Source organism: Aliivibrio kagoshimensis (genome assembly GCF_050337105.1).
Taxonomy (GTDB): domain Bacteria; phylum Pseudomonadota; class Gammaproteobacteria; order Enterobacterales; family Vibrionaceae; genus Aliivibrio_A; species Aliivibrio_A kagoshimensis.
The window spans coordinates 1-57,150 of sequence record NZ_JAKJSQ010000012.1 but is presented as its reverse complement, the minus strand read 5'-3'; the positions used below and the strand labels follow the sequence as shown (position 1 = coordinate 57,150).

Here is a 57,150-nt window from a genome sequence, read left to right as displayed (position 1 = left end):
TTGATGACCATGATGTGACCGACGATTGGAACTTAACCGCTCACTGGGAACAGGAGGCTTATCAACACCCTCTGTCAAAACAGATCATTGGCAATGCATTGATGAGTTACTGGCTGTGCCAAGGGTGGGGTAATGACCCAGTACAGTTTACCGGTGATTTTTGGCAGGAGGCAGACCGCTACCAGCAAGAGAGAGATCACCAGAGTCAACTGAGCTTCATCGAGCATCTTTTTGATTTTTCAAAGTGGCAGTACTGTGTCGAGAGTCACCCTAAGCTGGTGGTATTAGATAGTCGGACCCGGCGTTGGCGTTCAGAACGTAATCTTAAATCCCCTTCAGGGCTGATGGATTGGGAGGCGATGTGTGAGTTGCAGCAAGAACTGATTGGCCAACAAGCGATCATTTTGGTCTCACCAGCTCCGATTTTTGGAGTGAAGGTGATAGAGACTATGCAGCGAGCCATGACGACATTCGGCCACCCTTTAGCGGTGGATGCTGAAAACTGGATGGCGCACAAAGGGTCAGCCAGTACCATGCTTAATATCTTTAAACACCCTAAAACGCCGCAGAATTTTGTTATCTTATCGGGCGATGTGCACTACTCATTTGTGTATGATATTGAACTGAGGTTTCGTCACTTCTCACCAGAGATTTGGCAAATCACCTCAAGTGGCATCAAGAATCAATTCCCTCAACCTTGGATTGGTCTGCTAGATACGCTTAATCGGTGGTTATATGGATCTTACTCACCATTAAACCTCTTTACTCAGCGTCGCTCGATGAAGATAAAAGGGCGTCATGTTGCAGGTCAAGGCAATCAGCGTCTAATGGAACGGTGCGGCTTAGGTTATGTGGAGTTAGATTCGACGGGAAGACCGGTGCATATTTGCGATCTGCACAATGACGGCTCGAACAGTGAGTTTTTATCAAATGATGAAGAGTTACTGCCGTAAGGTATCACGGCAGTATTTGGGGTTATCGAAACTGGTTGTTCTGCTCGTTGTAGTGGTAATCACCAGTAGCAAGCTTTTCTATTAGTGCGGCTTTATCAATATCAAAAGCGCGCACTAAGTTATCAATATCTCCGTGCTCATCGCGCAGTTTCATATTTACAATGCTCATCAACATATGAACATCCATCGAGGCAAAATTAGATAAATCCATCGTGAAACCTCAATCTTGATGGTCAGAAATCAACAGATTGGCCGCAGCAAAAGCCGCTTGCTCTCGTACCTCTTTAGCCACATTCTCATTAGAGGCAATATCATTCAGTGTTTTGACGACACAGGTAATTGCTTGAGGGACATACCCTTGATCGCCACTGCCAATTTGAGAGTAAAGCTCACGGATCATGTCGCAACAGTCATAGACTTTCATTATAAAGGGTTCCTAATAAAAACAGTGTTCATCACTATACCTTGAAGAGTATAAAGTTGTTCTGTTTAGAATCAAAGGGGCTTCTACCTCTAACTTTCACTCATTGTGGGGATGAATTCACTTAACTCTGACACTCGTGTTGGCAATGTTGGCAACAATTAGCACGCACTAATGACAGAGGGATAAAATGATGCAATTTACTGAACAGGATAGAGAAGCACTTTACAATGTGTGGATGCCACAAAAGGCCAAGATGAGAATTACCCAAATGGAGATGGCGAAGAAGCTAGGTCTTACTCAAGTCTCTTTTTCAGAGTTACTGCGTGGTGGTGCGCCGTTAAATATGTCTTATATATCTGATTTTTGTAGGCTTCTTCATGTAAATCCCGAGTCTGTTCTTCCCTCATTAAAGCGCTCGTCATACGCCGACGGGAAATCGGTACGCTTGAGTAATCGTATGTCTGTAGATGGAAAAATACAAAAAGTCTACGTTGAAGGCAATCAAGTGGTGGTGGAGTACATCCATAACGTGATGTAGTGAGTGTCTGCTTTACGATTTTATCATTGCAGCAGCGGATCCAAACAAGGTCATAATAAACAGCGCCCACTTTAAGGTGTTGGGCTTGGCTTTAATGGCCATTTTCACGGCGATGTGCGCACCAAACATGGTGCCAAAGGCGAGGATTAGACCCGGTAGCCATAAAATCAGGTCTTCGATGACAAACAGAATCAGCGCGACAAAGGTAAACACTAAGGTACACAGCATTTTTAACGCATTGGCTCTGACCAGATCATAACGCAGTGATCCCGCTAATGCCGCAAGCAGAACAAATCCCACTCCCGCCTGTACGAAACCACCATACACGCCGGCGATGAACAACCACCACCATGAACTGGGTGTTTCAGAGACTTTGTTGATTGGCGTGCCCAGTGCTGGAGATATCATCGTAGGCTTTACTAGTATGATCAGTGCCATCAGCAACATGGTGCCAAGCAGAAGGGGTTTAATCCAATCACTCGGAGCATAAGCCGCTCCCGCTGCGCCAACTAATCCACCGATAATGCTGGGAATCAAGATGGGAACCTTGTCATCACTGTCGAGCTTTCCGTGCTTTTTAAAGCCTAAAACAGCAACAATAGACTGCATAAAAACGCCCACTCGATTGGTTGCATTGGCGACGTCTGCTGGCATTCCCATGACCATCAAGGCAGGAAGCGTTAAATTGGAGCCGCCACCCGCAATGGTATTGATGATCCCGGCTAGAAAACCGGTGATCAGTAGCAGGGCAGTTTGAGTCAGCGAAATATCCATTTCATCCTCTTCCTTGTAAAAAAAAGGCAGTGTCGAAACACTGCCTATCTAGATTTAACCTGACTAAGGTTAGCCGATTAACTTATTTGTGCTTTGATGTGCTCAACAATGTTGGCCATCTCAACGGCAACTTTATCACCGTTGCGACGATTCTTGTACTCGAAGTTGCCTTCATCCATGCTGCGATCACCGATAACAACCGTGTGAGGAATACCCACAAGTTCGATATCTTTAAACATCACACCTGGACGCTCTTTACGATCATCAAATAGAACCTCAATCCCAGCAGCAGTCAGGTCTGCATACAGCTTCTCCGCCGCTTCTTTAACTCGCTCAGATTTGTGCATGTTCATTGGTACGATAGCCACTTGGAAAGGGGCAATCGCTTCAGGCCAGATGATGCCAAACTTATCGTGGTTTTGCTCGATGGCCGATGCCACAACACGTGATACACCGATACCGTAACAACCCATCTCTAAGATAGCACTCTTACCGTTAGGACCAAGAACGTTACAGTTCATTTTCTCTGAGTAGTTAGTACCAAGCTGGAAGATATGACCCACTTCGATACCGCGTTTAAGAAGCAATGTTCCTTGGCCACATGGGCTTAGGTCACCTTCAATTACGTTACGTAGATCTTCCACTTGACCCAATTCAACATCACGACCCCAGTTGATACCGAAGTAGTGTTTGTCATCAACGTTAGCACCAGCACCAAAATCACTCATGACAGCGACAGTACGGTCAACGATGAATGGAAGGTCAAGACCTACAGGGCCAAGAGAACCAGGGCCTGCACCGACGAGTGCACGAATCTCTGCTTCATCTGCAAATTCTAATGGCGAAGCAACTTGTGCTAGGTTCTCAGCTTTAATTTCGTTTAATTCGTGATCACCACGGATGATCAGTGCGATAAGATCTGCATCGACTTCGTCAGAGGCTTTAACGAACAGTGTTTTCACTGTTTTATCAATAGCCAGGCCGTGCTGTTCTACAAGCTCAGCGATGGTTTTTGCGTTTGGCGTATCTACAAGCGTCATCTCTTGCGTTGGCGCGTCAGCTGAATCAGCAGGTGCTAACGCTTCTGCTTTTTCGATATTGGCAGCGTAATCAGACTCTGAAGAGAAAGCAATGAGGTCTTCGCCGCTCTCTGCCAATACGTGGAATTCGTGAGAACCGCTACCACCAATCGCTCCGGTGTCAGCAAGCACTGGACGGTAATCCAATCCCATGCGGTCGAATGCGCGGCAGTAAGCTTGGTGCATCGCTTCGTAAGACTTCTCTAGCCCCTCTTTGTCGATGTCAAAGCTGTAAGCATCCATCATTAGGAATTCACGAGCACGCATCACACCAAAGCGAGGGCGTCTTTCATCACGGAATTTCGTTTGGATCTGGTACAGATTCAGTGGCAGCTGTTTGTAAGAGCTCACTTCATTGCGAACTAGGCTAGTCACGACCTCTTCTGCTGTTGGACTAAGGACAAACGGACGAGCGTGGCGATCAGATAAACGAAGCAGTTCAGGGCCCATCTTTTCAGAGCGTCCTGTCTCTTCCCACAATTCAAAAGGCTGAACAACGGGCATCAACGTCTCTACGGCACCGCCATTATTGATCTCTTGACGAACGATACTTTCCACTTTACGTAGTACACGTAGACCAGTAGGTAGCCAAGTGTATAGACCTGACGCTAGCTTACGGATCATACCTGCACGTAGCATCAGCTGATGGCTGATAACTTCTGCATCGTTTGGAGTCTCTTTGAGAGTAGCAAGAAGATAGTTACTGGTACGCATTACTGATATCCGTTTGTTATGGTTAATTTTAGTAAGCCGGAGCTTGAGTTAGCCGACTATAATAGCAGTCAAATCCCGTTCTCAAAAGAGGTCAATAGCAGTTACTGTCATTGATTCGTCGTTAACGGTGAATTTCACGTTTAAATCAAATAGGTGGACCGCATACTCTTTGTTATCAACTTTTCCTTTTTTGTAGGCTGGGCGAGGGTCTTGGCCTAATACTTCTTTGATCACCGCCTCGATGTGAGCACCTTGCGGGTGCTGATGCAGTTGCTGTTGAGCTTGAATTGAGAACAGCACAGGTTTGGTGTCTGGGGCTTGCTCTGCAAATCCTCCGATCGCAGTTGGAATGCTATCGGAGTAGGGAATATAGGGCTTGATATCCACGATAGGCGTGCCATCAACCAAGTCAACGCTGCCCAGATCTAAAAATGTGCGTGCACCTTGTTGGGTAACGCCTTGCAGTTCAACGGCTGACATACCAATGCCATTAGGACGAAATGTGGCTCGAGAAGCAAATACGCCTACTCGCTCATTGCCCCCTAAGCGCGGTGGACGTACTGTCGGTCGCCAGCCCGCCTCAAGGTTTTTATCAAATAGAAACAGCAGCCATAGATGAGAAAACTGTTCAATACCTCGCACCGCTTCTGGGGTGTTTGCTTCTCCAATAAGCTCCACCCGGGCAGTTGCACTAGGCGCGAGTCTTGGTTGACGAGGCACGGCAAATTTCTCTTTGTAGGGAGAGTGGATGACTCCAACGGGATCAACTGGATAGTTCATGGCAGTAGGCTCAAATCTTAAGGTAGGCACATTCTAGCATGAGTTTACGGTTACTTTGTTGATATCTATTCTCATTTGGATTGCTCTATTGTTTGTTATGTTATAACATAACGAAAAATTCAAATAGGAGAGAGTAGTGAAAAAATCAATTCATCCGAAATATCAGACCGTGGTATTTCATGATACCAGCGTGGACGAGTACTTCATGGTGGGGTCAACGTTAACCACAGACAGAACCATCACTTGGAAAGATGGCAAAGAGTATCCATACATGACGCTAGATACCTCTTCAGCGTCACACCCTTTTTATACCGGTCAGCAAAGAGTGGCGTCTACTGAAGGGAGAGTCGCTGATTTCTCTCGCCGATTTGGTTCAATGATAGGAAAAAAATAATGAAAGTATTAAGTTCTTTAAAGAGTGCTAAAAATCGTCATAGAGATTGCCAAGTCATTAGACGAAAAGGGCGGGTATTTGTGATTTGTAAATCCAACCCAAGGTTTAAAGCGGTGCAAGGGAAAAAGAAAAAATAGGAAAAAAAGGTTGGCTATTAAGGCCAACCTTTTTGATGATAACTCAGTTTATGACTACCAGCCTTTTACAATACCGCCATTAAAGGTATCAAAAGCGGCTTTGTACACTTCTTCAGTTTGGTAAGCTTTTACGAAGTTTTGTACATTTTCAGCGTTAACGTTATCTTCACGAGCAACAATTAAGTTCACATATGGTGACTCTTTGCTCTCAACGAAGATGCCATCTTTCTCTGGCGTTAAGTTAATGCTGCTTGCATAAGTGGTGTTGATGATCGACAACGCAACATCATCCAAAGAGCGTGGAAGTTGAGCTGCATCCAGTTCGATGATCTCGATGTTTTTTGGGTTGGTTGCGATATCACGTACCGTTGCTGACAGTCCAGCGCCTTCTTTTAGCGTAATAAGACCCTGTTGCTCAAGAAGAATCAGTGAACGACCTAGGTTAGTTGGGTCGTTTGGCACAGCAATACGTGAACCTTCTTGAATCTCATCAACACTAGTGACTTGTTTAGAGTAACCGGCAATTGGATAAACAAAGGTGTTGCCCGCAATCTGTAGTTTGTAACCACGATCAATCACTTGCTGATCTAAATATGGCTTATGCTGAAAAGCGTTGATATCAACAGAGCCATCATCAAGAGCGGCATTTGGTGTGACGTAATCTGTAAATGTGACCAGTTCAACATCAAGGTCGAATTTCTCTTTAGCTACTTTTGCAGCCACTTCTGCAACTTGTGCTTCAGCACCCGCCATAACAGCCACTTTAATTTTATTCGAGTCGGTACTGTTTTCACCACAGCCAGTTAGTGCCAGTAAAGAAGCAAGGCCTGCAATTGTAGCTAATTTTTTAAACGTTAATTTCATTGTTATTCCCTTATAATAAATCGACTGTAACTTTTTTATCTATGATCCACTCGGCGTACAACAGCGTCGCCAACTGATTGAATAATTTGAACTAATACGATTAACATAACGACAGTCACTGCCATTATAGATAACTCATATCGGTGGAACCCGTAACGAATGGCAACGTCACCTAACCCACCACCGCCAACGGTTCCTGCCATTGCTGAGTAACTTACCAAAGTCACTAAAGTGATTGTCACTGAATTGACAATTGTTGGTAAAGCTTCTGGCAATAACACGCGATTGATGATTTGCAGTGGAGTCGCTCCCATCGCTTGCGCCGCTTCTACTAAACCTGAAGGAACTTCGATTAACGCGCCTTCGATTAATCGAGCAACAAAGGGGATAGCACCAATCGTTAATGGAACAATGGCTGCTGTGGTGCCGATAAAGCTTCCAACCAGCAGTTTGGTTAACGGAATAATGGCAACCATTAACACTAAAAATGGGACAGAGCGGCCAACATTGACAACCGCACCTAATACTTTATTCATTTTAACATTTTCAAGCAGTCCCCCTTTTTTAGAGGTGTGCAGTACTACGCCAAGAGGAATGCCGATGGCAAAACCGATCACACCTGAAACGAACACCATGTAGAGTGTCTGCCAAGTCGCTTCTAGCAATAATCCACTGTTTTGATTTAACCAATCTGAAATAAGATCAAAGGACATAACCGAGTACCTCTACTTTAACTTGATGCTCTTGCAAAAATGACAGTGCTTGTTGGGTGGATGATTCGTCGCCATAGAATTCAGCCATTAACAGACCAAATTTAACGCCGCCAGCGTAATCAATGTCAGAGCTTAAAATGGCAATATCGATATTGAAATTTCGTGATATTTGACTGATGACTGGTGCGTCAACGGTGGCACCAGTAAACTCAAGACGTACCAGTGGAAAGCTGCCGTCAACACGGGTTGCACTTAAACGCTCTTGGTAATCGCTAGGAATTGATAAATCTAACGTAGAGCGAATGAAGGCTTTTGCTAAGTCGGTTTTTGGATGGGCAAACATCTCACCAACACTGCCCTTTTCGACTAACTCACCATCACCGATAATCGCCACTTGATGACAGATCTTCTTGACCACATCCATCTCATGAGTAATTAACAAAATGGTGATATTAAGGGTTTGGTTGATCTTTTTAATCAGCTGCAAAATCGACTGTGTGGTGGCTGGGTCCAAGGCGCTGGTCGCTTCATCACAAAGCAGTACTTTTGGATCGGAAGAGAGGGCACGGGCGATTGCCACACGCTGTTTCTGACCACCACTCAAATTCGCTGGGTAGGTGTCTCGTTTATCTTCTAAACCAACTAACGCTAATAGACTAGAAACTTTCTTTTCAATATCAGCGGCGGACTTGCCTGCTAGCTCTAATGGTAGGGCCACGTTGGCAAAAACCGTTCGTGAAGAGAGTAGATTGAAGTGCTGAAAAATCATGCCGATGTTCCGACGAGCATGGCACAACTGATGATTAGAAAGTGTAGTGAGATCGACACCATCAACAATGATATTGCCTTCGGTTGGTCTTTCTAACATGTTCACACAACGGATCAGGGTGCTCTTTCCTGCACCTGATGAACCGATAACACCAAAAATAGTGCCTTGTGGGACGGTCAGGTTGATATCTTTAAGGGCATGGATTGCTGTTGTCCCTTGATAAAAAACCTTATTAACCTGATTAATTTCAATCATCGATAACCTTTGTTTCATTCTATTTCACAATTAACGTGATGCTAATCGTTCGCAATTACCATGTCAATGGATATTTTTACGTCTGGATGTTTAGATGTCTATTTTTAACTGGTGAACCTGAGTATACACAGTGGTATAATTTATTCAATCCCCTTTTATAGAGTGTTTAATTTTGTCTAAGCCTGCGGTTTTTATTGATAGAGACGGAGTGATCAACGTCGATCACGGTTATGTCCATAAAGTGGATGATTTTGAGTTTGTAGAGGGCGTTTTTGATGCGACTAAACAGCTTAAATCGATGGGGTATCAATTGGTGGTGGTGACCAATCAGTCTGGAATCGCTCGAGGGATGTTTTCAGAAGATACGTTCATTAGCCTAACGGAGTGGATGGATTGGAACTTTGAAGACAATGGCGTCGAATTGGACGGGATCTACTACTGTCCTCACCATGCTGAGAAGGGCATAGGAAAATATAAAGAGGCGTGCGATTGTCGTAAACCTAACCCTGGGATGTTTATTACGGCGCAGAGTTTTTTAGACATCGATATGGAAAAATCCATCATGATAGGGGATAAAGCGGAAGATATGATGGCAGCCGAAGCGGCGGGTGTTGGGACTAAAATTTTAGTACGCACTGGTAAAACGATCACTGAACAGGGTGAAACCTTGGCGGATACGGTACTCAATAGTATTGCTAACGTTCCTGCTTATATTGCAGAGTATAAGTGATACCTAACCTAATTATCTCGAGCCAATCAATCGTATTGGTTTGAGTTAATAACTCAAAAACCATCAGATAAGTTGAGTCTCAGCCTCTTTTACGCTATCAATTAACGATATGTTTAATAATATTATTTTGTCTTACTGCAGAATATGAGGGTTAGTGTTACCGAATGCTTGGTTATCTGTTTCGTCGTTTGCTCTTAGTTATTCCAACCTTCATTGGCATCACCCTAATGATATTTACCTTAACTCGATTCGTGCCAGGTGGGCCCGTTGAGAGGGTATTGCTCAGTATGCAGATGCAAGGATCGTCTGAATTATCGAGTGGCAGCACCAGCGTTACCGATGGTAATAACGCGCTATCAGCCGGACAAATTGCCGAGTTAAATGCCTTTTATGGCTTAGATAAACCCGTTTTTGAAGCCTATGTTGATTGGTTCAGTAAGCTGGTTACCTTAGATTTAGGGGAGTCGACTCGTTATTATGAACCAGTGATTGATATGATCAGCGAGCGACTGCCAGTCTCTCTCTTTTATGGCATTGCCACTTTTCTCATCAGTTATCTTATCTCTATCCCCCTTGGTTATGCCAAAGCGTTAAAACATGGCAGTCTGTTGGATGCGTCAAGTTCGATCATGATTTTTGTTGGCTATGCGTTGCCGGGTTATGTGATTGGAGTATTACTGATCACCCTGTTTGGTTATCAACTCGAATGGTTTCCGATGGGCGGATTTGTTGGCGATGAGTTTGATGACTTGGCTTTGTTCGAACAGATAAAAGACATTCTTTGGCATGCCATCCTTCCTCTTACCTGTTATTTAATTGGTGATTTCGCTCTGCTAACCATGACCATGAAAAATAACCTGATGGAAAATTTGGCATCGGATTATGTGAGAACCGCGATTGCCAAAGGGTTACCGTTTAGAAAAGCGGTACGAAAGCATGCCTTACGTAATAGTTTGATTCCGGTAGCCAGTCACTTTGGTAACTCCTTGATGTTTTTCATGACAGGTTCATTTTTGATTGAGGTTATCTTCAACATCGACGGAATCGGTCTGCTCGGTTATGAAGCGATTGTCGAGAGGGATTATCCGGTGGTGATGGGGCTATTTGCTATTAATGCCATGATGCTAATGGTGGGTAATATTCTTTCTGATGTGTGTGTGGCTCTGGTTGATCCTCGCGTCAAGTTTGGAGCTTAACTATGTTTATCAATAAAATGAGCCCACTGACTCAAAAGAAAATCCAACGATTTAAAGCGATAAAGAGAGGGTACTGGTCGTTCATTATTTTGATGGTACTGCTGCTGATGACCTGTTTTGCTGAGTTACTGGTGAACAGCCGTGCTATCGCAGTGCAGTATCAAGGTCAGTGGTACTTCCCCACTTATGGTGCGATGAATGCGGGTAATACCTTTGGTTTGGGGTATCAGCATGAGACTGATTACCGAGATCTTGCGCAGCGCTTTGCACAAGAGAATCAAGGGGATAGGGTCATTATGCCTCTGATCCCCTGGAATCCGTTTGAACAAGATTTTAGTGGTGATGATTTTCCACCCACCGCACCTTCGGTAGAGAGTGGGCACTATTTAGGGACAGACACCATTGGTCGAGATATTGTCGCCCGTCTCTTTTATGGCTTCAGGATTGCGATGGGCTTTGCCCTTATTGCATTAACCATCTCCTACGCTATTGGCGTCACCGTAGGGTGTGCGATGGGGTTCTGGGGAGGTAAGTTTGATCTGATTTTTCAACGTTTTATTGAAATTTGGTCCATGGTTCCATTTTTGTATGTCATTATGATTTTGGTATCAATAATTAAGCCGAGCTTTATGTTGTTTACTATGATTAATGTCATGTTTGGCTGGATGGGCATGACATGGTACATGCGCACCATGACTTACAAAGAGAAAGCTCGTGAATACGTAATGGCCGCGAAAGCGCTCGGAGCGTCCAATTGGCGAATTATATTCCATCACATACTGCCCAATACCATGGTGATCATCGTGACATTGGCCCCTTTTACCATCGTGGGCAATATTACGGCATTAACGGCGTTGGATTACCTTGGTCTTGGTTTAATGCCCCCAACACCAAGTTGGGGAGAGTTATTGCAACAAGGTAAATCAAACTTAGATTCCCCATGGATCGCTACATCAGTGGTGTTCGCCATTGTCAGTGTGTTGATTATGGTGACCTTTATTGGGGAAGGGATCCGAGAAGCCTTTGATCCAAAAAAATACACAAGATATAACTAGTTTATAAGCAGCTGCTATCTTCTGTTTAATGATTTGAAAAGGATGCAAACATGAACAAACTGACACTACTCTCCTTATCGGGTGCGCTCGCGTTGCTGGGCTCATGGTCAACGCTTGGACACAGCGCCACACTGCCAGAGAATTTAGATTGGCAGACCAATACCAGTGATCCTGTTTTCTCCTCATCAAAAGCGACCTATGGTGGCACGTATCGCACTTTTACCAACAGTTTCCCTCAAACGTTTAGAACCGTAGGGCCAGATTCGAATGGATCGTTTAGAGCCTGGTTGTTAGGTGATGCCTCTTCGCTTTTGGATAAACATCCGAACAGCAATAATTGGTATGCGTCTCTGGCCACCTCTTGGGCTTATGGTGATGATAATAAAACGGTTTATTTTAAATTAAACCCTAAAGCGAAGTGGAGTGATGGCGAGCCAGTAACTGCCAAAGATTTCACCTTTTTACTCACCCTTATGCGTTCTAAAGACATTGTTGCACCTTGGTATAACGAATTTTACCGCACCGAGGTGAGCGACATTATCGTGTTTGATCCTCTGACGATCGCGGTGGTTTCGGGCAAAGAACATAATCGTGATGAGTTGATGGATTACACCAATTTGTCCCCTCGCCCCGCGCACTTTTATGCCAACCCAAAAGTGGATAAAAATGGTGATGGTATTGATGACAACTTTGTTCGTCGTTATAACTTTCAACCAGAGCCAGTCACAGGGCCTTATTACATTGATAAGATTAAAAAAGGCAAAAATATTAGCTTAAAACACGTTGGGAAATTGTGGTGGGGTTATGAAAATCAATATTACCAAAACCGCTTTAACGTTAAGCGTATTGAAGTCAAAGTGATTCGTGATGCCGATATTGCGTTTAAGCATTTTGAAAAGGGAAACTTAGACTCCTTCAGTGTTGTTCGGCCCGATCTATGGCATGAAAAAGCCACGGGAAAAAAATACGATGCGGGATACATCCATAAAGCGTGGGTGTTTAATCAAGCGCCGGTGGGTGCGGGTGGCATGTGGTTAAATACCGCCAAACCACTATTGGATAATATTGATGTGCGTAAAGGCATCATGCACGCCACCGATTATGACACCATGTTGGAGAAGGTGTTGCGTGGTGATTATGTACGTAAACCTAATGGCATGGGATTTGGCCATGGTGATTACGACAACAGTTCGATTACTGCCACCAAGTTTGATGCGAATAAAGCGATTGGATACTTTGAAAAAGCGGGCTTTGATATTGTAGGGCCCGATGGCATACGCGTTAATGAGAAGGGACAACGCTTGAGTTTTGCTGTGACCTATTCTCAGCAAGCTCATACCCCAAGACTGGCGGTATTAAGAGAGCGTGCCAAGTTGGCTGGTCTTGATTTTGAGCTTAACTTGATTGATGGTTCGAGCATGTTTAAGTATGTATTAGAGAACAAACATGATATTTCATTCCACAGTATGGGAACCTCTGATATTCCAGCCTATTGGGAGTATTTTCATTCTGATAATGCCAACAAACCGCAGACCAATCATTTTACCAACTACTCAACGGTTGAGTTGGATAAGATGATCATGGACTTTAAGTCTGAGTTTGATATAGAGAAGAAACAGCAGCTCTCTCGCAATATTCAGAAATTGGTGGCTGATGCCAATTTGGTGGTACCGGGCTACATGGTGCCATACGCTCGTGAAGCGTATTGGCGTTGGATGAAACTGCCTGACAATGTCGCCACAAAACGCACTGGTTATCTATTTCACGGTTGGGGCTTCGCGCAAACTATGAGTACATTTTGGATTGATGAAAATAGTAAAAAAGAGACCAAAATTGCGATAAAAAGTGGCAAAACATTTACGCCGGTCACACTGATCGATGACACTTATAAAGTCAAAAATTAACACATAAGATTGGGTTGAATTATGGTCGATGCAGTACTGTCAGTTAATGATCTTGTCACTGAATTTATCACTGACAACGGTGCCGTGCGGGTGCTCGATGGCGTTAGTTTTGATGTGCCAAAAGGAAAAACAGTCGGCATTGTAGGGGAGTCTGGCTGTGGAAAGAGTGTAACGGCCATGTCGATCATGGGGTTGTTACCCAAACCTTATGGCAATGTGGTGGCGGGTGACATCATCTATCAACAGAAGAACTTAGTCACTTTCAGTGTTGATCAGCTGCATAAAATGCGTGGCAATAAAATCTCTATGATTTTCCAAGATCCTATGACGGCACTTAATCCGGTTCATACAATAGGAAAACAGTTAATAGAGGTACTGCAGCTGCACCGAAGTGAACTATCGAAAAAACAGCACTTTCACGCCGCGATTGAGATGTTAGAGAAAGTAGGGATCCCCTCGCCTGAATCTCGAATTCTTGAGTATCCACACACGCTATCCGGTGGAATGCGCCAGCGGGTAATGATTGCGATTGCGTTAGCGTGCAAACCCGATATTTTGATCTGTGATGAACCCACGACGGCACTGGATGTGACCATTCAATCTCAAATATTAGAGTTGATGAGAAGTCTTCAGCAAGAGACGGGTATGTCGATCATCTTTATTACCCATGATCTTGGTGTTGTGGCTGAGATGTGTGACGAAGTCGTGGTGATGTATGCAGGGAAAGTGGTGGAGAGAGCGGATATTATGTCGCTGTTTGACTCACCACAGCATCCCTATACACAGGGGTTGATGGCCTCCATGCCGAGCATGGCCGTGCTGCCTAAATCTGAGCTTGAAACCATCAGTGGTAACGTCCCTGCTTTGGATGACATGCCAACAGGGTGTCGATTTTCGACACGTTGTAAATATCGACAACGCCAATGTGAGGTCTCCTCACCACCCAGTGAGAAAATATCGGAAGGGCACTTTTCCAGCTGTCACTTCACCGGTCAGTTAACCTTATCTGAACAGGAAGTGAATGCATGAGTGAGCTGTTAAGGGTGGAGGCGTTAAAGCAGCACTTTACGTCGGGGAAAGGGGTCTTTAAATCGGGGTACACGGTCCATGCGGTTGATGGCGTATCTTTCTCCATTAATAAAGGGGAGACATTAGGTTTAGTTGGTGAGTCTGGATGTGGAAAAAGTACGCTCGGTCGATCCATTCTTAAGCTATTTGAGCCGACATCAGGCACCGTGACTTTTGAAGGGAGAGATATTACCGACCTTCCTGCAAAAGCCTTTCGATCATTGCGCCAAGAGATGCAGATCATTTTTCAAGATCCTACTGAGTCCTTAAACCCTAGGCACACAATAGGAATGATTCTTGAGGAGCCTTTTGTTATCCACAATATTGGTACTCCTACGCAGCGCAAAGAGTGGGTTGATGAGTTATTAGTCAAGGTAGGGCTTTCAGAATCGGCGTCCTCAAAATATCCGCATGAGTTTTCAGGGGGTCAGAAGCAACGAATAGGGATCGCCAGAGCGATTGCACTGAAACCTAAACTGATTGTGTGTGATGAGTCAGTATCGGCGTTGGATGTCTCGGTTCAGGCTCAGATTTTAAATTTGCTGCTTAAGTTACAACAGGAGTTGGATTTAACGCTTATCTTTATCTCTCATGACCTCTCTGTCGTCCGTCATATTTCTGACAAAGTGGCGGTGATGTATTTAGGAAAGATCGTGGAGTATGGTCATGCACAATCTATCTATGACTCTCCTAAACACCCCTATACACAAGCTCTGCTATCCGCCATACCTATCAGTCATCCAAGATTGAGAGGCAAGCAGCGTATCTTTTTAACTGGCGATGTTCCGTCACCGATCAACCCTCCTGCGGGGTGTCGTTTCTATTCACGTTGCTCAAAAGCTGAAAAGCGGTGTCAGCATCGAGAACCAAAAGCGATTACTATCATTGATGGGAAACATGATGTTGCTTGTCACCTTTATGACTAGGATAAATAATGAAACAGATAGGGATTTTAGTATCAATATTGACGTTATTAGGGTGTGAAACGATACCTGTGGGCACACCTGAACCCGACAATTTTCAAATGGTATCTTGCTTAAATGGGGAGGAGTTCTTAATTACTTATGTGGGTAAAGAGAGTGTAGTGATCATGACGGCAGTCTCTGAGTTAACCTTCTTTAAAGCCACAAGTGCGTCAGGCAGTAAGTATCTTTCTGAGCAAGGAGATATGTTCTGGCAAAAAGGGAGTGAATCAATACTGCAACTTAAAGGGCAAGCCGAATTGAAGTGTAAATTGCAGTAGCTGTGACAATAGCAGTAGAGAGTGGGGCCGATAATGACCCCAAATCGGCTTATGAACCGTAGGTAACAATATAACGGTGTGGTTTATGATTCATCGCTAAAACGATGTTGAGAATGATGGCGCCAACCACTGACACAAACAGCAACCACGGAGTCACAAAAAAGAAAGAGAGCATCAAAATGGTGCAATCTAATGCCATTTGTGTCTTTCCCATTGCAATTCCAAAGCGCTCTTGAATACTGAGACAGAGAATGTTGAAGCCACCTAAGCTTGAATGGTGTCGTATTAATATTAATAATCCCAATCCCACCAATAACCCCCCTGCAACGCCACTAAAAATCGGATTTATATGCGCAACGGAAATAAACAGATGTAAATTATCGACAAAAATCGAGACGATGGCGCATGAAACTACCGAGTTGAAGACAAATTGTCGTCCAAAGCGGAACCATCCCAGAATCAAAAATGGAATATTCAGAGTAAAGTATATAAATCCAAAGCTACCAGATGTGAGTTGAGCGATTAGTAAAGCTAAGCCAGCTGTCCCCCCTGTGATTAAGTTGGCTGACTGTAGAAAGAATAAGCCCAACGCGACAAAAAATGTGCCGGTGATGATAGCGATGAAATCATCCTTAAATGTATGTTTGTTCATATGTTTAATGCCTGGTTAATAATTTGGTAAATAATAAATATGGCGCTATTTTATGGGATGAATTCGTGGGGTAAAGCGTGTTGATAATTTAGGTTAATAACTCTGTATTTGTCTGTTTACAGGCTGTAAAGATCGAGGAGGGAGAGTCTGTTAATATCAATGCATTAGTTTTTTTCATGCGAAAAATGAAGATTTAACAAGAAAATAACAAAAAAGTATGAGATATATACTACCTCAGGGCGTTCAATTTAGGTAGAATACGTCCACTTTACACCAGAGACGAAACCGTTTGCTTTTGTCAGGGTACGATTTGTTAATATTATCTGATTCAGGAGATACAGATGCTTAAGCGTGACATGAATATCGCAGATTATGATGCGGAACTATATGCAGCCATTCAGGATGAAACTCAACGTCAAGAAGAGCACATCGAACTGATCGCTTCAGAAAACTACACCAGCCCACGTGTCATGGAAGCTCAAGGTACACAGTTAACGAACAAATACGCAGAAGGTTATCCTGGAAAGCGCTATTACGGTGGTTGTGAACATGTCGATAAAGTTGAGCAATTTGCGATTGATCGCGCTTGTGAACTGTTTGGCGCTCAGTACGCTAACGTTCAACCACACTCTGGTTCTCAAGCGAACAACGCGGTTTACATGGCACTACTAAAGCCTGGTGATACGGTTCTTGGTATGAGTTTGGCACACGGTGGCCACCTTACTCATGGCTCACCAGTAAATTTCTCTGGTAAATTGTATAACATTATCCCTTACGGTATCGATGAAGCGGGTCAAATCGATTACGCTGAAATGGAAGCGTTAGCGATTGAACACAAACCTAAGATGATTATCGGTGGCTTCTCAGCATATTCTCAAATTGTTGATTGGGCACGTATGCGCGAAATCGCAGACAAAGTAGGCGCTTACTTCTTCGTCGATATGGCTCACGTAGCGGGTTTGATTGCTGCAGGTGTTTACCCTAACCCAGTACCACATGCACACGTTGTAACGACAACAACTCATAAGACACTTGCTGGACCACGTGGTGGTTTGATTCTGTCTAATGAAGGCGACGACTTCTACAAGAAGTTGAACTCTGCAGTATTCCCTGGTGGTCAAGGCGGCCCTCTAATGCACGTTATCGCTGCAAAAGCGGTTGCCTTTAAAGAAGCGCTTGAGCCTGAGTTTGCTGAATACCAGCAGCGCGTTGTTAAAAATGCACAAGCGATGGTTGAAGCGTTTATTGCTCGCGGCTACAAAATTGTGTCTGGTTCTACTGAGAACCACCTGTTCCTTGTTGATCTTATTGACAAAGACATTACAGGTAAAGCAGCAGATGCAGCGCTGGGCTCAGCAAACATCACAGTGAACAAAAACAGTGTACCTAATGATCCACGTAGCCCGTTTGTTACGTCTGGTATCCGTATTGGTTCACCTTCAATCACTCGTCGTGGCTTTACAGAAGCGGATGCGAAAGAGTTGGTTGGTTGGGTGTGTGACATCCTTGACGACATCGACAACCCAGCGGTAGTTGAGTCGACTAAAGTGAAGGTTCTTGAAATCTGTAAGCGTCTACCTGTATACGCGTAAACCCTCAGTTTCAAAGCAAATAACGGCATATCTTCGGATGTGCCGTTTTTTTATACGTAAAAACTATAACTTGCTATCAAATCTCGTTAAACTGGTGGAAATAACATAAGGAAAGAGTATGCACTGTCCATTTTGTAGCGCTAACGACACAAAAGTGATCGATTCACGTCTGGTTGCTGATGGCCATCAAGTACGCCGCCGTCGTCAATGTTTGGCTTGTAGCGAACGTTTTACTACCTTTGAGTCAGCTGAGTTAGTGATGCCAAAAGTGATCAAATCAAACGGAAATCGTGAGCCATTTAATGAAGATAAGTTGTCTGGTGGACTCTATCGAGCCTTAGAAAAGCGTCCAGTGAGTGCTGATGCAATCGAACTGTCACTCAACACCATAAAATCTCAACTGCGAGCGACAGGTGAGCGTGAAGTGGCCACTGAAATGATCGGCAATTTGGTGATGGATCAGCTAAAAGAGTTAGATAAAGTGGGGTATATTCGTTTCGCGTCGGTGTATCGTAGCTTTGAAGATATTCGTGAGTTTGGCGAAGAGATTGCCCGTTTAGAAAAGTAAACGATAGACAAACGGTAGTGATAAATAATGATGTTTTCTGCAACTGATCATTCGATGATGCAACAGGCCATTCATTTGGCCACAAAAGGGGTGTACACGACAGCCCCAAACCCCAACGTTGGTTGTGTGATTTCACTGCACGGTGAGATTGTAGGCCAAGGTTTTCATGCTAAAGCTGGCGAACCTCATGCCGAAGTCCACGCCTTAAAAGAGGCCGGCAGCCAAGCAAAAGGCGCCACCGTTTATGTGACTCTCGAACCCTGCTCTCATTATGGACGAACCCCCCCGTGCGCCGAAGCGCTGATTAAAGCGGGTGTGGCAAAAGTGATTTGTGCGATGGTCGATCCGAACCCCTCCGTATCAGGTCGAGGTATCGCCATGTTAAAAGAAGCAGGTATTGAGGTGCACCACGGGTTGTTAGAACAAGATGCTAGAGCGTTAAATCCCGGCTTCATAAAACGGATGGAGAGTGGGAAACCCTTCGTTCGTCTTAAGATGGCGGCGAGTTTAGATGGTCGAACGGCATTGAAAAATGGCGAAAGCAAATGGATAACAGGGCCGAAAGCACGGCAAGATGTTCAGGTGTTTCGAGCTAAATCCAGCGCAATACTCTCGACCAGCAGCACGGTTATTACTGACAACGCGTCGTTAAATGTGCGACATGCTGAACTCCCTAATTATGTGCAAGATATGCTGCCCATTCAACAACTTAGGCAGCCGCTTCGCGTTATTTTAGATCGTCAGCAACACCTTACTCCAGATTTGAATCTGTTTAAAACGGCATACGAGCCCCTCATCGTTCATTGCGGTCTAGAGAGTGAGCAGCGGGAACATGTTCTGTGCATGAATACCGTGTCAGGCGGTTTTGATCTGGATGAACTCTTAACGACCTTAGCGATGCATTATCAAGTGAATGAGTTATGGGTGGAAGCGGGCGCGACATTAGCAGCCAGTTTTGTTGAACAGAATGCAGTGGATGAACTTATCCTCTATCTGGCTCCTAAGTTTATGGGGGCTGATAGCCGTGGTTTATTGAACATGATAGGGCTGGAGAAGATGTCTGAAGTGTTGGAGCTCCATATTTCAGATGTTAGAATGGTCGGTCAAGATATTCGGATTACAGCAACACCCATTCAGGCAAAGCAATAGAATTGTTAAGGTAAAAGATGTTTACAGGAATTATTGAAGCCGTCGGAACACTCGCAGCACTTACTCCGAAAGGTGAGGATATTTCGATTACCGTTAATGTCGGTGATCTGGATATGGCTGATGTGAAGTTGGGCGATAGTATTGCCACTAACGGTGTTTGCTTAACGGTGGTTGCACAAACAGCTTCAACTTACACCGCTGATCTTTCATTAGAGACACTGAAGCGTACTGGATTTAGCCATTATCAATCTGGTGAAAAAGTGAATTTAGAAAAAGCAATGCTGCCAACCACTCGTTTTGGTGGACACATTGTTTCAGGGCATGTTGATGGTGTTGGGGAAGTCATTGAGCGTCACCAAACTGGGCGCGCCATTGAGTTTTGGATCAAGATGCCTGTAGAGATCGCACGTTATGTGGCTGAGAAAGGCTCTATCACGGTTGATGGCATCAGCTTAACCGTAAATGATCTTCGTAAAGATGCGTTTAAATTGACCATCGTTCCTCATACCGCCTCTGAAACCACCATGGATGATTTCGTAGTCGGTAAAAAAGTGAATCTAGAGGTGGATGTTTTTGCTCGTTATCTTGAACGATTGGTCATGAGTAAAAATGAACAACCAGAAAATGATTCAACAACCATGGAGTTACTGGCTAAATCGGGATTTCTTGGTTAGTTCGGAGAAATCCGTTAAATAAAAAGGGTGAAAGTAACGGAAATTGCACTAAAAAGTGTGATAGAATCCGTCGGTTTCTTACAGGCTCAACCTTATGAGTTTACGCCCCACTGTAAATTCATAAGAAAATAGTGTTCACAAGCAAAGATACAGGACGTCAGATGAACGTAATAGAAGGTGCAGTTGCAGCACCAAAAGCAAAAGTTGCTATCGTAATTTCTCGTTTCAATAGTTTTATCAATGAAAGTCTTCTTTCTGGTGCTATTGATACTCTAAAGCGTCATGGTCAGGTTTCCGACGACAACATTACTGTGTACCGTTGCCCTGGTGCCGTTGAACTGCCACTGCTTGCTCAACGTGTAGCAAAAACGGGTAAGTTTGATGCGATTGTCTCTCTTGGCTCTGTGATCCGTGGCGGAACGCCGCATTTTGACTATGTTTGTAGTGAATGTAATAAGGGTCTGGCTCAAGTTTCATTGGAGTATAGTCTTCCAGTGGCATTTGGTGTGTTGACTGTCGATACTATAGATCAAGCTATCGAACGCGCAGGTACCAAGGCTGGTAATAAAGGGGCAGAGGCTGCACTAAGCGCGCTTGAAATGATTAATGTCCTATCTCTAATTGAATCCTAATGGGGGCTCACGTGAAACCAGCCGCACGTCGTAATGCACGTACATTTGCTGTTCAAGCTATTTACTCTTGGCAGTTAACGAAAGATAACGTTGCTGATATTGAAAACCAGTTCCTTTCTGCTGAGAAGTATGAAGAAGAGGAACATCATGATAAAGAACCTAAGTTATCAGCTCCGGAAACTGACGTTGCTTACTTCCGCGATCTTTTTACTGGTGTGGTTCTTAATCACATCGAATTAGATGGAAAAATGCGTCCATACCTATCTCGTCCTCTTCAAGATTTGGATCAGATGGAGCTTGCACTGTTACGCTTGGCCATGTACGAAATGACCAAACGTGATGATGTGCCTTACAAAGTGGTGATTAATGAATCTATCGAACTGGCAAAAGTCTTTGCCGCGGAAGATAGTCATAAATTTGTAAACGGAGTCCTTGATAAAGCGGCCCCGCACATACGTAAGAAATAAAAACAAACCATAAAGAAGGTCAGCATTGCTGGCCTTTTTCTTATCTGAGCAGAGCATCATGTCTAGTAGCGAATTCAGTCTGATAAAGCAGTATTTTTCAAAGCAGCAAAGCAGTCGTAAAGATGTCATTCTTGGTATTGGTGACGATTGTGCCATTGTTGCACCTCCAGCCAATAGCCATATTGCCATTAGTACCGATACCTTGGTAGCAGGTACTCACTTCTTACAAGATGTCGACCCTAAAGCGGTGGCCTACAAAGCGCTCGCGTCTAACTTGAGTGACTTAGCGGCGATGGGAGCGACGCCCTCTTGGGTATCGCTGGCATTAACCATGCCTGAGCCTGATGAGAAGTGGCTAGCAAGCTTTTGCGAGGGTTTCTTTGAGTTGGCTGACTATTTCGGAATTCAGTTAATTGGTGGCGATACGACGAAAGGGCCACTAAGCATTACCTTGACAGTGCAAGGTACCGTTCCAAATGGTGAAGCATTATTACGCTCGGGGGCTGAAATTGGTGATTGGATTTACGTCACAGGAACATTAGGTGATAGCGCGGCAGGCCTCTCTGTTATTTTGAATGAACAACCTGACAGTAAGCCACATGCTAAGGTATTAGAACGACGCCACTATTATCGCCAGCCACGAATATTAGCAGGACAAGCCCTTAGAAGTGTGGCGACGTCTGCACTGGATATTTCCGATGGATTGATTGCTGATTTGGGGCATATTCTTACTAGCTCTAATTTGTCTGCTGAGATAGATGTGGATGCGATCCCCCTTTCGGCTGAGTTAATTGAATTTATTGGCTGTAAAGAGCAAGCCCAACAATTAGCGTTACAAAGTGGTGAGGAGTATGAACTCTGCTTCACCGTCCCTGAAGCAAATAAAGGGATGATTGAGACGGTGATGTCGCACACAGGGGTCAGCGCTACCTGTATAGGTCAAGTGGGAGCGGGCAGTGGTATTACCTTACTCAAGCAGGGAGAAGTCCTCGATTGGCAACTGGTTGGTTTTGATCATTTTAGGAGCGCATTATGAGTAATCCCAAAGCACGGATTAAACTGTCGAACCCATGGCACCTATTAGCAACAGGGTTTGGAAGTGGATTATCACCGATCATTCCAGGAACCATGGGTACAATTGCATCGATTCCTTTTTATCTATTGTTGGTTCAGCTTCCACTGTTTGTTTATATTGGCGTGGTTATCGTTGCGGCTATCATCGGCAATAAGATTTGTGACATCACCGCGAATGACATGAAAGTGCACGATCACGGCTCGATTGTGTGGGATGAATTTGTTGGTTTCTGGATCACCATGTTGATGATTCCGATACTGGGTATCGACCCATTTGATTGGAAATTTATCTTACTCGGTTTTGTGCTGTTTCGATTCTTTGATATGGTAAAACCGTGGCCAATTAGCTGGTTAGATAAAAAAGTGGATGGTGGTTTCGGCATCATGATCGATGATGTGGTTGCCGGGTTTATGTCTCTAGCGGTATTGTGGGGGCTGAGCCAATATTTAGGTTGGTTGTAAGCTAACGTTGAGCACTGCACACAAAAAAAGCCTGATGAAAATCAGGCTTTTTTAATATAATCAAATGATTATTTTTCTAGGTATCTGCGTATTTGAGCTTCAATACCTTGAGCGTCTAACTCTAATTCATGATGAATCTCTTGCTGAGTACCCTGCACAATAAACTGATCAGGCAGACCGATGTTCAAAACCGGTTTGATTAATTTCTCTTGCATCATAAATTCCACCACACCGGCACCGGCACCCCCTGAGATCGCATTCTCTTCAATGGTGACAATCACATCGTGATCAGCGACAAGCTGTCTGATTAAGGCGTGGTCAAGCGGTTTGGCAAAGCGCATATCTGCGACGGTAGCATCGAGAACTTCTGCCGCTTCTAGTGCACTGTTCATAAAGGTACCGAAGTTTAAGATCGCCACGGATTGACCTTGTCGACGAACCTCTCCTTTGCCAATTTCTAATGCGGTCATTTGATGTTGGATATCTGCTCCAGCGGTTGAACCACGAGGGTATCGAACAGCACTTGGCCCCTGATGTAGATGACCAGTGTAGAGCATTTGTCGGCACTCATTCTCATCACTTGGTGTCATGATCACCATGTTTGGGATACAGCGCATAAAGCTAATATCAAATGCCCCTTGATGAGTTGGACCATCAGCCCCCACTAAACCGGCACGGTCAATAGCAAACATCACCGGTAGGTTCATAATAGCTACGTCGTGGATCAGTTGATCATAACCACGTTGTAAAAAGGTTGAGTAGATGGCAACAACAGGATGATAACCACTGATGGCCATTCCTGACGCTAAGGTGACGGCATGTTGCTCAGCAATGGCAGCATCAAAATATTGTTCTGGAAACTGCTTTGAAAATTGCACCATACCTGAACCTTCACGCATCGCCGGCGTAATCGCCATCAATTTGTCATCGGTTTTCGCCATATCGCACAGCCAATCACCAAACACATTTGAGAAAGTAGGCTTAGTGCCAGAACTTTTTGGCAAAGAGTCATCAGCGGGGTCGAATTTTGGAACGCCGTGGTAGCCAATAGGGTCTTTTTCAGCAGGCTCATAGCCTTTGCCTTTTTTGGTCATTATGTGTAAAAACTGCGGTCCTTTAAGGTTACGCATATTTTTTAATGTTTTGACTAACTCCTTCACATCATGGCCATCAACAGGGCCAATATAGTTAAACCCTAACTCTTCAAACATGGTGCCAGGAGCAACCATGCCTTTCACGTGCTCTTCCGCGCGTTTCATAAACTCTTTTATCGGAGGCGCACCCGCCAGCACTTTTTTACTGTTTTCACGAAATGAGGTGTAGAGGTTGCCTGATAAAATGCGAGCAAGATGGTTATTCAACGCCCCGACATTTTCTGAAATTGACATCTCATTGTCATTTAAGATAACTAACATGTCGTTGTGGATGTCGCCAGCATGGTTCAGGGCTTCGAAGGCCATACCTGCGGTAATAGCACCATCACCAATAACACTGACCACTTTACGACCTTTTCCCTCTTTTTCAGCACAGATGGCAATGCCTAATCCAGCGCTGATTGAGGTGGAAGAGTGACCTACAGACAGTACGTCATATTCACTCTCTTCACGCCATGGGAAAGGGTGCAGTCCATCTTTTTGACGAATAGTAGGCAGTTTATCACGACGTCCAGTGAGAATTTTGTGGGGGTAGGCTTGGTGGCCAACATCCCAGATCAGTTGATCAAAAGGGGTGTTATAGACGTAATGTAGGGCAACGGTTAGCTCAACAGTACCGAGGCCGGAGGCTAGGTGCCCACTTGACTGGCTCACTGAATTGAGCAGATAGGTTCTAAGCTCATCGCATAGAGGTGACAAGCTTTCTGTTGGCAGCAGACGAAGATCATCTGGAGTGTCTGCTAGGGCCAATGTAGGGTACTTTGATATATCTAGTGTCATAGTTGCTCAGCGCTATTTTGTATTCTAGTTATTGCGCTCGATGACATATCGGGCGAATGTTTCTAATTGAGTCGTATTGTACGGTATTCCATCTAAAGCATGAAGCGCTTCTTTATAGAGTTCTTCCGCTTTTGCTTTTGCGCCCTCTAAACCCAATAGTGCAGGGTAGGTGCTCTTGAGCAGTTGTTGATCAGAGCCTTGAGGTTTGCCTAGCGTTTCCGTATCACTAATGACATCTAGAATGTCATCTTGTACCTGAAAGGCGAGTCCAATCGCTTTTGAATATCGATCCAACTGCGGTAACACTTGCAGGCCTTTTTCTCCGGCACTTAATGCCCCTAGTGTGACAGCACAAGTGATGAGAGCACCGGTTTTGTGGCTATGGATAGCTTCAAGTTGATCTAGAGCGACCGACTTTCCTTCTGCCTCTAGGTCTAAAGCTTGGCCCATACACATGCCTGAGGAACCTGAAGCTTTTGAAAGGTGCTGAACCATTTGAATCCGATAGGCTTCTGCGTCTGGTGAAAGTTGACCGTTGGCAATGATCTCAAACGCTAAGGTCTGTAGAGCATCACCCGCTAACACAGCAACGGCTTCATCAAACTTGATGTGGCAAGTAGCGTGACCGCGACGCAAATCGTCATCATCCATTGCTGGAAGGTCATCATGAATCAGTGAGTAGGCGTGAATGCACTCTACGGAAGCGGCAGCGGTATCTAAATGCGATTGAGAAACACCAAGCATATCGCCCGTGATATAAGTCAAATAAGGACGAGCGCGTTTGCCACCCAATACCAGCGCATAACGCATGGCTTGAGTGAGGCGTTGATCTTGAAACGGAATATTATCAAGCCATTCGGATAACTTTGTATTAATTCGAGTTTGAGAATCAGAAAGCGTGTTCAACATAAATTAATCGTCTTGGTTGGCATCAAAAGGGGTTAATGATGATTCGTCATCCGCTTGCAGCAATATTTCAACACGTTGCTCTGCTTGGGTTAATTTTTGCTGACCCGCTCTTGCTAATGTGACACCACGTTCAAATTTCTGTAGGGCGTCTTCAAGGGCTAGGTCGCCACTCTCTAGTTGGTTAACTAATGTGTCTAGCTCATCAAGAGCGGCTTCAAATGTCATATTGCTTGGTTTTTTTGCGGCCATTGTGTTAATACCTTGATTAGAGCTTACTATTACGAAGTGTGAGAAAGTTACCTTACCGAGCTACTTGGGTCAATTCTTGCTTTATTTTATGTGCCGTCTCACCTATTTTAATATTTTAAAGCAAAAGATTAAACCTTATTGATATAGTGCCGATAGAAGTAGCATTGGTATTATATATTTAAAAAAAATTGCGCTATAGAAAGGGGATTTTTAAGTGGATTTAGCAACGTTAATAGGCCTTGTTGGGGGCTTCGCATTTGTGATCATGGCGATGATCATTGGTGGCGATTTAGGCACCTTTTTTGATGTTACCTCTGTACTGATTGTTATAGGTGGCTCCATTTTCGTTGTATTAATGAAGTTTACTATAGGACAATTTTTTGGTGCTGCAAAAATTGGCCTTAAAGCGTTTATGTTTAAGACGGATAACCCTGAAGATCTCATCGCAAAAATTGTTGAGATGGCTGATGCTGCTCGAAAAGGGGGGTTCTTAGCTTTAGAAGAGGTGGATATTCCTAACTCGTTTATGCGTAAGGGCATTGACCTGCTTGTTGATGGGCATGATGCCGACGTCGTGAAAACCACGTTACAAAAAGACATCGCCTTAACAGTGGAGCGACATGAGCAGGGTGCAGGGACATTCCAAGCATTCGGTGATGTGGCGCCTGCCATGGGTATGATTGGTACCTTGATAGGTTTAGTGGCGATGTTGGCTAATATGGATGACCCCAAATCCATTGGTCCAGCAATGGCGGTAGCCCTTTTAACTACACTATACGGTTCCATTATTGCCAATATGATCGCTTTACCATTAGCCAGTAAACTGCTGATGCGTAAAGACCAAGAGAAACTCAACAGACGACTGATTCTTGATGGCGTGCTAGCCATACAAGATGGTCAGAATCCTCGTGTAATCGATGGTTATTTGAAAAACTATCTGAATGAGAAGAAACGTTCGGTTGATCTTGATGATTAGTAGGGGATAGTAATGGAAGAAGAAGATAAGAAAGAGTGTCCCCCTGGAGCACCACTGTGGATGACCACCTTTGCGGATTTAGCCACGCTATTGATGTGCTTTTTCGTACTGCTCCTGTCATTCTCTGAAATGGATGTTCTTAAGTTTAAACAGATAGCAGGTTCAATGAAGTACGCCTTCGGGGTGCAGAATATGCTTGAAGTAAAAGATATCCCAAAAGGAACCAGTGTTATTGCGCAAGAGTTTCGTCCTGGCCGACCTGAACCGACGCCAATTGAAGTGATCATGCAGCAGACGATTGATATCACTCAGCAGTCCTTAGAGTTTCATGAAGATGACTCTGATAGAGCCAGTGGTAGTCAACGTGAAAAAGGAAAGCAGGAGGGAGGAGAGACTCCTGGCACCTCAACGCGGATGAAAATGGAGAGCGATTCTGACGTAAGCGAAGCACAAAAACAGCTCATGGAGTCGATACAGCAAGCCCTGCAGCAAGAGATGGAAGATGGCACCTTAGAGGTTGAGAACCTTGGGCAGCAGATCGTGATTCGAATCCGAGAGAAAGGGGCATTTCCAGAAGGTTCTGCTTTCTTACAGCCGAAATTTAGACCCCTTATTCGACAGATTGCGGATTTAGTCAAAGATGTACCGGGCATTGTTCGTGTTTCTGGTCACACTGATAATCAACCGCTCGATTCTGAACTTTACCGCTCTAATTGGGATCTCTCATCGCAACGTGCAGTTTCAGTCGCACATGAGATGGAAGGCGTCCGTGGCTTTGACCGCTTGAGGTTAAGAGTGATTGGTATGGCGGATGCTGAACCACTGAATGGTAATAAAACACGAGCTGAGCGAGCGGCTAACCGACGTGTAGATATTAATATTATGCAGGGTAAACCTAAGTTCAGTGAAGAGATCACCAGCGAACAGTAAACTGAGAGCCATAGAATTTGTAAGAGCGCATTGTGCTCTTACAAAATCCTTTCACCTATCTCGATTCCTCCCCCATCTTCATGTATAATCTTGCGCCTAATTCCGATACCTAAGGTCAAGCTAAGGTATCTGTCCAGATTGCAGAAGCGAAGCACCTACTTATGAGATTTATTGTAAAGCCCCATCCAGAAATTTTTGTTAAAAGCGACTCTGTTCGTAAACGTTTTACAAAAATCTTAGAGAGTAATATTCGCATCGTTGTGAAACGTATCTGCGAATCTGCTGCGATCTATAATCGACGCGATCACATTGAGATTGTTTGCGGAGAAGAAGAGCAGCATAGCAATATTTTAGCGGCCTTAACGCAGACACCGGGTATTCATCATGTACTGGATGTTTATCAAACACCTTTCACCGATATGCATGATATCTACGAGCAGAGCTTGGAGATGAATCGTGAAGCGTTAGTGGGAAAAACCTTCTGTGTACGTGCTAAGCGTAAAGGCAATCATGATTTCACCTCGATTGAACTTGAGCGTTATGTTGGCGGTGGTCTAAATCAAGCGATTGAATCTGCTAAAGTAAAATTGAAGAAGCCAGATATCACGGTCAATATTGAAGTGGTTAACGATGTGCTGAATCAAGTACTGGCTCGTCATAAAGGGTTGGGTGGATTCCCACTAGGAACCCAAGAAGATGTGTTGAGTTTGATTTCAGGCGGTTTCGATTCTGGTGTCTCTAGCTACCTTCATATTAAACGCGGCAGTAAAACGCATTTCTGCTTCTTTAATTTAGGTGGTCCTGCTCATGAGATTGGTGTAAAGCAAGTCTCTCACTTCTTATGGAGCAAATACGGTTCATCGGCCAAAGTGAAATTCATCACTATCGATTTTGAACCTGTGGTTGCAGAGATCCTAGAAAAAGTTGAAAACGGTCAAATGGGCGTAGTGCTTAAGCGTATGTTTATGCGTGCGGCTGGAGAAGTGGCAGAGAAATTTGGCATTGAAGCACTGGTGACAGGTGAAGCATTAGGGCAAGTATCAAGCCAAACACTGACTAACTTACGCCATATCGATAATGTTACCGATACCCTGATTTTGCGTCCACTGATCAACTGGGACAAAGAGGACATCATTGATGTTGCTCGTGAGATTGGCACTGAAGATTTTGCCAAAACCATGCCTGAATTTTGTGGGGTGATTTCTAAAAACCCAACAGTGAAAGCGGTAAAAGCGAAATTGGAAAAAGAGGAAGCTAATTTTGATTTCTCTATTTTAGAAAAGGTGATCTACGAAGCGCGTGTTATGGATATCCGTGATATTGCTAAGCAGAGTTTAGAACAAGCACCTGAAGTGGAACAAGTTTCAGAGTTGAGTGGCGATAATACCATTGTATTGGATATTCGCAGTGCTGAAGAGGAAGAGGCGAAACCGCTTGATATCCCTGAAGTAGAAGTAGCGCACATCCCTTTCTTTAAACTGGCGACTAAGTTTGGTGATTTGGACCAGTCTAAAGAGTACTTCCTCTACTGTGACCGTGGTGTAATGAGCCGTTTACAAGCGTTATTGTTACAAGAAAACGGCTATCATAATGTGAAAGTATACCGACCTTAGACAGGTTGATAGTGTAAGTTCGGAAGAACGACCATAGGGGCTGCCACTTCGGCGGCCTTTTGTTTACCTGACAGTTGGACGATGATCTCCATGGCAAACTCCAGTGATGAGCCAGGACCTTGGCTGGTGATCAGTTTATCCAACACATCGGTAAAAACGCGTTTCACTCTGTGGTTACCGTCGGGAATCATATCGATAAACTCTTGAGACGGGTAGCAAGTCATACGCGCGTCAGGGTAGAGGTTGTGCTCTTGCAATACAACGGCGGGTGCGGCGCAAATAGCGGCAACAAATCGGTGGTCATTCTTTTGCTGTTTCACCATCTCTATCAGTAGGGTACTGTCTCGAAAACAGCCAGCTCCTTCTGTACCGCCTGGTAGAACAATACAGTCAAATTCGTCATCCGCAACATCCACCAACTTAGTATCGGCAGTTAATGTGATGCCATTGGCTCCTTTCATCGCCAGAGCACCATCAGAAGCAGCACTGGCTATAGTAACCTCATAATCGGCACGAATAAGGATATCAGCAGTCGTGATCGCTTCAAGTTCTTCGGTTCCTGGTGCGATACAGACTAAAATTTTCTGGCTCATGACTCACCTTCTAACTGTTTAATTTTATGATAAAGCGCTAAGTTCTCAGGCACTTCAATGTTATGCCGTTTGGCTTTCTGTAATAGATATCCAGTAATAAAATCGATTTCACTCTTTCTACGGTGGTGGATATCTTGCTGCATGGAAGAGTGGTTGCTTGCTGTCTTCATTATAACGTCTGAAACGCTACGTTGTAATTCGAGTGCTGATAAAGGTACCGATTCGGCGTTGGCAACCAAGGCAACTTCCTGACAAATTTTTTCCAATATTGGCTGGAACTCTTGAGCAGCCAATGCACCATTTTTCCCGTTATTAATGGCACTTAATGGGTTGATGGCGCAGTTAATCGCGAGTTTTTTCCATAAGGTCTGGTTGATATTTTCTGACCAATCGACTTGAGGAAGGGCGTGATTAAGCACTTCAACCAAAAACTGGCACTTTCCCCCTAACGAATTAAAGTGACCGATAGAGGTGGTGCCTTTACCTGTGTGCTGCACATGAACGCTATCACTCTTGAAAGCCCCATGTGTGGTTGTCGCGAGCAAAACAGGATAGCTCGATAACTGTTGTTGTAGTGGTTCCAAAGCGCCCATGCCATTGTGCATAAACAGAAAGATAGTCTCTTTGGCTAAATGGGGCAGCAGTGGCAGTAACGCGGATTCAACTTGCCACGCTTTCACTGTAATTAACAACAGATCGCACTGCTTGAGATCGTCAATTTGATTGCAGGGAAAATGAGAAGGGCTAGAGCTGTCATTATCTAAGATAAGTGTCGCTTGCTCTTTACCATCACGAAGCCAAAGGGAGACATTGTGCCCAGCCTTATCAAGATAGCAGGCCCACAGTGAGCCAATGGCACCGGGGCCAAGAATAGTCATGTTCACAGTTGAATCCTACAAATACCAATGACTAGGATCCTACTACGCTTATGAGAGAAAAGGCAATATGGGTTTGATAAACGCAAAAAGGCACCCGAAGGAGCCTTTTAGTTGTTCCGTTAACGGCTAATACTTAGAAGTTATGTTGAACACGGTAGATAACTAAATCTTCGTAGCCTTCACGAGCAAGTTTGTTGTAAGTGAAGCGGTATAACACGCCAGCAGACCAGTTTTTGTCGTAGTTCCACATTGCGTTAAGGCTGCCGTTCAGACCCCAGCTATCACTGTTGGTCGGTGATTGGGCATCAGAGTATTCGTCATTACGTGCAAATTCGTACTCACCCCAGCTTGAGAAGGTAAAGTTTTGACCTGCGATGTCAGTGTTGTAGTAACCAACCCAACCTGCCATGCCGCCGTTACTTCCACTGATGCCAGTAGTGTTAATCTGGTGTGCACCGATGAATGGTGTGAAAGCCCAACCGTCGCCACTAAGGCCAGTATAACCTAAACCTAAAACACGGTTCTGTTCATGTAACCCAGAGTCAGCGTCAGTGTTATATACCTGAGCGTATAAGCTTACGCCTGATTCTGTTAGGTTGTAGTGGATCGTACCTTTAGTAGAAGCACCGCGGTCATCACCAGAACGGTCAACACCTTCGTAGTCGTAGAAGCCGTAGATTTGACCCCAATCGAATGCCGCACCACCTTCAATACCGATAACCGCTTGGTTACGGTTTGAAATGTCGTTACCAAAGTTATCATCATCGTTACCGAAACCGTGATCCCAAACTTGGTAGTCTGCGTACATGCTGCCGAAACCATATAGGTATTCAGCTTGGGCTGGTACTGCTACAACAGAAGCTGCAACAACAGATAGAGCTAAAAGGGACTTGCGCATAGGAGGCTCTCTTATCTAAAGTAATGTACAAAAGGTACTGAATTTATCAGTGTGGTTTTATGTGGGGCATCTTATATATTTAGTTCAACTTTGTGAATGCAATAAATGTAATCATGATATATATTTGTGACTTAAATCGACAAATTAATAGGTAAAGCAAGATTTATAGTGACTGGTATCTATAAAATGAGAAATGATAGCAATCGATTGCATTGATAATGAGAGATAAAAGCAAAAAAAAGGAGCGCGAGATGTGCTCCTTTGAAAAGAGGAATAGTAAATTTACGGTTCTAAAATCTTCTTAAAATGGTTCCTCAGCATCCAAAGCATAATTAAACTCGGAATAACCATAACAGCAGTGAGCACAAAGAAGGTTGGCCAACTGTTTAGATAATCAGCTAACTCACCACTGAAGGAGGCTAAGGTCGTTCGACCAAAATTACCCAATGACGCGAGTAGGGCATATTGGGTTGCCGAGAAGGCTTGTCCAGTTAATACCGTTAAGAATGAGACAAAAGCGACTGTGGCAAAGGCACTGGTAAAGTTATCCACTAAAATAGTGGCTAAGAAGATGTTCTCGTTGGGGCCCACACTGGCCATCCAAGCAAACATCAAATTACTGGATGCCATGGCGATGCCACCAATCATCAATCCTTTGACGATACCAAACTTCACATTGAACGCACTGCCGACTAAGGTGAAGAAGACGGTTGCCCCCCAACCAATCAGCTTAGAGTAGTGACCAATCTGTTCGTTTGAAAAACCAACCTCTTTGTAGAAAGTGATCGACATACGTCCTAAGAACGCTTCACCAATTTTAAATAGGAAAACAAACAGCAGTAGAGTCAGGGCCGTCTTAACCCCGTTTCGTTTAAAGAAATCCCAAAACGGTTCGATCAGAGTCACCGATAGCCATGCAACAACTCGGTACTTAACCACTTTGCTGTGTCTATCTTCTGCCTTGTGTTGTAGCGCTTCACGTTCGGTATTGGGTTCACCAACAAACAGGGTGAAAATCATCAACAAGGCGACGATACCAGCCATGCCATAATAGACACCATTCCAACCGATACTGTCTGCATTGATAAAGGCTAAGTAACCCGGCAGTGAATAACCTGTCCACCAACCAATCACCGCCATTGCAGAAGCTTGTGGCATTTTATGCGATTCAGCTTTACGGAAGGAGTCGATACGAAATGCATCAATCGCAACATCTTGCGTGGCCGAGGCTGTTGCAATTGCTAGAGCAAACATTGAGGTCATCATCAGATTATTGGCAGGATCTAACCCCGCAATCTGAAGGGTACAGATGAGTACGATGGTTTGGCATAGCAGTATCCAGCTACGGCGCTGACCTAATGCATTACCAAGAAAGGGAAGTTTTACACGGTCGACCAAAGGTGCCCATAAAAAGTTGATGGCGTAGACCGCGAACACAGAACCAAAGTAACCGATTGCAGAACGAGTTAGCCCTGCATCCGTTAACCATCCAGACATGTTTGAGCCGATCAGCACCCATGGGAAGCCGCTAGAGCACCCCATCAAAAAGACCCAGAGTAGACGTTTATCAAGATAGCTTTGGAAAGTTTGTTTCCATGACAGTTGTGTTGTCATGCGAACACCCCTTATTCAGTTGATGAATTTTGAATAAAAAAAGAGCCGAAGAACAATGACTTTATCGAACTTCGGCTAGATGTTTGTTAGCAATAATCAGCGTTATCTCAGTAACCGATTATTTGATTTTCATGTCGATGATAACAATCGGTGTCTTTGGAACATCGCTCATCTGTTGGTAACGAGTCGTTGGTCTAGTGGCCATCTCTTTGATAATATCAAACCCTGATGTGACTTTACCAAAGACAGCGTAACCGGCCGAACCTGGACGGTAATCAAGGTTACTATTATCACGATAATTAATGAAAAACTGTCGTGATGCTGTATCTGGTTCTTGAGTTCGAGCCATGGCTATCGTTGCTTGATTATTTAGCAGGCCATTGCTGGCTTCATTTTTAATCGGTGCGTAGATAGGAAGACGATCCATCTTAGTATTGAAACCGCCACCTTGTGCCATGAAGTTGGGGATCACACGGTGAAAGATTGATCCTTTATAGCTGCCATCTTCAACATACTTAAGAAAGTTAGCAACGGTAATGGGCGCTGCTTGTGAGTTTAATTCAATAACAAATGAACCCAAGCTGGTCTCAACTTCCACCGTTGGTTCTGCCACCGAGGTGGCGGAGAAACCAGACAGTGTGCACAGCAGAGCGATCGTTGAAAATACCTTTTTCATTAAAAGTTATCCGCTAGATAGGTGTTAAGCTCTTCATCCGTCGCAATTTTGTCAAATACCGCGTTAATCAGATCGTTTAATACTATCTCCATATCTTGGTTAGACAGTTTTAATGAGCTGGTTTTGGTTGATGTGCCATTAAATCGTTTAGTGAACTTTCCACGAGGTGTTTCGGCAACCACTTGAACTTTAACCGCTGTTGTTAGTTCGCTATCTAACATGCTGACTTGGCTTCTTACTACAGCTTCTAATACATCAAGACGGTATGTGTTGTCACTCTCGACAGTCACTTTAAAGCCTTGTTTTTCTAGCTGCTTTGAAAGCGTCTCTTCAAACGCGATACGTACATTTTGATTCGCATCAATAGGCTGGATATCCCCAGAGCCTGAGTCGATGACGCCGACATATTCAGCGGTTCTAAGGTCACGGCTGTCAATGGTCAATGTTTTTCCCGCAAAAGTCGGCTGCGCATTTAAAGAGGCGACCGGAGCGACATTTAATAATGGGTCAGCTGGAGTTGCACAAGCAGTCAAAAAGAGCACTGTTGCTGCGATTATCACCTTTTTCATTGTTTATCCTTAAGTTTTTATAGCTTTGGTTGCTTTTAAAATAACAAATTTTGAGTTTCTGGCAACGATGTTTACATTTTCATCCCCAAAAAGTCGCCCGAGTTTTTGATCATACTCTAGGTGGTTGTTACCAATTACCATGATTGAACCGCCTTGAGCTAACACTTTTTTAGCATCACAGAACATTTGCCAAGCAATGTGATCAGTAATCGCTTGTTGCTGATGAAATGGCGGATTACAAAGAATTAAATAACAACTGTGTTCTTTAAAACCATCTAAACAGTTATTGGCGAGCACCTGAAAACGTCTATCAGGGCCAAGGTTCTCTTCTAGGTTCAGTGTGGCAGACTCAACCGCCATGTAACTTTCATCAATACAGGTGATGCGAGCTTCAGGGTTGAGTTGAGCGGCTTTTATACCGAGTACGCCGTTACCGCAGCCTAGATCAATAATATGACGTAAATCATCTTCTTGCGGAATATGTTTAAGCAAAAAGCGTGCACCAAGATCTAAACTTTCACCAGAATAGACATTGGCGTGGTTATTCAGAGTGATCTCTTCACCTTCAACAGGCCAGCGCGTAATGTCGTCCACATGATGGATCTGTTCTACGTCTGGCAGGGAGAAGACTAAACGGTATTTCTTTTTTGCCAGTGACGTTGTCGTTGTACCTAGGTATTTTTCGAATAAATTAAGTGTTGAGGTGTGAAGGTCTCTTACTTTATTGACGGCAATGACTGGACACTCAGCTGGAAGCTGCATACGCAGTTGATGAAGTTGCCATGTGAGCAAGCGATTACTTTTAGGTATTTTGAGTAACACGAGATCGATATGTTCAGGAATGGCGTCTAAACAGTTAATAAAGGCAACTCGACCACACTGGTTTCGTTGTAAGTTTCTTAATGTGCCACGTTGGGAGATATAAGAGTCGGTCATCATAGTGACGTTATGACGTTGAGAGAACCAGCATGAAAGGGCACCAAAACTGTCATTTACTATGAGGATATTTTGCTGTTCTGGTAGCGCTAATGCTTCGACATGGTTGATTAAATATTCATCACCGGCATCCCAAGCTTGTAAGGTTTCATTGCTGACCTTTGGGTATCTTAAAAGCGTGAGATTATGATCTCTAATGGTAAATTCTGTATTCATTATGGTATGACCAATTAATTGCCTAGTGTATTTCTCTATTGTCGCAAATGAACCAAGCAGTGAACACTCAATTTTGTTATTTACATCAAATTATTAAACAATCTAAGGTATAGTTCTTGTAATAAAAATTGAATTACCCGTTATCAGGATCTGTTGACATGATTAAAGAGATTATAGAAACCAAATTGAGTGAAGCCTTTTCACCGGTGCACTTTCAGGTTATCAATGAGAGCTATATGCACGCGGTACCGGATGGTTCTGAGAGTCATTTTAAAGTCGTGGTGGTGAGTGATGCATTTTCTGATAAGCGTTTAGTTGCACGCCATCGTTTGGTAAATAGCGTATTGGCTGATGAATTAAGTCATCACATTCACGCGTTATCCATCAATGTTTTTACCCCTGAAGAGTGGCTTTCAGCCAACGGTGAGTTTCCAGCATCACCAAACTGCTTAGGTAAAGGGCAGTAAATCGAATAAAGGGTGGAAATTAATACAGGTTGTTTTATCCATTCAGCCCTATTATTAACGATTGACCCCGATGATGAATGTTAAAGGATGTGTGTCATGTTTGTTATCTTAATCTTAGGTCAATACTTATTTGGTGGTATCCTAAATCTTTGATTAACAATTGTGGGTTAGGTCAAGAAAAGAGCGTCAGACTATACGATCTTTGATAATAAAAGAGAAAATTTTCGTGGATTCATGGCGTGGATCGTAGCAACTGACCCTGTAAAAGTGATAGAATCCGCGTCAAATTAACTTTGACATTTTAAATGTTAATAACAGGTTAACAAAAAGCTGTGGAAATTTGAGTCTTCTCAAATAACTTAGGCATGTCGTGTTTAAATAATTCTTTTTCCCATTAATGTAGTGCAAGCGCTTATGATTACAATAAAAAAGGGTTTGGATCTTCCTATTGCAGGTGTTCCAACTCAGGTGATTAATGATGGCAATGCCATCAGTAAAGTCGCCTTGTTAGGCGAAGAGTACGTGGGTATGCGTCCAACGATGCATGTCCGTGTTGAAGATGCAGTGAAAAAAGGTCAGGTTCTTTTTGAAGATAAAAAGAATCCGGGCGTTAAATTTACTGCACCTGTAAGTGGTAAAGTTGTTGAGATTAATCGTGGTGCCAAACGTGTACTTCAATCTGTGGTTATCGCAGTAGAAGGAAACGAGCAAATCACATTCAACAGTTACAGTGCTGACCAATTAGCAAAACTTGACCGTGAAACGGTTAAGCAGCAGTTGATTGAATCAGGATCGTGGACCGCATTACGTACTCGTCCGTTTAGTAAGGTACCAGCTATCGATGACAGCACAAAGGCTATCTTTGTTACTGCCATGGATACTAACCCTCTAGCTGCTGATCCAGAACTGATTATCAACGAGCAGAAAGACGCATTTATTGCAGGCCTAGACGTACTGTCAGTATTAACTGACGATCGTGTTTATGTGTGTAAGAAAGGTTCGAGTCTTCCTCGTTCAGTGCAACAGAATATAGAAGAGCATGTGTTTGACGGACCGCACCCAGCGGGTCTAGTTGGTACTCATATGCACCATCTATATCCAGTAAGTGCTGAAAACACAGCTTGGAGTATTAACTACCAAGATGTGATCGCATTTGGACAGCTATTCCTTACCGGTGAACTGAATAGTGACCGCGTTATCTCTCTAGCAGGCCCTGTTGTCAATAAACCTCGTTTAGTTCGTACCACTGTTGGTGCTAGCGTCGATGAGATCACTGACAATGAGTTGATGCCTGGAGAAGTCCGTATTATCTCAGGTTCAGTATTGTCTGGTGTACAAGCTTCTGGTGCTAATGGCTACCTAGGTCGCTACCATCAGCAAGTTTCTGTGTTACGTGAAGGTCGTGAAAAAGAGCTGTTTGGCTGGATTGCTCCAGGTAAAAATAAGTTCTCAGTAACCAAAACTTTCCTTAGCCACCTTTTCTCAGGCCAGTTGTTTAATATGACAACCACTACTAACGGTAGTGATCGCGCCATGGTGCCAATTGGCAACTATGAGAAAGTCATGCCATTAGATATGGAGCCAACAATGTTGCTTCGTGATCTATGTGCTGGTGATATTGACAGTGCACAACAACTGGGTGCGTTAGAGCTAGATGAAGAAGATTTAGCACTATGTACCTATGTATGCCCTGGCAAATATGAATATGGTGTGATGCTGCGTGAGTGTCTTGATACCATTTATAAGGAAGGGTAATTCATGGGCCTTAAACATTTATTAGAATCGGTCGAGCACCACTTCGAACCGGGTGGAAAGCACGAGCGTTGGTTTGCTTTATACGAAGCATTTGCCACTCTTATGTACACCCCAGGTTTGGTGACGAAGCGTGGTTCACACGTTCGTGACAGTATCGATCTAAAACGCATCATGATCATGGTGTGGATTGCCGTATTCCCAGCAATGTTCTGGGGAATGTACAACACCGGTCATCAGGCCATTGTTGCACTTAATCACCTTTACAGTGGTGACCAGCTTGCTGCAATTATTGCAGGTGACTGGCACTACTGGTTAACCGAGATGGTCGGCGGATCATTGGCTGCTAACGCTGGTTGGGCGAGTAAGATGTTGCTTGGTGCAACGTTCTTCTTACCTATCTACGCGGTTGTCTTTGCGGTTGGTGGTTTCTGGGAAGTACTATTCTGTATGGTACGTAAGCATGAAGTGAACGAAGGTTTCTTTGTTACCTCGATTCTTTTTGCTTTGATTGTTCCGCCAACGCTACCACTATGGCAAGCCGCTTTAGGTATTACCTTCGGTGTGGTTGTTGCTAAAGAGATCTTTGGTGGTACAGGGCGTAACTTCCTGAACCCTGCTCTTGCTGGTCGTGCTTTCCTATTCTTTGCTTACCCAAGTCAAATCTCTGGTGATTTAGTTTGGACTGCTGCTGATGGTTTCTCTGGCGCTACGGCATTAAGCCAGTGGTCTCAAGGTGGTCAAGCTGGTCTGATTAATACCGTTACTGGTGACGCGATAACTTGGATGGATGCATTCGTTGGTAAAATCCCTGGTTCTATTGGTGAAGTATCAACACTTGCCTTGATCCTTGGTGGATTGATGATCGTTTACATGGGCATTGCCTCATGGCGTATCATCGCTGCGGTTATGATTGGTATGGTTGCTACAGCAACACTGTTTAATCTAATCGGATCAGATACCAATCCACTATTCGCTATGCCTTGGCATTGGCACCTAGTATTGGGTGGTTTTGCATTTGGTATGATCTTCATGGCAACAGACCCCGTTTCGGCTTCATTTACCAATCGAGGGAAGTGGGCATATGGCATCTTAATTGGTGCAATGGCTGTGATGATTCGTGTAGTTAACCCTGCCTACCCTGAAGGTATGATGTTAGCCATCTTGTTTGCAAACTTGTTTGCTCCGCTGTTCGACAACTTAGTTGTACAGGGCAATATCAAACGGAGATTATCTCGCTATGGCAAGTAATAACGATAGCATTAAGAAGACGCTGTCAGTTGTTGTTGGATTGAGCCTTGTCTGTTCAATCGTTGTTTCAACAGCGGCTGTGGTACTTCGTCCAATGCAACAAGCAAACGCAGTATTGGATAAACAGAAAAATATTGTTGCGGTAGCGGGTTTTACAGCTAACAGCACGGAAGAGATTCAATCTCTATTTGCTGAAAAAGTAGAAGCGCGTTTAGTGAACCTAGAGACGGGTGAGTTTGTTGAGGGAGATGCGAATGCATTTGACCAACGCAGAGCGGCTAAAACGGCCTCTGAGTCAATTAAACTGAGTGGCGAGGAAGATCTTGCAACCATTATTCGTCGTTCAAATACTGCGCTTATCTACTTAGTGAAAGAGGGTGAAACAACAACCAAAGTAATTCTTCCGATTCACGGTGCGGGACTTTGGTCAATGATGTACGCTTTCTTAGCGGTAGAAACTGACGGTAATACAATTTCGGGCATCACTTACTACGAGCAGGGTGAAACACCTGGGCTAGGTGGTGAAGTTGAGAATCCGAAGTGGCGCTCACAGTTTGCAGGCAAGAAATTGTTTGATGCTGATGGCAACCCGGCAATTAAAATTGTTAAAGGTGGCGCTCCAGCAGGTACTGAGTCGAGCGTGGATGGCTTATCCGGTGCAACATTAACGGCTAATGGTGTTCAAAATACGTTCGACTTCTGGTTAAGCGACATGGGCTTTGGTCCTTTCCTTGCTAAAGTTCGTGCAGGAGACCTTAACTAATGAATACTAAAGAAATTAAAAAGAGCGTTCTAGCGCCGATTATGGATAACAATCCAATCGCGCTGCAAGTTCTTGGTGTCTGTTCTGCACTAGCGGTAACAACAAAACTAGAGACAGCATTTGTTATGACTCTAGCGGTAATTTTTGTTACTGCTCTGTCTAACTTCTTTGTCTCTACAATTCGTAACCACATTCCAGGTAGTGTTCGTATCATCGTACAGATGGCGATCATCGCTTCATTGGTAATTGTTGTTGATGAAGTGCTTAAAGCATACTTATACGATATCTCTAAGCAGTTATCTGTATTCGTTGGCCTAATCATTACAAACTGTATTGTAATGGGACGTGCTGAAGCTTTTGCAATGAAATCAAAACCATTTGAATCTCTTATCGATGGTATCGGTAACGGGTTAGGTTATGGTTTTGTTCTTATCACTGTTGCATTTTTCCGTGAGCTTTTAGGTTCAGGAAAACTGTTTGGTGTTGAGATACTTCCTCTTATTGCAGACGGTGGTTGGTATCAGCCGAATGGTATGATGCTTCTAGCACCATCAGCATTCTTCCTAATTGGTTTTATGATCTGGGCTATCCGCATTATTCGACCTGCACAAATAGAAGCGAAGGAGTAAGGCCACTATGGAACATTATATTAGCCTGCTGGTTAAGTCGATTTTCGTCGAAAACATGGCACTTTCTTTCTTCCTAGGTATGTGTACTTTCTTAGCGGTGTCTAAGAAGGTAAAAACTTCATTTGGTCTTGGTGTTGCTGTTGTAGTCGTGCTAACCATTGCAGTTCCAGTAAACAACCTTGTTTACAACCTAGTACTGAGAGAAGGCGCATTAGTTGATGGAGTTGATCTTAGCTTCTTAAACTTTATTACCTTTATTGGTGTTATCGCGGCGTTAGTACAGATTCTAGAGATGATTCTAGACCGTTACTTCCCACCACTATATAACGCGTTAGGTATCTTCCTACCGCTTATCACAGTGAACTGTGCAATATTTGGTGGTGTATCTTTCATGGTGCAGCGTGATTATAACTTCGCGGAATCTGTCGTTTACGGCTTCGGTTCTGGTGTTGGGTGGTTATTAGCTATCGTTGCTCTTGCGGGTATCCGTGAGAAGATGAAATATTCGGATGTGCCTCCAGGTCTTCGTGGCTTAGGTATCACATTTATCACTGTTGGTTTGATGGCGTTAGGCTTTATGTCTTTCTCTGGTGTTCAACTGTAAGTCGGGTAAACCGCGACAATAAGGAAAATAGTCAATGGACATTATTCTTGGTGTAGTCATGTTTACCTTGATTGTACTTGCTCTAGTTTTAGTTATTCTTTTTGCTAAATCCAAGTTAGTACCAACAGGTGACATAACCATCTCAGTAAACGGTGATCCTGAAAAGGCAATCACTACCGGTGCTGGTGACAAGCTTCTTGGTGCGCTTTCTGCATCAGGTATCTTCGTATCATCAGCCTGTGGCGGCGGTGGCTCTTGTGGCCAGTGTCGTGTAAAAGTTAAATCAGGTGGTGGAGATATCCTGCCAACTGAACTTGATCACATCTCTAAAGGTGAAGCGCGTGAAGGTGAGCGTCTAGCTTGTCAGGTTAACGTGAAATCTGACATGGCTATCGAACTGCCAGAAGAGATCTTTGGTGTTAAGAAGTGGGAATGTACCGTTCTTTCTAATGACAACGAAGCGACCTTTATCAAAGAGCTTGTACTTCAAATTCCTAATGGAGAAGAAGTACCGTTCCGCGCGGGTGGTTATATTCAGATTGAAGCTGAACCTCATCATATTAAATATGCTGATTTCGACATTCCTGAAGAGTACCGTGGCGACTGGGATAAGTTTAACTTGTTCCGTTATGAGTCTGTAGTTACTGAACCTTCAATTCGTGCTTACTCTATGGCGTCATACCCAGAAGAGAAAGGCCTGATTAAATTGAATGTTCGTATCGCTACACCGCCACCAAACAATCCTGATGTTAAGCCTGGCGTTATGTCATCTTACATCTGGTCGTTAAAAGCGGGTGATACTTGTACTATCTCGGGTCCATTTGGTGAGTTCTTTGCAAAAGATACTGACAATGAAATGGTCTTCATCGGCGGTGGTGCTGGTATGGCTCCTATGCGTTCACATATCTTTGATCAGCTTTTACGTTTGAAATCTCAGCGTAAAATGACGTTCTGGTATGGTGCTCGTTCTGTACGTGAAATGTTCTACATTGAAGATTTCGATAAACTACAGGCCGAAAACGATAACTTCGCATGGCATTGTGCATTGTCTGATCCTCAACCAGAAGATAACTGGGATGGGTACACAGGCTTCATTCATAACGTAATCTATGAGAACTATCTTAAAGATCACGATGCGCCAGAAGATTGTGAGTACTACATGTGTGGTCCACCAATGATGAACTCAGCAGTTATTGGCATGCTGAAAGATCTTGGTGTAGAAGACGAGAATATCCTTCTGGATGATTTCGGCGGCTAACCAGTAGTTGCAAAAGATATTGGCTGACTCTTTTGAGTCAGCCTTTTTCATTTTCTTGCTAGTAAATAGAGTGTAAACCTGTGAATTTATAATTAATTCAAAGTTTTACGTTTTAGATTGGAATAGAAATTTATGTTTATCCATTTGACACAAAAAGTGCAAAGAACCGTTACGGCTCTAATTGTACTTTTTCTTCTCTCAGCTTGTAGCGAGCCGCAACAAGAGGTTCAGTTAACCGGTCGTACTATGGGTACCACCTATTCAGTTAAGTATCTGGAACAAGAGGGCATCCCTGACTCTGCCACCGTGCAGGCAGAGATTGACCGTCTTCTAGAGTTAGTGAATGATCAGATGTCGACCTACCGTAAGACCTCTGAGCTGAGTCGATTCAATCAACACACGACCGATGAACCGTTTTCAGTTTCCGATGATACCGCAAAGGTAATCAAAGAGGCGATACGACTCAACGTGCTGACCCGTGGTGCATTGGATGTGACCGTGGGACCATTAGTGAATTTATGGGGATTCGGTCCTGAAGCAAGACAAGAGGTAGTACCAACAGAAACTGAATTAGCTGAACGACGTGCTATTATTGGAATTCAACACCTGTCGATCAATAACAATGAGGTGACCAAGGATATACCTGAACTTTATGTCGACTTATCAACCATAGCCAAAGGGTGGGGCGTTGATAAAGTAGCAGATTATCTGCAGCAGCTAGGCAGTGAAGATTACCTCGTTGAGATTGGTGGCGAGTTACGCTTAAAAGGTAAAAATAAGGAGGGAGTGGCTTGGAGAATAGCGATTGAGAAGCCCTCTACCGATGCTCGCACTATCCAAGAGATCATTGAACCTGGAGATATGGGCTTAGCCACTTCAGGTGATTATCGTAACTATTTTGAACGTGATGGTATTCGTTACTCACACATCATCAATCCAGAAACTGGAAAGCCAATTAGCCATAAAGTGGTGTCAGTCTCTGTTTTGGATCCATCGTGTATGACTGCTGACGGTTTAGCGACAGGTTTTATGGTATTAGGCGCTGAAAAAGCCCTTGAGTTGGCTAATAGGGATAACATCCCAATGTTTATGGTAGTAAAAACAGATGATGGATTCGAAGAGATTGCATCTGACGCTTTTAAGCCTTACTTAAAACGATAAGGAGAGAACGATGACGATATATTTGGTAACTTTTGCTGTGTTTCTACTTGTCATAGCGGCGATGTCTGTTGGTTATATCTTCCAACAAAAAGTGGTTAAAGGCAGTTGTGGTGGACTAGGTGCGGTTGGTATTGCGAAAGAGTGTAACTGCCCTGAACCTTGTGATGCTAGATTAAAGCGTGAAGCTCGCGAAGCAAAACAGCAGCAGTGGAAAAAAGATCAGATCGTGTAGAGCTTACAGCTTAGAGTGTATAGCTACATAAAAAAGCAGACTTCGGTCTGCTTTTTTATGGGGAAAAGTAAGGGTTAATCCGAACAGACAATTTGATTGCGACCACTGTTTTTTGCGTCATACAATGATTTATCCGCCTTCTTGAGCATGACATCCAATTTATCAGCGCCGGAGGTCATGCCGATACTGATGGTGACACTAATCAAATCGCCATTAATGCTGACCGTATAATCTGCCAATTCACTACGCAACTGTTCTAACTGGGCATGAAAGTCGGTCGGTTTCATTGTTGACTGGATAACGAACTCTTCGCCCCCCATTCGCGCCACTAGATCATTTGGAAAGAAACTGTTAATGAGCTGTGCTGTCTCTTTCAATACTTTATCACCAGCATCATGACCATAGGTATCATTAACCTGTTTAAAGAAGTCGATATCCAACATGGCGTAAGTATGAGGTTTTTTCACTGAGACATGACTGGCAGAATCAAAGAAATGTCGACGATTCCAGAGCCCGGTTAAGCTGTCTTGATGCGCAAGGATATAGAGCTTATCACTGGAGTCTTTCATGTTCAGCATGTGGTGAATACGGCAGTAGAACTCCTCTTGGTTAAACGGCTTTCTTACATAGTCGTTAGCACCAGATTTAAGGAAACGAGCGGTAAGGCCAGGGTCATTGTTGCCTGAGACTCCCAATATAGCCAATTGGTTACGATCATGGCTTTTACGTATTTCACGAATCATCGTCAAGCCATCCATATTAGGCATGTCATGATCGGTAACGATGAGTGAGATCTCGGGGTGAGCGACGAGTTGTTTTATCCCTTCTATACCATCATTCGCAGTAACCACGGTGAGGTACTCTCGTTCTAGAAGCGTTGAAAGGTGATTACGTATGGTGGCAGAGTCATCAACCACTAAAATAGTATGTTGTTTATTGGCGTGTAAGCGCTTTAACAGTTGGGGAATATAAGCAACCGAGGCAGGACTGTCTTTAGGAATGTAGTCGATAACCCCTTTATCAAGAACACGTTGACGTATTTTTTCGTCCATATGCGCCGTTAATACAATGGTTTTAACATCATGCGATAAAACGAGATCAATCACTTCACCATCTTGCCCATCAGGCAGGCAGTAATCTAGAATCGAGCAGAGAAACTCTTCATCAGATTCTAATAAAGGGATGGTACCAGCAACAGATTCTGCCACTACAGCTTCATAACCTGCTCTCGCCAACTGGCTAGTTAACATGCGACGAATAGTTCGGCTATCTTCAACTACGAGAATTTTATTACTCACCAAAGCTCCTTGTCGATTTAATCTTATGTAACAACAAACACTTCCATTTGTAAGGTGTATATAATTTGATTGTTACACGTTAGACAGAAAGTGCAAGCTTTGAATTTCATCGATATCTTGTTATTATACCAATAGTACTGGATATAAAAACAGTTGTTGTAATGAAGAAAATTATACATGTGGATATGGACTGCTTTTTTGCGGCAGTAGAAATGCGGGATAACCCTGAACTGAGAGGGGTACCTATCGCGGTGGGAGGTAAATCGAGTCAACGTGGCGTATTGAGCACCTGCAACTATCAAGCGAGAGAATTTGGGATTCGTTCGGCAATGTCTACGGCGAAAGCCATGCAACTCTGCCCTGAGCTTGTGGTGGTGCCGGGACGCATGAATGCGTATCGGGAAGCCTCAATTAACATACATCAAGTTTTCAGCCGTTACACTTCCTTGATTGAGCCTTTATCTTTAGATGAAGCATATCTTGATGTGAGTAATTGTACGTTGTTTCAAGGCTCGGCAACCTATATAGCAGAGCAGATTCGTAAAGATATTTTTGATGAAACAGGGTTAACCGCTTCAGCCGGAATTGCACCAATCAAGTTTTTGGCCAAAATAGCCTCTGACATGAACAAACCCAATGGCCAGTTTGTGATCCCACCAGAGGATATGGAAGCAATCATCGACACCTTACCGTTGGAGAAAATCCCGGGAGTAGGAAAAGTGACGTTAGAAAAACTCAACAAGTCAGGGTTATTTACTTGTCGAGATGTATTGCAAAGTAATCAGAGGGAGTTGATCGTTAAGTTTGGAAAACTAGGGGCAATGCTCTGGTCTCGGTCTCACGGTATTGATGAGCGTGAGGTGATGGTGGAGCGAAATCGCAAATCAGTGGGCGTTGAGCGGACATTTGAAAAGAACATTCAATCTTATGATGAATGTTGGCAAGTGATAGAGGAGCGATTATACCCAGAGTTGGAGCGGCGGCTTAAACAAGCTAATGGTGACAACCCGATTGCCAAGCAAGGGATTAAAATGAAGTTTGCTGATTTTCAACAAACCACCATTGAACATAGTCATAACCAACTTGAGCTTGATGACTTCAAATTGTTATTGCATGACATATTAAAAAGACAAAAAGGGCGTCAAATCCGATTATTAGGGTTAAATGTAATGTTAACCTCCCATGAGCAGCAGCAACAACTCACATTTTTGTAATCGTTCACTACTCATCAGCCAAGTATTTAACATCATCGTTATATTGGCTATTGGCCTCATGCCGTAAAAATGCTCTTAATGCCATGATGGCAGGGTTATCTTTAGCAGAATCAGGATAGACTAACCAATATCTCTCTTTAGAAGGCAGGGAAATATTAAACGGTGAGACCAGTGCTCCTGATTTCAGGTCATCCTCTAAGACCGCAATTCTTCCTAAAGCGACACCTTCTCCGGCCAGTACCGCCATCAGCAGTACACTGGCATCATCAATTTGTGGGCCTTGGTTAGCGTTGTCTAGGCTTACATCATTTAACTTTAACCACTTAGGCCAATCGAGGTATGAGTCCTCATGTAGAAGAATAGCCCCCTCTAAATCAGCTGCATTTCTATCTCTTATCGTTTCCGCCATGTTAGGTAGCATCACAGGTTTACGATTTCCAGACAGTAGAGGCTCTGCAATAGTACCGGGCCAATTACCATCCCCCCAACGAATCGCAATATCGGCGCTGTCGCTCATAAGATCAACCGCATCAATAGAGTGATGCAAACGAAGCTGAATATCAGGGTGTTTTTTCCAGAATCTTCCCAACCGACTGACTAACCACTTCGTCGCAAGTGCCGGGGTTAATGAGAGCGTAATATTGCTGCTTTGTGTTTTTGATTTAAATCGATTTAAGCAACCCTTGAGTTGAGTTAAGTGTTCTTCAATCTCTACGGCAAACGCTTCTCCCTGCTGAGTTAGCTTAATACCCCGGTGCATTCGAGTAAACAACGTCGTGTTTAGCCATGACTCTAACTGTTTAATTTGATGGGTTATTGCTGGAGGGGTTAAACAGAGCTCATTCGCGGCTTTACTGAAACTGCCCAAACGAGCGCAACACTCAAAGGTGAGTAGGGTTTGCAAGGGAGGAAAGCTGTATTTTGCCATTAGGTTAAATCTCATTTAATCATTGATTAAAAAAACGTCAATTGTGAAGCCGCTTTTCTGCGATTAGTCTGGATGTATTAACAATTTACTTACATTACATAAAAGAAGGGAACTAGGCAATGGAGAAACAACGCGCCCATCCGTACCTACCAAATAGTGATCCAAGCATTAAAGAACAATTACTTAAAGAGATTGGTGTCAGTGATGTTGAAGAGTTATTAGTCGGCATTCCGCAATCCTTACGTATGGATAAAAGATTAAATCTACCTGAATCATATGAATCAGAGTTCGAACTTAAACGTCATGTACAGCAGATTTTAAATCAAAACAGCAGCTGTGATGAGAACGTAAGTTTCTTAGGTGGCGGCTGTTATCAGCATCACGTCCCGTCGATTTGCGATGAAATCAATGGGCGCTCAGAGTTTTTAACCGCTTATGCTGGTGAACCCTATGATGATCATGGTCGTTTTCAAGCGCTGTTTGAATATTGCTCAATGATGACAGAAATGCTTGATATGGAAGTGGTTAATGTTCCATGTTATGACGGCTATCAAGCTTCTGCCACGTCGGTTTGCATGGCGGGTCGTTATACCAACCGTACTAAGGTGTTGGTTGCCGACAATATGAATCCAGATAAATTTTCCATGATGCAGACCTACTGCCGCGCCAATGTTGAGCTGATTAAGGTGCCGATGTTGACTGAGAGTGGGTTAGTCGATCAACAAGCATTGAAAACGATGCTAAGTGATGAAATTGCCGCGGTCTATTTTGAAGTTCCTTCCTTTTTAGGACAAATCGAAGAGGGCAAAGTACTGACCGACTTGGCTCACTCTGCGGGGGCATTAGCGGTCGTGAGTGTGAACCCAAGTTCATTAGGCGCGATTACGCCACCAGCAAATTATGGTGCTGATATCGTTTGTGGCGACATTCAGCCACTCGGTATTCACATGCAGTATGGTGGTGGTCAAGGGGGGTTCATCGCCAGTCATGATAACCCAGATATGATTGCGCAATACCCATCACGTCTGTTTGGCATCATCCCGACCATTGTTGATGGTGAGTATGGCTTTGGTGATGTGGCTTACGATCGAACTTCTTTTGGTAAGCGTGAAGAGGGCAATGAATTTGTCGGAACCGCCGCAGCGTTGTGGGGAATCACTGCCGGTGTCTATATGGCATTGATGGGACCTCACGGTATGCAAGAGCTGGCTGAAGGGGTAATGCAAAAAACCAAGTACGCCATGAACTCCATCGCCAAGCTTCCGACAATTTCTGTGCCGTTTTCCAGTCAGTATCACTACAACGAATTTGTGGTGAATTTTGACCAAACTGGAAAAACAGTGAAACAGATTAACGAATACCTACGTAGCAAAGGGATCTTTGCGGGCCATGATCTTTCTGACTCATTTCCACAGCTTGGGCAGAGTGCACTCTACTGCTTCAGTGAAATTCACAGTCAAAAGAATATCGATGATCTGGTGGCAGGACTACAGGAGATGACAAAATAATGGAAAATATCAGCAAACATAGATCGTCAGATGATCAACCAAACATTAGGCGCTTCCATCAAGCAAAATGGGATGAGCCAATTATCTTTGAACTGAGTACTCCTGGTGAGCGCGGTGTTCTGGTTCCACGTGTTGAATCTGCAATTAGTGACAGTACTGGCACAGCGGCAGACTTGTTGCCGGCGTCAATGTGTCGTTCAGAGCCTCCTAAACTGCCGGAGATGTCGCAAAACAGAGTACTAAGACATTACTTACGCTTATCTCAAGAGAACTTGGGGGCTGATTTTCAAGTAGATGTGGGGCAGGGCACTTGTACTATGAAGTACAACCCAAAGGTCAACGAACAACTGGCTCGTCAGGCTAAAGTGCTAACCATGCACCCAAGACAAGATGACAGTACCACACAAGGCTTGCTGGATATTATGAGTCGAATGGAGCAGGTTCTCCAAGAAGTGTCCGGCATGGATCGTTTCTCATTTCAACCTCGGGCGGGTTCAGCAGCTATCTATACCAATGCGGCGATCATTCGAGCTTATCATGAATCTCGTGGTGAGCATGAACAGAGAGATGAGATCATTACCACCATGTTTAGTCACCCTTCTGATGCGGCGTGTGCCAAAGTGTGTGGTTATAAGATCATTAACCTATTTCCAGACGAGAATGGCTACCCATCAGTCGAAGCACTGAAAGAGGTGATTTCAGAACGTACAGCCGGGTTATTGATCACCAATCCTGAAGATACGGGGATCTACAGCCCACATATTAAAACCTTTGTCGACTTGATTCATGACGCTGGTGGTATCTGTGCGTATGACCAAGCCAATGCGAATGGATTACTTGGTATTACCAGAGCGAGAGATGCTGGTTTCGATCTTTGTCATTTCAACTTACATAAAACTTTTGCAACTCCACATGCGTGTGGTGGCCCTGCTGTTGGTGCCGTTGGTGCAACGGAAAAAATGGCCCCTTTCCTGCCCTACCCTTTAGTCGCCAGTAACGGTGGTGAGTTTTCATTAGAGCAAGCCGACGAACTGAGTATTGGTAAGGTAAGTTCATGGACAGGATGCGCGTCGATAGTGGTTCGAGCGTACGCTTGGGTCATGACACTCGGTGCTGATGGTCTGCGAGAAGTCTCTGATATCGCGATACTTAACAACAACTATTTGTTGAAGAAAGTGCTCGACATTAAAGGGATAGAGATGCCATATCTTGGTAATGGCCCACGCATAGAGCAAGTGCGTTATAGCTGGCAGAAATTGTACGAAGATACGGGGATCAGTTCGGAACAGATAGGGGTTCGCATGGCTGACTTTGGTCTTCACTATTGGACCAGTCATCACCCATATGTTGTACCACAACCTGTGACATTAGAGCCGACAGAAGCTTACTCAATGAAAGATCTTGATGAGTATGCAAATACGCTAGCTTTTATTGCTAATGAAGCCTATACCTCACCACAAATGGTAGTGGATGCACCACATAACTGCCCAATACATCAAGTGAAAGATGACACGCTCGATGACCCTGAGAAGTGGGCAATGAGTTGGAGAGGGTATCAACGTAAGCTGAAAAGGTTCGAGTAGTGTTTCGCCTCGGATTGATCGTTAACCCCGTTGCTGGTGTTGGAGGTCCTGCGGGGCTGAAAGGCAGCGATGGGGTTGATATTCAACAACAAGCAATATCAGCAGGTTATCAACCGAATGGCCCTAAACAGGCCAAACGGTTGATAGCAATATTGAATAAGTTGTGCGGCAATTATCAACTCTCTATCGAGCTAAAAACATGTGCAAATAGCATGGGAGAAAGCTACTGCGATGGTCGTGATATGCTGCCTTTAAGTGCCATTGAAAAAACAACCGTGGTCTATCAACCTATTGATAATAAGCTGTTATATCAGAGCTCAGGAACAGACAGCGAGCGGGCGAGTGTGGCATTAATAGAGCACGGTGTTGATCTATTGTTGTTTGTTGGTGGAGATGGTACAGCACGTAATATTTTTGATGGCATTGGCGATGGACATCCTGTGTTAGGCGTACCTGCAGGGGTAAAGATTCAGTCATCAGTGTTTGCCGTTAGTACCGAAGCAGCAGCACATATTGTGATGGAAGAGCTCAAACGCTATTACGGCAATCTTGAGCACGTTTCTAAGAGTTACTCATTGCTAAAACAGTGCCAACAGCGTGAAGTGATGGACATAGATGAGCCACTACTTCGTCAAGGAATTGTCGCCGCTAAACACTACGGTTACCTCTCTGTTTTGGATGGGCGATCGCGTTTGCAAGGCTCAAAATCCAGACGAAAAGTAGCAGGGGATGATCACTGCCTCGGTATCGCACAAGAGGTATTGGCGAGAATGGAACCGGATACGTTCTACGTATTGGGACCAGGTTCAACCACCTTTTCAATTAAACAGCAGATGGGAGGGGGAACCTTACTCGGTGTTGATGTGTACCAAAATCAGACGTTGATTATGGAAGATGCTAACCAGCAACAGCTCGAACAACGGTTAAGTAGTGACAGTCAGTGGTGTCTGATTGTTACCTGCATAGGCGGGCAAGGGTTTGTGATTGGTCGTGGTAATCAGCAGATCAGTTTCACCTTACTCTCCACACTCTCAAAATCACGATTATGGATCGTTGCTACGGTCAGTAAATTAGTTGAACTTCAAGGTCGGCCGTTGTTGATTGATAGCGGCTCAACCGAAATAAACACCCATTTATCGGGACACACTAAAGTCATCACCAATAACAATGAACAGACAGCGTACCCAATCAACATTGTTTAAGTTGTGAACTCAATACTAAAAAAGGCAGGAAAACAGATGGACATGAATAGACGTTTTGAAGGACAGGTTGCCATGATTACAGGTGCTGCAGGCGGTATCGGTGCAGCCACCGCGTTAGCGTTTGCCAAAGAGGGCGCCGCTATTGTTGCCGCTGATATGAATGAAGAGATGGGCAGGGAGCTGGTATCTCAGATTGAAAGCTTAGGTGAAAAGGCGATATTTGTGACGACCGACGTGAGCAAATCTCACGACTGTCAAATGCTACTTCAACGTGCTTTAGAAGCGTATGGCAAGGTGGATATTCTATTTAATAACGCCGGTATTACACGTCGTGCTTGTGTGGTGAACACCACGGAAGAGGAGTGGGATGCGGTCATGAATGTAAACCTAAAGTCCATCTTCTTAATGTGTAAATACGTCGTTCCTATCATGAGAAGTGCTGGTAAAGGTGTGATTGTGAATACGGCATCGGGCTGGGGAATTGTGGCAGGAGCAGAAGCGGTCTCTTACTGTGCTTCTAAAGGTGGAACCGTACTATTAACCAAAGCGATGGCCATTGATCACGGACCTCAAAATATCCGCGTGAACTGTGTTTGTCCCGGAGATACTCATACCCCGATGTTGGTCAATGAAGCAAGACAGTTAGGAGAGCCTGATAACGCGCTGATTGATGGTGCAACAGACCGCCCATTACAGCGAGTAGGCCGTCCTGAAGAGATCGCGAGTGCTGTGTTGTTCTTAGCCAGTGATGAGGCCTCCTTCATTACCGGTGAAGCCATGATTGTTGATGGCGGTGGGTTAGCTGGTTCAGCATAAGGAGATTCAGCATGACGACGCCAGTGATTAAGATTGAAGGGTTAAAGAAGAGCTTCGGTAATGTGGATGTATTGAAAGGCATCGATTTGGAAGCCGTAGAAGGAGATGTGATCTCTATTATCGGTTCTAGTGGTTCTGGCAAGAGCACGCTATTGCGCTGTTTGAATCTGCTTGAACGGCCAACAGAGGGCACTCTCTCTCTTTTTAACGAGACACTCAAATTAGAAAAAGAGAGTGACAATCAATTGGCGTCTTCAGACCGTAATCAGCTGGCGAAAATGAGAGCGAAAGTTGGATTTGTATTTCAAAACTTCAACCTTTGGCCTCACATGACCATTATTGAAAATTTGATAGAAGCCCCGATGCAAGTATTAGAGCTGAGTAACAGTGAGGCCAGGGAGAAAGCGGATTCTCTGTTAGAGCGAGTCGGTTTATCAGATCACGGAGAGCGTTATCCAAGTCAATTATCAGGTGGGCAGCAGCAACGTGTTGCGATTGCTCGTGCACTAGCGATGGACCCAGAAGTTCTGTTATTTGATGAGCCAACCTCGGCACTTGATCCTGAGCTAGTCGGGGAGGTGTTAGCAGTAATGCGAGGGCTGGCAAAAGAGGGGCGAACCATGCTCATCGTTACCCATGAGATGCGGTTTGCTCGAGAAGTATCCAATAAAGTAATTTTTTTGCACCAGGGAATGGTTGAAGAGAGCGGTACTCCTCAACAGCTGTTTGAACAGCCACAATCGCAGCGGTGTCGTGAATTTGTAGCTACTGAATATTAATAATAATGAAAAAAGATGAGCATCATCAAGGAGAATACAATGAAGAAACTCTTAACAACGTTACTTTCAGCAGCAACACTGCTGGCCTCTGTTTCCTCTGAGGCAGCAGACAAGCTCACCATCGCTACCGAAGGCGCTTGGGCTCCCTTTAACTATGTGGATGCAAGCGGCACCATTAAAGGCTTTGATGTGGATATTGCCAACGCCCTTTGTGCTGAAATGAAGGTAGAGTGCAATATTGTGATCAATGATTGGGATGGCATGATCCCCAGTTTGAAGAACCGAAAATTTGATGCCATTGTCTCAAGCATGTCAATCACCAAAGATCGTCTTAAACAGGTAGATTTTACTGATAAATATTATTCAGGTGGTTTACGTTTTGTGGCGATGAAGGGCAAAGAGTTCACCAACGACCCTTCTGCGCTAAAAGGAAAAACCATTGGCGCACAACGCTCAACTATTGCCAGTCAATATTTAGAAGATGAACTGGCGGGTGTTGTGGATATTAAGCTCTACGATAGCCAAGAAAAAGTCTATCTAGATGCTCAATCAGGACGTTTAGATGGTTTCTTATCTGATGAACTTCCGACACACGCTTGGTTACAATCAGAGAAAGCCCAGCAGTTTACCTTTACCGGTGAAGCGTTTGCCAAAGATGACATTATTGGTATCGCGGTACGTAAAAACGACAAGTTAAAAGATCAAATCAATAAAGCACTGGCTACCATCATTGCGAACGGCACTTACGCTGAAATTAATAAAGCGTACTTCCCATTTACCATCTATTAAATCATACAAGGCAGAAGGGGGCTTCCCCCTCTGCTGAGTAAGATAAGGACGTTGCTATGTGGTGGGAGTTACAGGGGTATTGGCCTCAGCTGATTGCAGGGACATGGATCACGTTACAACTCGCTTTTTCTGCACTACTGCTCGGACTATTTCTTGGTTTATTAGGGGCTGCTTGCAGCTTTTCAACGTTTAAACCATTGGCTATTTGGTCAAAGATCTACTCCGCGTTAATTCGAGGTACGCCTGAGCTTTTAGGGGTACTGATTATCTATTTTGGCGCTTCAATGTTAATTCAAGAGGTTGCCAGCTGGTTTGATTACCAAGAGTATATTGAAGTTGGCCCTTTTCTGGCGGGAACCTTAGCGTTAGGTTTAGCGTTTGGTGGATACGCCAGTGAAGTGTTCCGTGGCGCTTTTTTAGCGATACCACAGGGACAATGGGAGTCTGCTGCAGTGCTGGGCCTTTCTCGTCCCCGTACTTATATAAAAATCATACTGCCACAAGTATGGCGTTATGCCATGCCGGGTCTGGGTAATCTGTTTCTGATACTGTTAAAAGACACCGCACTGATCTCTGTGATTGGGTTACAAGACCTAATGCGTGAGACATCATTGGCGGTTGCCTTTACCCGTGAGCCATTTACGTTTTATTTCTCAGCAACCTTAATCTATCTGCTACTGACATGGGTAAGCATGAGGGTATTAGCGGGTATCGAGCGTTATTCTAATCGCGGTATAGTAGGGGGAATGTAATATGGATCTATCAGTCATTGTTGATCACTACCCTAAACTGCTTACTGGCGCAGTCACGACGTTAAAGTTAGTTGGGCTCTCATGTTTATTGGGGGCTATTTTTGCTCTTCCTTTGGCCTTTGCTCGACTTTCAGCAAAAAAATGGCTTAGCGGAGCCGCTTATGGTTATGTCTTCTTTTTTCGAGGGACACCGCTATTGGTGCAAATATTCCTTATCTATTACGGCGCAGCGCAATTTGTCTGGGTACGGGAGTCTTTTTTATGGGTGGTTCTTTCTAAGCCTTATTGGTGTGCCATTATTGCCTTTAGCATGAATACCACCGCTTATACGTCAGAAATCTTGCGTGGTGCGCTACAGAGCATTCCTAAAGGTGAAGTTGAAGCGTGTGAGGTGTTAGGAATGAGGCGATTTAAAATGTTTCAGCGTATCTTGTTGCCTAGAGCTTTTGGCATTATGTTACCCGCCTACACCAACGAAGTGGTTTTGATGCTAAAAGGGAGTGCTTTAGCCAGTACGATTACATTAATGGATCTGACGGGAGCGGCGAGAACCATTATCGCTAGGACGTATACCCCAATGGAGATTTTTATCTCAGCCGGCGTTATCTATTTTGTTCTTAGTGCGATGATTCTGTTTCTGTTTCACTTGTTGGAGAAGCGGACCAATCGATTTAGAGTGGCATAAAAAAACGGGAGCGCTAAGCTCCCGTTTTTATTGGTGTCGAATGAATTACGCTTTTTCAGGAATGTTATCTAAAATCGCAATCATTTGTTCCCAGTACAGCGCGACGGTATCAATTTTCACTTTCTCATCTGGAGAGTGAGGGAATTTGATCGTTGGACCGAAAGAGATCATATCCATGTTAGGGTAGGGTTCTTTAAATAAACCACACTCTAAACCTGCATGGATAACCATGATGTTGGGTTTGTTACCGTAAATATTTTCGTAAACATCGCGGAATGTGTGCATGATCTCTGAGTCTGGGTCTGGTTTCCAACCTGGGTAAGCACCAGTGAACTCACACTCAATGTTTGCTAGCTGAGAAACTGCAGAGAGCATACCTTCAACATTGCTACGTCCTGAATCCATTAGTGAACGGATTAAGCATAGAATGGTGACTTGATTTGCTTCTGTGGTGATAACACCGACATTCAAAGATGTTTCTACTACACCTTCAATGTCATCGCTCATGCGAATCACGCCGTTAGGGCATGCATTTAAAGAGGCGATAAAGCGATGTTGATCTGCCACTGACAACACGTCGTCATTAGTGGTTACGGCTTCATTAAACGTAACAAGATCCGTTTCAACTTTACCTAGCTCATGCGATAAAATCGCTTCAAACTGGCTGAACAGGTCAGCAAGTTGCGCTTCTTTCTCAGCAGGAACCGCAACAATGGCGTTCGCTTCACGAGGAATGGCATTGCGAAGGCTTCCACCATTGAAAGAGACTAAACGCAGACCAAGTTCAGCAGCGTGACCAAATAGGAATCGACCTAACAGTTTGTTAGCATTTCCACGGCCAGTGTGAATATCACAACCAGAGTGTCCGCCTTTCAAGCCTTTTAGTACCAGTTTGCGAGTCACTAAACCAGTAGGTAAAGCTTCACGAGTAATATCAACGGTCATTGTACCGTCAACACCACCGGCACAGCCCATGTATACTTCGCCCTCTTGCTCAGAATCAGTATTTAGAAGAATGTCTCCTTCTAACCAACCTGCTTTCAAGCCAAATGCACCTGTCATGCCCGCTTCTTCATCTATAGTAAGCAGTACTTCTAAAGGTCCATGTTTGATCTCTTTAGATACGAGCACTGCCATACAAGAGGCCATACCCATACCGTTGTCAGCACCCAGAGTGGTACCTTTTGCCGTTACCCACTCGCCATCGATGTACGGCAGAATAGGGTCGGTAAGAAAATCATGCACGGTATCTTCATTTTTTTGAGGAACCATGTCGAAATGCGCTTGCAGTACAACACCTTTGCAGTTCTCTTTCCCCGGGGTTGCTGGTTTAGTAATAATAATATTACCCACCTCATCACGGCGAACGTTCAAACCTTCAGATTTAGCCCACTCTACAACGTATAGCGCTAATGCTTCTTCATGCTTTGAAGGGTGAGGAATTGAGCAAATTTTATCGAAGAACTGCCAAACGGCTTTTGGTTCTAATTGACTAATTTCTGACACGGATTTCTCCTTAATGACTGTGATGGTTTATATGCAGCATAATATACGAGTTTATTACTTAACTTTACCTGATCTATATCGATATTTTGAACGAATATAGAACTCCAAGCTAACTTTTTAAT

62 protein-coding genes (1 of these 62 only partly in view) are annotated in these 57,150 nt (G+C 44.0%); 40 read left to right on the top strand and 22 right to left on the bottom strand.

What is annotated here, in order from left to right; genetic code table 11:
- Positions 1–953, top strand: the 3' portion of a protein-coding gene (locus L4C32_RS06375; RefSeq protein ID WP_428196029.1) for an alkaline phosphatase D family protein. Its footprint begins 880 nt before the window's first position; only the last 953 of its 1,833 coding nucleotides appear in the window; its start codon lies beyond the left edge, outside the window; it ends in the stop codon at positions 951–953.
- Positions 954–975: 22 nt separating this feature from the next.
- On the opposite strand, the gene L4C32_RS06370 is transcribed toward L4C32_RS06375, so the two are convergent.
- Together L4C32_RS06370 and L4C32_RS06365 are read right to left on the bottom strand one after the other, a co-directional pair.
- Entirely contained in the window at positions 976–1,164 is a 189-nt protein-coding gene (locus L4C32_RS06370; RefSeq protein WP_428196028.1) for a DUF4250 domain-containing protein, read from the bottom strand.
- A 9-nt stretch (positions 1,165–1,173) separates the two neighbouring features.
- Positions 1,174–1,377 carry a YaeP family protein gene (locus L4C32_RS06365; protein ID WP_428196027.1) on the bottom strand — a complete coding sequence of 68 codons (204 nt, stop codon included), beginning with the start codon at positions 1,375–1,377 and terminating at the stop codon, positions 1,174–1,176.
- Positions 1,378–1,567: 190 nt separating this feature from the next.
- On the opposite strand from L4C32_RS06365, the gene L4C32_RS06360 reads away from it, so the two are divergent.
- Positions 1,568–1,915: a helix-turn-helix domain-containing protein gene (locus tag L4C32_RS06360; protein WP_428196046.1), complete on the top strand. Its 348-nt coding sequence runs from the start codon at positions 1,568–1,570 to the stop codon at positions 1,913–1,915.
- Positions 1,916–1,927: 12 nt separating this feature from the next.
- On the opposite strand, the gene L4C32_RS06355 is transcribed toward L4C32_RS06360, so the two are convergent.
- The 3 genes from L4C32_RS06355 to tsaA all read right to left on the bottom strand — a co-directional run bounded on the left by L4C32_RS06355 (position 1,928) and on the right by tsaA (position 5,262).
- Complete coding sequence (locus L4C32_RS06355; protein ID WP_428196026.1) at positions 1,928–2,689, bottom strand: sulfite exporter TauE/SafE family protein; 762 nt, start codon at positions 2,687–2,689, stop codon at positions 1,928–1,930.
- 77 nt (positions 2,690–2,766) lie between these two features.
- Positions 2,767–4,482 carry a proline--tRNA ligase gene (locus L4C32_RS06350; RefSeq protein WP_428196025.1) on the bottom strand — a complete coding sequence of 572 codons (1,716 nt, stop codon included), beginning with the start codon at positions 4,480–4,482 and terminating at the stop codon, positions 2,767–2,769.
- A gap of 81 nt (positions 4,483–4,563) precedes the next feature.
- Positions 4,564–5,262: a tRNA (N6-threonylcarbamoyladenosine(37)-N6)-methyltransferase TrmO gene (gene tsaA, locus L4C32_RS06345; RefSeq protein WP_428196024.1), complete on the bottom strand. Its 699-nt coding sequence runs from the start codon at positions 5,260–5,262 to the stop codon at positions 4,564–4,566.
- Positions 5,263–5,398: 136 nt separating this feature from the next.
- On the opposite strand from tsaA, the gene L4C32_RS06340 reads away from it, so the two are divergent.
- Positions 5,399–5,656: a type B 50S ribosomal protein L31 gene (locus L4C32_RS06340; RefSeq protein ID WP_428196023.1), complete on the top strand. Its 258-nt coding sequence runs from the start codon at positions 5,399–5,401 to the stop codon at positions 5,654–5,656.
- Positions 5,656–5,793: a type B 50S ribosomal protein L36 gene (gene ykgO, locus L4C32_RS06335; RefSeq protein WP_428196022.1), complete on the top strand. Its 138-nt coding sequence runs from the start codon at positions 5,656–5,658 to the stop codon at positions 5,791–5,793. Before L4C32_RS06340 ends, ykgO begins: the two co-directional genes overlap by 1 nt.
- Positions 5,794–5,847: 54 nt before the next feature.
- Here the strand turns inward: ykgO and L4C32_RS06330 are convergent, their stop codons facing one another.
- From L4C32_RS06330 to metN, 3 genes are read right to left on the bottom strand one after another with little or no spacing between them, the layout of a single operon-like run.
- Positions 5,848–6,657, bottom strand: a complete 810-nt coding sequence (locus L4C32_RS06330) for a MetQ/NlpA family lipoprotein (RefSeq protein WP_428196021.1) — start codon at positions 6,655–6,657, stop codon at positions 5,848–5,850.
- Between the two features lie 35 nt (positions 6,658–6,692).
- Positions 6,693–7,370 carry a methionine ABC transporter permease gene (locus L4C32_RS06325; RefSeq protein ID WP_428196020.1) on the bottom strand — a complete coding sequence of 226 codons (678 nt, stop codon included), beginning with the start codon at positions 7,368–7,370 and terminating at the stop codon, positions 6,693–6,695.
- A complete protein-coding gene (metN, locus tag L4C32_RS06320; protein WP_428196019.1) occupies positions 7,360–8,394 on the bottom strand; it encodes a methionine ABC transporter ATP-binding protein MetN in 1,035 nt (344 codons plus the stop codon). Before metN ends, L4C32_RS06325 begins: the two co-directional genes overlap by 11 nt.
- A gap of 172 nt (positions 8,395–8,566) precedes the next feature.
- Between metN and gmhB the strand changes: the two genes are divergently transcribed.
- The 7 genes from gmhB (at position 8,567) to L4C32_RS06285 (ending at position 15,590) form a co-directional block, all read left to right on the top strand.
- Positions 8,567–9,124, top strand: a complete 558-nt coding sequence (gene gmhB, locus L4C32_RS06315; RefSeq protein ID WP_428196018.1) for a D-glycero-beta-D-manno-heptose 1,7-bisphosphate 7-phosphatase — start codon at positions 8,567–8,569, stop codon at positions 9,122–9,124.
- Positions 9,125–9,288: 164 nt separating this feature from the next.
- Positions 9,289–10,320 (top strand): ABC transporter permease subunit, encoded by a 1,032-nt coding sequence (locus tag L4C32_RS06310; protein ID WP_428196017.1) that lies wholly within the window; start codon positions 9,289–9,291, stop codon positions 10,318–10,320.
- A 2-nt stretch (positions 10,321–10,322) separates the two neighbouring features.
- A complete protein-coding gene (locus tag L4C32_RS06305) occupies positions 10,323–11,375 on the top strand; it encodes an ABC transporter permease (RefSeq protein WP_428196016.1) in 1,053 nt (350 codons plus the stop codon).
- A 50-nt stretch (positions 11,376–11,425) separates the two neighbouring features.
- Positions 11,426–13,279 carry an extracellular solute-binding protein gene (locus L4C32_RS06300; protein ID WP_428196015.1) on the top strand — a complete coding sequence of 618 codons (1,854 nt, stop codon included), beginning with the start codon at positions 11,426–11,428 and terminating at the stop codon, positions 13,277–13,279.
- Positions 13,280–13,300: 21 nt separating this feature from the next.
- Positions 13,301–14,308: an ABC transporter ATP-binding protein gene (locus L4C32_RS06295; protein WP_428196014.1), complete on the top strand. Its 1,008-nt coding sequence runs from the start codon at positions 13,301–13,303 to the stop codon at positions 14,306–14,308.
- Positions 14,305–15,273, top strand: a complete 969-nt coding sequence (locus tag L4C32_RS06290; RefSeq protein WP_428196013.1) for an ABC transporter ATP-binding protein — start codon at positions 14,305–14,307, stop codon at positions 15,271–15,273. Before L4C32_RS06295 ends, L4C32_RS06290 begins: the two co-directional genes overlap by 4 nt.
- A gap of 8 nt (positions 15,274–15,281) precedes the next feature.
- On the top strand, positions 15,282–15,590 hold the full coding sequence (locus tag L4C32_RS06285; protein WP_428196012.1) for an MliC family protein: 309 nt from the start codon (positions 15,282–15,284) through the stop codon (positions 15,588–15,590).
- 49 nt (positions 15,591–15,639) lie between these two features.
- On the opposite strand, the gene L4C32_RS06280 is transcribed toward L4C32_RS06285, so the two are convergent.
- Complete coding sequence (locus tag L4C32_RS06280) at positions 15,640–16,242, bottom strand: DUF6198 family protein (RefSeq protein WP_428196011.1); 603 nt, start codon at positions 16,240–16,242, stop codon at positions 15,640–15,642.
- Between the two features lie 341 nt (positions 16,243–16,583).
- On the opposite strand from L4C32_RS06280, the gene glyA reads away from it, so the two are divergent.
- The 8 genes from glyA to pgpA all read left to right on the top strand — a co-directional run bounded on the left by glyA (position 16,584) and on the right by pgpA (position 22,860).
- Positions 16,584–17,834: a serine hydroxymethyltransferase gene (glyA, locus tag L4C32_RS06275; RefSeq protein ID WP_428196010.1), complete on the top strand. Its 1,251-nt coding sequence runs from the start codon at positions 16,584–16,586 to the stop codon at positions 17,832–17,834.
- Between the two features lie 118 nt (positions 17,835–17,952).
- Complete coding sequence (gene nrdR / locus L4C32_RS06270) at positions 17,953–18,402, top strand: transcriptional regulator NrdR (protein WP_428196009.1); 450 nt, start codon at positions 17,953–17,955, stop codon at positions 18,400–18,402.
- 30 nt (positions 18,403–18,432) lie between these two features.
- Positions 18,433–19,551: a bifunctional diaminohydroxyphosphoribosylaminopyrimidine deaminase/5-amino-6-(5-phosphoribosylamino)uracil reductase RibD gene (gene ribD / locus L4C32_RS06265; protein ID WP_428196045.1), complete on the top strand. Its 1,119-nt coding sequence runs from the start codon at positions 18,433–18,435 to the stop codon at positions 19,549–19,551.
- 17 nt (positions 19,552–19,568) lie between these two features.
- Positions 19,569–20,225: a riboflavin synthase gene (locus tag L4C32_RS06260; RefSeq protein ID WP_428196008.1), complete on the top strand. Its 657-nt coding sequence runs from the start codon at positions 19,569–19,571 to the stop codon at positions 20,223–20,225.
- Between the two features lie 161 nt (positions 20,226–20,386).
- Positions 20,387–20,857, top strand: coding sequence for a 6,7-dimethyl-8-ribityllumazine synthase (ribH, locus tag L4C32_RS06255; RefSeq protein ID WP_428196007.1), 471 nt, complete (start codon positions 20,387–20,389; stop codon positions 20,855–20,857).
- Positions 20,857–21,324 (top strand): transcription antitermination factor NusB, encoded by a 468-nt coding sequence (gene nusB, locus L4C32_RS06250; protein WP_428196006.1) that lies wholly within the window; start codon positions 20,857–20,859, stop codon positions 21,322–21,324. The genes ribH and nusB overlap by 1 nt, the downstream gene beginning before the upstream one ends.
- A gap of 58 nt (positions 21,325–21,382) precedes the next feature.
- Positions 21,383–22,360 carry a thiamine-phosphate kinase gene (gene thiL, locus L4C32_RS06245; protein ID WP_428196005.1) on the top strand — a complete coding sequence of 326 codons (978 nt, stop codon included), beginning with the start codon at positions 21,383–21,385 and terminating at the stop codon, positions 22,358–22,360.
- Entirely contained in the window at positions 22,357–22,860 is a 504-nt protein-coding gene (gene pgpA, locus L4C32_RS06240) for a phosphatidylglycerophosphatase A (protein ID WP_428196004.1), read from the top strand. Before thiL ends, pgpA begins: the two co-directional genes overlap by 4 nt.
- 68 nt (positions 22,861–22,928) lie before the next feature.
- Here the strand turns inward: pgpA and dxs are convergent, their stop codons facing one another.
- Genes dxs through xseB form a run of 3 tightly spaced genes read right to left on the bottom strand, consistent with a single transcriptional unit; the run spans position 22,929 to position 25,952 of the window.
- Positions 22,929–24,794: a 1-deoxy-D-xylulose-5-phosphate synthase gene (gene dxs / locus L4C32_RS06235; RefSeq protein WP_428196003.1), complete on the bottom strand. Its 1,866-nt coding sequence runs from the start codon at positions 24,792–24,794 to the stop codon at positions 22,929–22,931.
- Between the two features lie 24 nt (positions 24,795–24,818).
- Positions 24,819–25,703 (bottom strand): (2E,6E)-farnesyl diphosphate synthase, encoded by an 885-nt coding sequence (gene ispA, locus L4C32_RS06230; protein ID WP_428196002.1) that lies wholly within the window; start codon positions 25,701–25,703, stop codon positions 24,819–24,821.
- Positions 25,704–25,706: 3 nt separating this feature from the next.
- Complete coding sequence (xseB, locus tag L4C32_RS06225) at positions 25,707–25,952, bottom strand: exodeoxyribonuclease VII small subunit (protein WP_428196001.1); 246 nt, start codon at positions 25,950–25,952, stop codon at positions 25,707–25,709.
- Between the two features lie 214 nt (positions 25,953–26,166).
- Between xseB and pomA the strand changes: the two genes are divergently transcribed.
- The 3 genes from pomA to thiI all read left to right on the top strand — a co-directional run bounded on the left by pomA (position 26,167) and on the right by thiI (position 29,471).
- Complete coding sequence (gene pomA / locus L4C32_RS06220) at positions 26,167–26,928, top strand: flagellar motor protein PomA (protein WP_428196000.1); 762 nt, start codon at positions 26,167–26,169, stop codon at positions 26,926–26,928.
- A 12-nt stretch (positions 26,929–26,940) separates the two neighbouring features.
- Positions 26,941–27,858 carry a flagellar motor protein MotB gene (locus L4C32_RS06215; protein ID WP_428195999.1) on the top strand — a complete coding sequence of 306 codons (918 nt, stop codon included), beginning with the start codon at positions 26,941–26,943 and terminating at the stop codon, positions 27,856–27,858.
- A gap of 161 nt (positions 27,859–28,019) precedes the next feature.
- Entirely contained in the window at positions 28,020–29,471 is a 1,452-nt protein-coding gene (thiI, locus tag L4C32_RS06210) for a tRNA uracil 4-sulfurtransferase ThiI (RefSeq protein WP_428195998.1), read from the top strand.
- On the opposite strand, the gene L4C32_RS06205 is transcribed toward thiI, so the two are convergent.
- From L4C32_RS06205 to L4C32_RS06175, 7 genes are all read right to left on the bottom strand, one after another.
- Positions 29,468–30,064, bottom strand: a complete 597-nt coding sequence (locus L4C32_RS06205) for a DJ-1 family glyoxalase III (protein WP_428195997.1) — start codon at positions 30,062–30,064, stop codon at positions 29,468–29,470. The genes thiI and L4C32_RS06205 overlap by 4 nt on opposite strands.
- A complete protein-coding gene (panE, locus tag L4C32_RS06200; protein ID WP_428195996.1) occupies positions 30,061–30,948 on the bottom strand; it encodes a 2-dehydropantoate 2-reductase in 888 nt (295 codons plus the stop codon). Before panE ends, L4C32_RS06205 begins: the two co-directional genes overlap by 4 nt.
- A gap of 127 nt (positions 30,949–31,075) precedes the next feature.
- Entirely contained in the window at positions 31,076–31,840 is a 765-nt protein-coding gene (locus tag L4C32_RS06195; RefSeq protein ID WP_428195995.1) for an outer membrane protein OmpK, read from the bottom strand.
- A gap of 282 nt (positions 31,841–32,122) precedes the next feature.
- A complete protein-coding gene (locus L4C32_RS06190; protein WP_428195994.1) occupies positions 32,123–33,454 on the bottom strand; it encodes an AmpG family muropeptide MFS transporter in 1,332 nt (443 codons plus the stop codon).
- Positions 33,455–33,572: 118 nt separating this feature from the next.
- Positions 33,573–34,130: a peptidylprolyl isomerase gene (locus tag L4C32_RS06185; protein WP_428195993.1), complete on the bottom strand. Its 558-nt coding sequence runs from the start codon at positions 34,128–34,130 to the stop codon at positions 33,573–33,575.
- Entirely contained in the window at positions 34,130–34,699 is a 570-nt protein-coding gene (locus tag L4C32_RS06180) for a YajG family lipoprotein (RefSeq protein WP_428195992.1), read from the bottom strand. Before L4C32_RS06180 ends, L4C32_RS06185 begins: the two co-directional genes overlap by 1 nt.
- Positions 34,700–34,708: 9 nt before the next feature.
- Positions 34,709–35,851: a methyltransferase gene (locus tag L4C32_RS06175; protein ID WP_428195991.1), complete on the bottom strand. Its 1,143-nt coding sequence runs from the start codon at positions 35,849–35,851 to the stop codon at positions 34,709–34,711.
- Between the two features lie 158 nt (positions 35,852–36,009).
- Between L4C32_RS06175 and L4C32_RS06170 the strand changes: the two genes are divergently transcribed.
- From L4C32_RS06170 to nqrM, 9 genes are all read left to right on the top strand, one after another.
- On the top strand, positions 36,010–36,318 hold the full coding sequence (locus L4C32_RS06170; RefSeq protein ID WP_428195990.1) for a BolA family protein: 309 nt from the start codon (positions 36,010–36,012) through the stop codon (positions 36,316–36,318).
- Between the two features lie 414 nt (positions 36,319–36,732).
- The gene (locus L4C32_RS06165) at positions 36,733–38,073 is read left to right on the top strand and encodes a Na(+)-translocating NADH-quinone reductase subunit A (protein ID WP_428195989.1); all 1,341 of its coding nucleotides are present in this window, start codon (positions 36,733–36,735) and stop codon (positions 38,071–38,073) included.
- Between the two features lie 3 nt (positions 38,074–38,076).
- Entirely contained in the window at positions 38,077–39,321 is a 1,245-nt protein-coding gene (locus L4C32_RS06160; protein WP_428195988.1) for an NADH:ubiquinone reductase (Na(+)-transporting) subunit B, read from the top strand.
- Positions 39,311–40,084 carry a Na(+)-translocating NADH-quinone reductase subunit C gene (locus L4C32_RS06155; protein ID WP_428195987.1) on the top strand — a complete coding sequence of 258 codons (774 nt, stop codon included), beginning with the start codon at positions 39,311–39,313 and terminating at the stop codon, positions 40,082–40,084. The genes L4C32_RS06160 and L4C32_RS06155 overlap by 11 nt, the downstream gene beginning before the upstream one ends.
- The gene (locus L4C32_RS06150; protein ID WP_428195986.1) at positions 40,084–40,713 is read left to right on the top strand and encodes an NADH:ubiquinone reductase (Na(+)-transporting) subunit D; all 630 of its coding nucleotides are present in this window, start codon (positions 40,084–40,086) and stop codon (positions 40,711–40,713) included. Before L4C32_RS06155 ends, L4C32_RS06150 begins: the two co-directional genes overlap by 1 nt.
- Positions 40,714–40,720: 7 nt before the next feature.
- The gene (gene nqrE / locus L4C32_RS06145; protein ID WP_428195985.1) at positions 40,721–41,317 is read left to right on the top strand and encodes an NADH:ubiquinone reductase (Na(+)-transporting) subunit E; all 597 of its coding nucleotides are present in this window, start codon (positions 40,721–40,723) and stop codon (positions 41,315–41,317) included.
- Between the two features lie 34 nt (positions 41,318–41,351).
- On the top strand, positions 41,352–42,575 hold the full coding sequence (gene nqrF, locus L4C32_RS06140; RefSeq protein WP_428195984.1) for an NADH:ubiquinone reductase (Na(+)-transporting) subunit F: 1,224 nt from the start codon (positions 41,352–41,354) through the stop codon (positions 42,573–42,575).
- A 132-nt stretch (positions 42,576–42,707) separates the two neighbouring features.
- Positions 42,708–43,736, top strand: coding sequence for an FAD:protein FMN transferase (locus L4C32_RS06135; protein WP_428195983.1), 1,029 nt, complete (start codon positions 42,708–42,710; stop codon positions 43,734–43,736).
- Between the two features lie 10 nt (positions 43,737–43,746).
- A complete protein-coding gene (gene nqrM / locus L4C32_RS06130; protein ID WP_428195982.1) occupies positions 43,747–43,968 on the top strand; it encodes a (Na+)-NQR maturation NqrM in 222 nt (73 codons plus the stop codon).
- 74 nt (positions 43,969–44,042) lie between these two features.
- Here the strand turns inward: nqrM and L4C32_RS06125 are convergent, their stop codons facing one another.
- Positions 44,043–45,266 (bottom strand): GGDEF domain-containing response regulator, encoded by a 1,224-nt coding sequence (locus L4C32_RS06125; RefSeq protein WP_428195981.1) that lies wholly within the window; start codon positions 45,264–45,266, stop codon positions 44,043–44,045.
- Between the two features lie 161 nt (positions 45,267–45,427).
- Here L4C32_RS06125 and dinB point away from each other — a divergent pair, with 161 nt between their 5' ends.
- Positions 45,428–46,480 (top strand): DNA polymerase IV, encoded by a 1,053-nt coding sequence (gene dinB / locus L4C32_RS06120; protein WP_428195980.1) that lies wholly within the window; start codon positions 45,428–45,430, stop codon positions 46,478–46,480.
- 7 nt (positions 46,481–46,487) lie between these two features.
- Here the strand turns inward: dinB and L4C32_RS06115 are convergent, their stop codons facing one another.
- Complete coding sequence (locus L4C32_RS06115; protein WP_428195979.1) at positions 46,488–47,408, bottom strand: LysR substrate-binding domain-containing protein; 921 nt, start codon at positions 47,406–47,408, stop codon at positions 46,488–46,490.
- Between the two features lie 119 nt (positions 47,409–47,527).
- Between L4C32_RS06115 and gcvPA the strand changes: the two genes are divergently transcribed.
- The 8 genes from gcvPA to L4C32_RS06075 are packed head-to-tail and all read left to right on the top strand — an operon-like array spanning position 47,528 to position 55,522.
- Complete coding sequence (gcvPA, locus tag L4C32_RS06110; RefSeq protein ID WP_428195978.1) at positions 47,528–48,916, top strand: aminomethyl-transferring glycine dehydrogenase subunit GcvPA; 1,389 nt, start codon at positions 47,528–47,530, stop codon at positions 48,914–48,916.
- Entirely contained in the window at positions 48,916–50,499 is a 1,584-nt protein-coding gene (gcvPB, locus tag L4C32_RS06105; protein WP_428195977.1) for an aminomethyl-transferring glycine dehydrogenase subunit GcvPB, read from the top strand. The genes gcvPA and gcvPB overlap by 1 nt, the downstream gene beginning before the upstream one ends.
- Positions 50,499–51,701 (top strand): ATP-NAD kinase family protein, encoded by a 1,203-nt coding sequence (locus tag L4C32_RS06100; RefSeq protein ID WP_428195976.1) that lies wholly within the window; start codon positions 50,499–50,501, stop codon positions 51,699–51,701. Before gcvPB ends, L4C32_RS06100 begins: the two co-directional genes overlap by 1 nt.
- Positions 51,702–51,737: 36 nt before the next feature.
- Positions 51,738–52,517 carry an SDR family NAD(P)-dependent oxidoreductase gene (locus L4C32_RS06095; RefSeq protein ID WP_428195975.1) on the top strand — a complete coding sequence of 260 codons (780 nt, stop codon included), beginning with the start codon at positions 51,738–51,740 and terminating at the stop codon, positions 52,515–52,517.
- Between the two features lie 11 nt (positions 52,518–52,528).
- Positions 52,529–53,296: an ATP-binding cassette domain-containing protein gene (locus L4C32_RS06090; RefSeq protein ID WP_428195974.1), complete on the top strand. Its 768-nt coding sequence runs from the start codon at positions 52,529–52,531 to the stop codon at positions 53,294–53,296.
- A 39-nt stretch (positions 53,297–53,335) separates the two neighbouring features.
- The gene (locus L4C32_RS06085; protein ID WP_428195973.1) at positions 53,336–54,085 is read left to right on the top strand and encodes a transporter substrate-binding domain-containing protein; all 750 of its coding nucleotides are present in this window, start codon (positions 53,336–53,338) and stop codon (positions 54,083–54,085) included.
- 56 nt (positions 54,086–54,141) lie between these two features.
- Complete coding sequence (locus L4C32_RS06080) at positions 54,142–54,837, top strand: ABC transporter permease (protein WP_428195972.1); 696 nt, start codon at positions 54,142–54,144, stop codon at positions 54,835–54,837.
- Position 54,838: 1 nt separating this feature from the next.
- A complete protein-coding gene (locus tag L4C32_RS06075; protein WP_428195971.1) occupies positions 54,839–55,522 on the top strand; it encodes an ABC transporter permease in 684 nt (227 codons plus the stop codon).
- A 45-nt stretch (positions 55,523–55,567) separates the two neighbouring features.
- On the opposite strand, the gene L4C32_RS06070 is transcribed toward L4C32_RS06075, so the two are convergent.
- A complete protein-coding gene (locus tag L4C32_RS06070) occupies positions 55,568–57,028 on the bottom strand; it encodes an aminoacyl-histidine dipeptidase (RefSeq protein ID WP_428195970.1) in 1,461 nt (486 codons plus the stop codon).
- Positions 57,029–57,150 lie beyond the last annotated feature (122 nt).

Coding starts and splice junctions, on each gene's coding strand:
- L4C32_RS06155 (WP_428195987.1), top strand. CDS start 39,311: ATGGCAAGTAATAACGATAGCATTAAGAAGACGCTGTCAGTTGTTGTT.
- nqrE (WP_428195985.1), top strand. CDS start 40,721: ATGGAACATTATATTAGCCTGCTGGTTAAGTCGATTTTCGTCGAAAAC.
- L4C32_RS06365 (WP_428196027.1), bottom strand. CDS start 1,377: ATGAAAGTCTATGACTGTTGCGACATGATCCGTGAGCTTTACTCTCAA.
- L4C32_RS06190 (WP_428195994.1), bottom strand. CDS start 33,454: ATGACAACACAACTGTCATGGAAACAAACTTTCCAAAGCTATCTTGAT.
- nusB (WP_428196006.1), top strand. CDS start 20,857: ATGGGGGCTCACGTGAAACCAGCCGCACGTCGTAATGCACGTACATTT.
- nrdR (WP_428196009.1), top strand. CDS start 17,953: ATGCACTGTCCATTTTGTAGCGCTAACGACACAAAAGTGATCGATTCA.
- L4C32_RS06080 (WP_428195972.1), top strand. CDS start 54,142: ATGTGGTGGGAGTTACAGGGGTATTGGCCTCAGCTGATTGCAGGGACA.
- L4C32_RS06280 (WP_428196011.1), bottom strand. CDS start 16,242: ATGAACAAACATACATTTAAGGATGATTTCATCGCTATCATCACCGGC.
- thiL (WP_428196005.1), top strand. CDS start 21,383: ATGTCTAGTAGCGAATTCAGTCTGATAAAGCAGTATTTTTCAAAGCAG.
- tsaA (WP_428196024.1), bottom strand. CDS start 5,262: ATGAACTATCCAGTTGATCCCGTTGGAGTCATCCACTCTCCCTACAAA.
- L4C32_RS06160 (WP_428195988.1), top strand. CDS start 38,077: ATGGGCCTTAAACATTTATTAGAATCGGTCGAGCACCACTTCGAACCG.
- ispA (WP_428196002.1), bottom strand. CDS start 25,703: ATGTTGAACACGCTTTCTGATTCTCAAACTCGAATTAATACAAAGTTA.
- pgpA (WP_428196004.1), top strand. CDS start 22,357: ATGAGTAATCCCAAAGCACGGATTAAACTGTCGAACCCATGGCACCTA.
- L4C32_RS06310 (WP_428196017.1), top strand. CDS start 9,289: ATGCTTGGTTATCTGTTTCGTCGTTTGCTCTTAGTTATTCCAACCTTC.
- L4C32_RS06305 (WP_428196016.1), top strand. CDS start 10,323: ATGTTTATCAATAAAATGAGCCCACTGACTCAAAAGAAAATCCAACGA.
- nqrM (WP_428195982.1), top strand. CDS start 43,747: ATGACGATATATTTGGTAACTTTTGCTGTGTTTCTACTTGTCATAGCG.
- L4C32_RS06185 (WP_428195993.1), bottom strand. CDS start 34,130: ATGAAAAAGGTATTTTCAACGATCGCTCTGCTGTGCACACTGTCTGGT.
- L4C32_RS06295 (WP_428196014.1), top strand. CDS start 13,301: ATGGTCGATGCAGTACTGTCAGTTAATGATCTTGTCACTGAATTTATC.
- glyA (WP_428196010.1), top strand. CDS start 16,584: ATGCTTAAGCGTGACATGAATATCGCAGATTATGATGCGGAACTATAT.
- L4C32_RS06165 (WP_428195989.1), top strand. CDS start 36,733: ATGATTACAATAAAAAAGGGTTTGGATCTTCCTATTGCAGGTGTTCCA.
- dxs (WP_428196003.1), bottom strand. CDS start 24,794: ATGACACTAGATATATCAAAGTACCCTACATTGGCCCTAGCAGACACT.
- L4C32_RS06360 (WP_428196046.1), top strand. CDS start 1,568: ATGCAATTTACTGAACAGGATAGAGAAGCACTTTACAATGTGTGGATG.
- dinB (WP_428195980.1), top strand. CDS start 45,428: ATGAAGAAAATTATACATGTGGATATGGACTGCTTTTTTGCGGCAGTA.
- L4C32_RS06090 (WP_428195974.1), top strand. CDS start 52,529: ATGACGACGCCAGTGATTAAGATTGAAGGGTTAAAGAAGAGCTTCGGT.
- L4C32_RS06195 (WP_428195995.1), bottom strand. CDS start 31,840: ATGCGCAAGTCCCTTTTAGCTCTATCTGTTGTTGCAGCTTCTGTTGTA.
- L4C32_RS06350 (WP_428196025.1), bottom strand. CDS start 4,482: ATGCGTACCAGTAACTATCTTCTTGCTACTCTCAAAGAGACTCCAAAC.
- L4C32_RS06135 (WP_428195983.1), top strand. CDS start 42,708: ATGTTTATCCATTTGACACAAAAAGTGCAAAGAACCGTTACGGCTCTA.
- thiI (WP_428195998.1), top strand. CDS start 28,020: ATGAGATTTATTGTAAAGCCCCATCCAGAAATTTTTGTTAAAAGCGAC.
- L4C32_RS06095 (WP_428195975.1), top strand. CDS start 51,738: ATGGACATGAATAGACGTTTTGAAGGACAGGTTGCCATGATTACAGGT.
- L4C32_RS06170 (WP_428195990.1), top strand. CDS start 36,010: ATGATTAAAGAGATTATAGAAACCAAATTGAGTGAAGCCTTTTCACCG.
- L4C32_RS06300 (WP_428196015.1), top strand. CDS start 11,426: ATGAACAAACTGACACTACTCTCCTTATCGGGTGCGCTCGCGTTGCTG.
- gcvPB (WP_428195977.1), top strand. CDS start 48,916: ATGGAAAATATCAGCAAACATAGATCGTCAGATGATCAACCAAACATT.
- L4C32_RS06150 (WP_428195986.1), top strand. CDS start 40,084: ATGAATACTAAAGAAATTAAAAAGAGCGTTCTAGCGCCGATTATGGAT.
- L4C32_RS06325 (WP_428196020.1), bottom strand. CDS start 7,370: ATGTCCTTTGATCTTATTTCAGATTGGTTAAATCAAAACAGTGGATTA.
- L4C32_RS06075 (WP_428195971.1), top strand. CDS start 54,839: ATGGATCTATCAGTCATTGTTGATCACTACCCTAAACTGCTTACTGGC.
- ribD (WP_428196045.1), top strand. CDS start 18,433: ATGTTTTCTGCAACTGATCATTCGATGATGCAACAGGCCATTCATTTG.
- L4C32_RS06330 (WP_428196021.1), bottom strand. CDS start 6,657: ATGAAATTAACGTTTAAAAAATTAGCTACAATTGCAGGCCTTGCTTCT.
- L4C32_RS06215 (WP_428195999.1), top strand. CDS start 26,941: ATGGAAGAAGAAGATAAGAAAGAGTGTCCCCCTGGAGCACCACTGTGG.
- L4C32_RS06355 (WP_428196026.1), bottom strand. CDS start 2,689: ATGGATATTTCGCTGACTCAAACTGCCCTGCTACTGATCACCGGTTTT.
- ribH (WP_428196007.1), top strand. CDS start 20,387: ATGAACGTAATAGAAGGTGCAGTTGCAGCACCAAAAGCAAAAGTTGCT.
- L4C32_RS06115 (WP_428195979.1), bottom strand. CDS start 47,408: ATGGCAAAATACAGCTTTCCTCCCTTGCAAACCCTACTCACCTTTGAG.
- metN (WP_428196019.1), bottom strand. CDS start 8,394: ATGATTGAAATTAATCAGGTTAATAAGGTTTTTTATCAAGGGACAACA.
- L4C32_RS06205 (WP_428195997.1), bottom strand. CDS start 30,064: ATGAGCCAGAAAATTTTAGTCTGTATCGCACCAGGAACCGAAGAACTT.
- nqrF (WP_428195984.1), top strand. CDS start 41,352: ATGGACATTATTCTTGGTGTAGTCATGTTTACCTTGATTGTACTTGCT.
- gcvPA (WP_428195978.1), top strand. CDS start 47,528: ATGGAGAAACAACGCGCCCATCCGTACCTACCAAATAGTGATCCAAGC.
- ykgO (WP_428196022.1), top strand. CDS start 5,656: ATGAAAGTATTAAGTTCTTTAAAGAGTGCTAAAAATCGTCATAGAGAT.
- L4C32_RS06370 (WP_428196028.1), bottom strand. CDS start 1,164: ATGGATTTATCTAATTTTGCCTCGATGGATGTTCATATGTTGATGAGC.
- L4C32_RS06175 (WP_428195991.1), bottom strand. CDS start 35,851: ATGAATACAGAATTTACCATTAGAGATCATAATCTCACGCTTTTAAGA.
- xseB (WP_428196001.1), bottom strand. CDS start 25,952: ATGGCCGCAAAAAAACCAAGCAATATGACATTTGAAGCCGCTCTTGAT.
- L4C32_RS06180 (WP_428195992.1), bottom strand. CDS start 34,699: ATGAAAAAGGTGATAATCGCAGCAACAGTGCTCTTTTTGACTGCTTGT.
- L4C32_RS06260 (WP_428196008.1), top strand. CDS start 19,569: ATGTTTACAGGAATTATTGAAGCCGTCGGAACACTCGCAGCACTTACT.
- L4C32_RS06285 (WP_428196012.1), top strand. CDS start 15,282: ATGAAACAGATAGGGATTTTAGTATCAATATTGACGTTATTAGGGTGT.
- L4C32_RS06085 (WP_428195973.1), top strand. CDS start 53,336: ATGAAGAAACTCTTAACAACGTTACTTTCAGCAGCAACACTGCTGGCC.
- L4C32_RS06290 (WP_428196013.1), top strand. CDS start 14,305: ATGAGTGAGCTGTTAAGGGTGGAGGCGTTAAAGCAGCACTTTACGTCG.